The organism is Stenotrophomonas sp. Steno-Z1 (assembly GCF_056393175.1).
The window spans coordinates 1-56,506 of sequence record NZ_JBWJPB010000003.1 but is presented as its reverse complement, the minus strand read 5'-3'; the positions used below and the strand labels follow the sequence as shown (position 1 = coordinate 56,506).

Here is a 56,506-nt window from a genome sequence, read left to right as displayed (position 1 = left end):
CAGCACGGCATCGGCTACAGCGACACCGTTGCGCTGGCCCTGGCGGCAACGCCGCATCGCTGGCAGCCGCGCCAACCCCTGCCCGAGTGGCTGCGCGACATGCCGGGCCGCTGGACCCTGGACACGGCGCACGCCTACCTGCGCGCCATGGCCGCCTTCGAGCGGGATACCGACGCGGCGGGCTTCTTCCGCGGGCAGCAGCGTTTCTACCACCGGGTGGAGACCGAGCTCGCGACCGGCCTGCAGGGATGGCCGCAGATCGCCTGGTTCGAACAGACGCTCGGGCCGCAGCCGGGGCTCCGGTTACAGATCATTGCCGGCCTGTTGCACGGGCGTGGCAACTACGGACCGCGACTCCGCGGCGGCGACGGTTCGGTGCAGATGTATGCGGTGCTGGGGGTGCCGGCCACGCCGCAGGGGCAAACGACGGCATGGCCGTTTGCCGCCATGCAGCGCCTGCTGGTGCATGAGTTCGCCCATTCCTGGGTGAATCCGTGGGTCGACCGGCAGGGCGCGGCATTGCAGCCCGCCGCCACTGCGTTGCTGGAGGCCAGGATCGAACAAATGCGCGCCCAGGCCTACGGCAGTTGGCAGGCCGTGACCTATGAAAGCCTCGTGCGCGCCGTGACGCGGGGGTATTTCCAGGACCGCCGTGACAGTGACAGCGTGGGACTGCTCTTCCAGGAGGATGCCGCGCGCGGCTTCGACTGGGTGCCGGCGGTCACCGACCAGCTGCGCGGCGATGCCCGCGGTGGGCGCTGGCTCAACGAAGGCACGGCTGCCACGATGGCCGCCCTGTTCGAGGCCCAGGCGTCGTTGCTGCATGCCCGCGCCGATGCCGGCGTCACCACGGTTTCCCTGGCCAGGCAGGTGCCCGCGGCGGGCGAGGCACAGGTGGATGCCGCGCTGGCGCAACTGGAGCTGCACTTCGACCGCCCCATGGGGCGAGGGGTGGGCATCTTCGGTGATCGCAACCCGACGTTCACCGCGGCGCCGCAATGGGATGACGATCGCCGCGTGCTACGCCTGCCCGTGGCGTTGCAACCGGCCACGGCGTATGTGATCGAGCTCAACAGCCCCGGCATGCCAGGCGGTTTTGTCGGCAAGGACGGGACCGTGCTGCCTGCGCAGGTGTGGCGCTTCCGCACCCGGGATGCGCCTGCGCAGTGACGCGGTGCAGCGGGCCTGCGCACGGGTAGGCATGGGCCGTGACGGAAGGGGGAGGACGCCCTTGCTACGCTGCGCGACATGACGAAGGAGGAGGCATGCGCGGTCTAGACTTCAGTTCCTGGCAGGCGATGCTGTCCACCCTGGTCGGGCTGGCGGTGATCACCCTGATCGGCGTCGGTATCCGGCTGCTGGTGATGCAGACCCTGCAGCAGCGGCGCGAGCGCGAGAACCGGCAGATCAACGAGCGCCTGCGTACGCTGATCGCCGCCTACAAGACCCTCGGCGGCTCGTTCACCGGGGCGTTGCACGTGGACCCGCGCCACCTGCGCGACCTGCGCCCGGCGCCGGGCGAGGACGGGGTGGCGTTGCCGGCGGGCATCGATGCCGGCAGCGATCGGGCGCGCCGCATCCGTGATGCGGTGGAGGCGGCGCTGTCGGACATCATCCTGCTCGGCACCGATGACCAGGTGCGGCTGGCCGCCAACGCGGCTACCGAGCTGGCCCAGGGCCGGCCGGTGCAGACCGCCGCGTTGGTGGTGTCGCTGCGCGACTTCATCCGCGGTGCGCTCGACCTGGCGCCGATCCCGTCCAGCGTGGGCATTCCGCAGCAGGGGCCGGCGCGGCCGAGCGCCGGTGCGAAGGGCAAGGGCGACGGCGACAAGGCCGGCGGCAAGGCGGGTGGCGGCGGTGGTGGTGGCATGGGCGGCATGGGTGGCGGTGGCATGGGCATGGGCATGGGCCACGGCGCGGACGACGACGGCAGCCACGCACGCTGAGCGCGCCTGCCGACGCTGGTGGCTGTCACGGCGTGCAGCGCCGCGCAGGCGTCAACGCGGCAGGCGGATCGACCAGATGACGAACGCTGCCCAGACCGGCGCGATGCACCACGTCCACGCGCGCCAGCGCCCCCACGCATGGCCCCGTGCCAGCGCGACCAGCGCGGCGAACACCGGCAGCAAGACCCCCAGTTCGATCAGCAGGTTGCGCCACAGGTAGGCGTTGCCGACCCTCAGCGCACCTGCGCTGGGCAGCACGCCGCGCACCGCCACCCCGTCCTGCAGCGGCCAGAACAGCGGCACCGGATGCGCGCCCACCAGCAGGTCCAGCAGCGGGTGCGACACGCTCGCCAGCAGCAGCCACCGCCACCGCAGCGGCTGCGTGTTGCCGGCGGCCTTCGCCACGCACTGCACCGCCACCGCCGCGACCAGCGCGAACAGCAGGCTGTGGGTGATGCGCGGGTGTGCGCCGTAGCCGAGCAGCCAGACCCCCAGATAGTCCAGGTCCGGACAGACCGCGACGAACACGAACGGCACCACCGCCCATCGCGATGGCGCCCGCGCCCGCGCGCCCCCGGTGCTGCACAGGTAGGCGGTAACCCCGGCGAGGGCGTGGCCGGCGAAGGAAGACATGGCGGCAGGACCGATGACCGTGGAGGGGTCAGGGTCCTGCCTGCGCGTGGGCGAACGATGAGGCCACGGTGTGGCCGGGATGAAGTGCCTACTTCCCGCCCAGCTCCACCACCGGCACGAAGCCGCCGTAGATCATCCGCTTGCCGTCGAACGGCATCGGGTTGTTTTCCGGGTTCATGCGCGGGTCCTCCATCATCTTCTGCATGCCGGCATCGCGGGTGGCCTTGTCCGGCCATTCGATCCAGGAAAACAGCACGGTCTCATCGTCCTTGGCCTCCACCGCACGGTAGAAGTCGGTCTGCTTGCCGCGTGGCACGTCGTCGCCCCAGCACTCCACCACGCGGGTGGCCCCGTGCTCGATACAGATCGCATCGCCCATCTGCGCGTGCTTGAGGAATGCCTCTCTGTTCGCGGTGGGGACGGCAATCACGAAGCCATCGATATACGCCATGGTCAGCTCCAGATGGCGCACCGGGATGGGCGCCTTCATTGCAAACGACGAACGGGGGGAGGGGAGATCGACACTTTGCCCTGACCCCGGCCCATCCGTGTGATGGCCGCCCAGCGCGACGTTGAAAGAACAAGTCTTTCAATAGGTTACGCAATACGAATACCTCCCCTCGCGTACGGGGGGGTCAGAAAAGTCCTAACGCTGGCGAGGAAGATCCTGATAGCCGCCGCGGGTTATTCCGCCGACTATGGGGAGCCGGAAAGGAAGCCACTACGCGCTACCGAGCAGTGACGCCACGGCGCGTCGCCGGTGTATTACGGAGGATGGACGCGTTAGCCGACTACTCCCCAAGAGCGGCTTCCCCAACGCGTGACGCCCCGCAAGGGCATCGTCGTGACCAGATTCCATCTTGCTGTTTGCCGATGCTGGCGTGTCGCCGCATCCCGCGCCTGTCCTGCCTGATGCTCGCGTTGCCGGCGTCCCACGCTCACGCCGCCTGCACGTTGCAGCGCTGTTTTACCGCTGAAATCGCGGCGCGCGCGTATATGCCAGAGCGCAACTGAACCCCCGCCAAAAATCCACCGATATGAAACGTGTCGACTTCAGGGCGGGTTGTGGCGAATAACGGAGAATTTACATTCCCGATGCAGAGCGGCGTACGCGCTGGCTGCAAGCAGTTCAAGACAGAGGTGTACCCCCATGAAGACTTCGTTGATTGCCCTGGCGCTCGCCGCCGCCCTGCCGTTCGCCGCGTCCGCTGCTGAAGGCCTGTCCTACAACTACGCCGAAGGCGACTACGTCAAGACCGACGCAGACGGCGGCAAGGCCGATGGTTGGGGCGTGAAGGGTTCCTACGCGTTCCTGCCGAACTTCCACGCCTTCGGTGAGTACAGCCAGCAGAAGACCGACATCGGCAACTTCAAGGTTGACCAGTGGCGCGTCGGCGTTGGCTACAACCAGGAAATCGGCAACAGCACCGACTTCGTGGGCCGCGTGGCCTACAACAAGTTCGACCCGAAGGAAGGCCTGGACTTCAACGGCTACAGCGCTGAAGCCGGTATCCGTACCGCGTTCGGCCAGCACGCCGAAGTCTATGCAATGGCCGGCTACGAGGATTACAGCAAGAAGCACGGCGTCAATCCGGATGGCGAGTTCTACGGCCGCCTGGGTGGCCAGGTGAAGTTGAACCAGAACTGGGGCATCAACGGCGACATCAAGATGGATCGCCATGGTGACAAGGAATGGTCGGTCGGCCCGCGCTTCAGCTGGTAATCCCGGCGTGACCGCATCGCCACGCGCCTGATCGGCGTGGCAGGAAAGGCCCGGCAATGCCGGGCCTTTTTCGTGGGCGCGATTCAGGCGCGGGGCCCGAGGGATAATGAGGCACCGCCATGGAGATGCCCGATGCCCCAGTCCCCTGATCTGCAGCAGCCCCGCCTCGGCTGTGGTGCCGTGATCCAGCGCGCCGATGGCGCGATCCTGCTGGTCCAGCGCGGGCGTCCGCCCGAGCAGGGGCATTGGGGGCTGCCCGGCGGCAAGGTGGACTGGATGGAGAAGGTCGAAGATGCCGTGGTGCGTGAGGTGGAGGAAGAAACCGGGTTGCGCGTCGCAGTGACGCGCCTGCTCTGCGTGGTCGACCACTTCGAGCCGGCACTGGGGCAGCATTGGGTGGCCCCGGTGTATCTGGTGCACGCGCTCGACGCCACCATCGCCGCGCTGAAGGAGCCCGACGCGTTGCTCGCGCTGGACTGGTTCACCGCCGACGCGTTGCCGGCGCCATTGACGGTGTCGGCGCGCAGGGCACTGGAGCAGGTGTCGATGGCCCCTCGCGCCACGTAGCCGCATGCTGCGACCCCTGCGACAATCCGGTGCCCGATCACTGGCCCGTGCAGCGTGATGCGCCCCGCCGATTCCAGCCCGTCCCCCGTGTCGCAGACGACCGCCCCCATCCCCCCGCTGCGCTATGCGTTGGCGCTGTGGGCGGTGCTGTTCGCCAGCAGCGTACCGGCGGTGTACCTGGCTCGGACCGTCGGCGGCGAAGCAGGTGGATGGCCAGCCGCGCTGTGGTTCATGGCCGGCAGCCAGCTGCCGTGGCTGCTGGCCACGCCGGTGCTGTGGAGGTTGTGCCGGCGTTGGCCACTGGGCATGGGGCGCGACCTGCGCCACGGTGCCTGCCTGTTGCTGCTGGGGGCGGGGGTGACCCCCCTGCTGTCGGCGGCGGGGTGGGTGCTGGGCAGCTGGCTCAGCCAGTTGCATCCCTGGGGCAGCCTGCCCGACCGCACCGCCGCGGTACGCGCGATTGCGGCGACCGCGTTGTTCGCCGCCCCCACCTTCGTGGCGGTGATCGGGCTGGGCCAGACATTGGCCTTCGTCCAGCGCTACCGGCGGCGGGGTGCCTTGCTCGACCAGGCGCGCCAGACCGCGCTTCGGCAGCATCTGCACCACCATTTCCTGTTCAACGCGCTCAATGCCATCGGCGGGTTGGGCTACCAGCGGCCGGCCGATGCCGACCGCGCGCTGGCCGGGCTGTCCGATCTGCTGCGCGACGCCATGGCGTGCCCGCCGCAGCGAACGCTGGCCGAGGAAGTCGCGGCGGCCAACGACTATCTGGCCCTGCAGCGGCTGTTGCGCGGTATGCCGCTGACGGTCCAGTGGCGGCTCTCCGCCGAGGCCTGGCAGTGCCAGGTGCCGTCCCTGCTGCTGCAGCCGCTGCTGGAAAACGCCGTGCGCCACAGCGGCTGGGAACAGGCCGAGGCCGCGCTGGAGATCGATGTCCGCGCAGACGTGGCCGAGGGCGTGCTGCGCCTGTCGGTGCGTAATCGGCACGGGCTGGCGCCGCAGAGACCGCCGGCAGGCACCGGCAGCGGACTGGGCAATCTCCGCCAGCGTCTGGATGCCCTGCATGGTGCGCGCGGCAGCGTGCAGGCGGCGGTGGAGGGCGACCACTTTTCGGTGCGACTGCGGCTGCCTGCCATCGATGCGCAGGAATGGGCATGAGCCGGGTACTGAGCACGTTGGTGGTGGAGGACGTGCCCTTGGCCAGTGACAAGCTGGTGAGCCTGCTGCAGGCACATCCGGATCTGCGCGTGGATGCGACCGCGGCCAGCGTGGCGCAGGCCGATGCACTGCTGCGCTCGCGTCGCTTCGATCTGCTGCTGCTGGATATCGGTCTGCCCGACGGCAGCGGCATGGCATTGGCGGGGCAGTGGCCCACACTCGCCGCGCACACCATCTTCATCACCGCGCATGCCCAGCACGCGCTGCAGGCCTACACGCTGGGGGCTGCCGATTACCTGCTCAAACCCGTCGACCCGGACCGCCTGGCCATGGCAGTGGCGCGCGCGCGCCGCCTGATCGACCCATCCCCCCCTGCGCCCACGGGCGAACGCCTGGCCGTTCGCCAAGGTCAACGCACCGATTACCTGCAGGCGGATCAGATCGACTACATCGACATGGCCGGTCACTACGCCTGCGTGCATGTGGGGGGGCAGGTCCACCTGCTGCGCGAGAGCATCGGCCAGCTGGCCGAACAGACGGCATCGGCGGGCCTTGTCCGCGTGCATCGTTCGGTGGTGGTCAATCCGCACCGTATCCAGGCGCTGCACGAACGCCGCAATGGCGATGCGATGCTGCAGTTGTCCGATGGCGCACGCGTCCCGGTGAGCCGCACGTATCGCGCGGCCCTGGCGCAGGCCCTGGCAGCGCGCTGAGCACCGCCACGCCCGGTTGGGGCCAGCGTCTGCACGGCTCACACCATCGGGCCGGTCCTGGCGTACCGTGCCGCCTTCATTGCCCTCACCCTGCGCGTTTTCCACAGCAGGAAGTCGATATGTACAAGCGCCTGGCATGGCTGGCCGCGTTGACCGTGATGGGGTGCGCCCCACTCGAGGCCGCCGAACTGGTGGTGGACACGCACGGTGACCGGGGTGACCGCGTGCCTTCCATTGCGGTCACCGGCTTGAACGCGGCCGAGCCGATCGACCTGCGCCTGGAAATGCGCGATGCACGCGGGCAGGTGTGGCGCTCGAGTGCGCGGTTGCGCGCCGATCTGGATGGCGTGGCGGACACCGCCACCTCTGCCGCCGAACAGGGCAGTTACCGTGGCATCGACGCTGCCGGGTTGTTGTGGTCGATGCAACCGGAATCCGGCACGGGTACGCCGAGCCCACTGCCACTGCGGCACAGCCCCGATGGGCTGTTGTATGAGGCGGTCCCGATGCGACTGAGCGTGCTGCGCGATGGCGAGCTCATCGCCTCCCGGGTGCTGGAGCGGCGGCTGTCGGCGCCAGGCGTGGTCGCGCAGGTGGTGCAGGTGGCCGGCGTCAGCGCACGTCTGTACCTGCCCGCAGACGTGGCAGGTGCCGGTGCCACACGCCCGGCGGTGGTGACGCTGGGCGGCGCGGAAGGGGGGATCGAGGCGGCCAGCGCCTATGCCGCATGGCTGGCCAGCAATGGGTATGTCGCGCTTGCGGTCGGGTATTACCGTATGGACGGACGCCCGAAGGACCTGATCAACGTTCCCATCGAGCCCGTGCTGGATGCGGTGACGTGGCTGCAGCAGCAGCCGGGCGTGGATCCGGAGCGGATCGGCGTGATGGGGGGATCCTGGGGTGGCATCGTCGCCATGGCCGCCGCCGCGCATGACGCCCGCCTGCGCAGCGTGGTCTCGTGGGTTGGCAGCCCGGCCCCGTTCCGTGGGATCCGCCGCGATGTGGCACCGGCCGACTACCGGGGCGTGGACCTTCCGCCATTGACCTGGAAGGGAACGCCGTTGGGCTATCTGCCCTACCGCGAGGCGGTGGACTGGTCAGCGCCCACCGCCGCCGACGCCGCCCTGCTTGAACAGGCGATGCTGCCGATCGAGCGGATCAACGGCCCTGTGCTGCTGGTGGCCGGTGGCGACGATCAGCTCGGCGACTCTGGTCGCATGGCCGCCGTCGCCGAGCGCTGGCTGCGTGCACGGCGCGCCGTGCCGATGGACGACGAGGTGGCCTACTACAGCGATGCCGGTCACCTGATCACCCAGATGTTGCAGCCGACCACCTTCCGCCACCAGACCGGCCCTCACCTCCAGGTGGGTGGCACCGCAGAGGGCTATGCGCGTGCCGATCGTGACTCCAGCCAGCGTGTGCTGGCGTTCCTGGCGCGGACGCTCATGCGCCCGCTCAACGCCGTGCCGCCGCCCCATCGCCGCGCGCCACGGCCTCCACTTCCGCCAGGCTGGTGATCGCGCCATCCCCGGGCGTGGACATCGCCAGCGCACCATGTGCGGCGCCCAGTTCCACCGCGGCCTGCTCGCCCTTGCCACTGAGCAGGGCATGCACCACGCCGGCCACGAACGCATCGCCGCCACCCACGCGGTCGAGCAGGTCCACCTCGCGCGTGCGCGAGACGAACAAGGTTTCGCGGGTACGCAACGCGCCGCCCCAGCCGTTGCGTGCGGCGTTGCTGGCGTCGCGCAGGGTGAACGCCACCGCCTGCAGGGTCGGGAAACGCTGCAGTGCGCGCTGCGCGGCGGCGTCGGCCGGACCGACATCCATCGGCGTCGCGCGCCGGCCCAGATCGGCCAGGTCCATGCCCAGGCATGCCGCGAACGAGTACTCGTCGCCCACCAGCAGGTCGCATTCGGCGGCGATGGCGCAGTTGGCATGCCGGGCCGCATCCGGATCGGGGTGACTGTCCCACAGGCTGGCGCGGTAGTTGAGGTCGTAGGACACCGCCACCCCGTGCCGGCGTGCGGCCTGCACCGCGGCGATGGCGGTCTGCGCGCTGTGTTCGGACAACGCGGCGAAGATGCCGCCGGTATGCAGCCAGCGCACGCCATCGCGGCCGAACAGCGCGTCCCAGTCGTACTCGTGCGGCTGCAACTGCGAGGCGGCCGAGGTGGCGCGGTCGGAGATGCCCAGCGGGGCGCGCACGCCGAAGCCGCGCTCGGTGAAGTTCAGGCCCATGCGCGTGTTGCGGCCGATGCCATCGTAGTCGCGCCAGACGATCTGGCTGGCATCCACGCCCCCCGCCTGGATCAACTGCTGGGCCAACGCACCCAGCTCGTTGCGCGGCAGCGCGGTCAACACGCCGCTGCGGTGCCCGAAGGTGCTGCACAGGCCACGCGCGACGTTGTACTCGCCACCGCCTTCCCACACGGTGAACTGGCGTGCGTTGCGGATCCGGCCTTCGCCGGGATCGAAGCGCAGCATCACCTCGCCCAGCGCCAGTGCATCCCAGCGCTGGCCGTGCGATGCGGCCAGCGCGAACTGCTGCGTGCTCATCGTGCCTTGCACCCCAGCAGGCCCAGGTCGATGCCCTCGGCCATGCGCCGGTAACCTTCATCGTTGGGATGCAGGTGGTCGCGGGTGATGGCCTCGGGCAGGTTTTCCGGGTTGGCCGGGTCGCGCAGGATCTGGTCGAAGTCGATCAGGCCGTCATAGCCGCTGCGGCCGCCGCGCATCCAGGTGTTGAGCTGGGTGCGGGTGGCGGCGGCGGTCGGCTCGTAGCGGTCCGAGCCCCCGAACGGGGTGATGGTGGCCGCGATCGCGCCGATGCCGTTGCCATGCAGGCGCTCGGCGATCTGCCGGTAGCCCAGCACCATGTCCTCGGCATTGCGGCCGGCCTTGGGCGGGGTGCCACCGTCGTGTCGGATGTCGTTGATGCCTTCGAACACGATCACCTTGCTCACGTTGGGCAGCGCGATCACGTCGCGGTCCAGCCGCGCCAGCGCGCTGTGGCTGCGGCCGTGGTCCATCACCTTGTTGCCGCTGATGCCGGCGTTGACCACCACTACCCGGTCCGGGCAGGCCTGCTGCAGGCGCGCGGACAGCAGTGCCGGCCAATCGCCGTTGCTGCCGCGCGTGGCGGTGGCGCCCTCGGTGATCGAATCGCCCAGGGCCACCACCACCACCGGCGTGGTGGCGCGTTCGGCCAGCACCGCCGATACCACGTTCTGCCGGTAGGCGAGTTTGACCTTGTCGCCCACCTCGGCCTGGCGGCCGTCGACGATGCGCAGCGCGGTACGCCGCACGGCAGGCTTGGTCGGTTCGGGGAAATACACGGTGAGCGATACATCGGCCAGTGCCGGCACGGTCATCGCCACCGGGTCGCTGAGCAGCGCGGCGCCCACGGGCACCACCACGTCGCTGCGACCATTGAAGGTGACCAGCTTGGCCGGGGTGGCCGTGCCGGTGCGTTGGGCCGATGCGCCGCCGATGGTCAGCGGCGCATCGCCCAGTTCATTGCTGATGCGGAAGCGCAGCGCCGTGGCCGAGCTGGCCAGGCGCATGTCCTGGCGCACCGTCTGGTGCGCGAACTGTACCGGCGCTTCCGGGGTGCCATCCTGGCGGTCCGGTGCCGGCGAGGCGGTCCATGCCGGCACCCAGACCTGGGCATGGGCGGGCAGCGCAGCGGCGCTGGTGGCAAGTGCAATCGACAGTGCAGTGGTCCAGCGCAGCATGGCAGCCCTCCCAGGCGGTCAGCGGAACATATCCATCAAGAGAAGTAGGTGCCGCCGTTGACGTCCACGTTGGCACCGGTGATGAAACCGGCCGCGTCCGAGGCCAGGTACACGGCCGTGTCGGCCGCTTCCTGCGGGCGGCCCTGGCGGCGCAGCGGGGTGTTGCCGGCCACGGCGGTGCGCACTTCCGGCTTGGTGAATTCGTCATGGAAGCGGGTGGCGATCATGCCGCAGCACAGGGCGTTGACGCGGATGCCACGCGGGCCCAGTTCCTTGGCCATGGCACGGGTGAAGGTCATCACCGCGGCCTTGGCGGTGGCATAGATGGCCGCGCCCGGGCCACCGCCGTCGCGGCCGGCCTGCGAGGCGAAGTTCACGATCGCACCACCGTCGGGCATGTGCGGCACCACCGCATGGGTGGTCAGGTAGACCGAGCTCATGTTGAGGTCCATCACCTTGTGGAAGAACGCTTCGTCGATCTCGGCCAGCGGCCGGCGCTGCACCATGCCGCCGGCCACGTTCACCAGCACGTCGATCTGCGGGCCGAACGCGGCCTGGGTGGCCTCGACCATGCCGGCCACCGCCTTGGCATCGGTGACGTCGGCGCGGTGCACGATGGCGGTGCCACCGGCCGCTTCGATCTGCTTGAGGGTGTCCTGCGCGCTGGCCTCGTCGTTGGCGTAGTTGATGCACACCTTGGCACCGGCGGCGGCCAGCTTGAGCGAGATCTCGCGGCCGATGTCACGGCCGCCACCGGTGACGATGGCCACCTTGTCGTTGAATTGGGTCATGGAATGCTCCAGTAGTGCGTTGGGGGAAAAGGAATGAGATGGGCTCAGCGCGGCCGGGCCGGGCCGTCGAGTTTTTCGACGCGGCCGGTCACCAGCCACAGCGCCAACAACGAGGCCGGCACCAGGGCGGCCACGAGGATGAAGATCGGTGCGTAGGATTCATGGGTCATCGCCGGCACCAGCCATGTGGTGATCAGCGTGCCGGCCACCGCGGCCATGCCGCCCAGGCCGGCCACCGAGCCCACCGACTTGCCGCTGAAGATGTCGCCGGGCAGGGTCTGGATGTTGCCGATGGCGATCTGGAAGCCGAACAGCACGAAGGCAATGGTGACCACGGCCCACACCGGGTCGGTGGCCAGCACCGCGCCGAGCAGGGCCGGGGCCATGATCGCCCCGCCCAGGGTGATGACCACCTTGCGCGCCTTGTCCACGCTCCAGCCGGCGCCGATCAGGCGCCCGGACAACCAGCCGCCGCCGAGGCTGCCGATCATCGCGCCCACGTAGGGCACCCAGGCGAAGATGCCGATCTGCTTGATGTCAAAGCCGAACGTGTCGGCCAGGTAGAGCGGCAACCAGGACACGAACAGCCACCAGATCGGGTCCAGGAAGAACCGCGAAATCAGGATGCCCCAGGTCTGCCGATGGCCCAGCAGCTGGCGCATGCTGGGCACGTACTCGGCCCTGGGCGTGGCTGGCTGCTCGCTCGGTGCATCCAGGATCAACGCGCGCTCGGCCGCGCTCACCCAGGGGTGCTTGTCCGGGCCCGCGCGGTAGATGATCAGCCACGGCAGCAGCCAGATGAAGCCGATCGCACCGATCAGGATGAACGTGCCGCGCCAGCCCAGCCAGAGGAACAGCACCGCGATCAACGGCGCCGACACGATCGCGCCGATCGACGCGCCCGCATTGAACACGCCCTGTGCCAGCGCCCGTTCGCGGGCGGGGAACCACTCGGCGTTGGCCTTCACCGCCCCCGGCCATGCACCGGCCTCGCTGATGCCGAGCATCGCCCGGACCAGGCTGAAGGACAGGATGGAGTGGGTGACCGAATGCAGCGCGATGGAGATCGACCACACCGCGATCGACAGAGCGAAGCCCAGCCGCGTGCCGATGATGTCGAACAACCGGCCGAACACGAACTGCCCGGCGGCGTAGAACAGCATGAACACGGTGACCAGCAGCGCGTAGTCTTCCTTGGTCGCGCCCACATCCTTGGAGATCTGCGGCCACATCACCGCCAGTGCGTTGCGGTCGATGTAGTTGATGACCGTGGCGATGGCGATCAGCGCCACGATCAGCCAACGAACGTAGGTGCGGGCCTGGGTGGTGACCTTCATTTGCCGTCCTTGCCGCTGCCGGTATCGAAGCGCTTCCAACCGCCGTCCCAGCGCCAGCTGTGGCCACCGCCACTGACCTCATGGCTGCCGGGCCTGTTCGGTTCATCGGCAATGCCCACCGCCACCTGCCTGCCGCCGGCCAGCGCCAGCACCAGCACATCGGCATCCTTGCCGCGGTAATGGCGGATGGCATCGATGCGGCTGTTGGCGCCGCGCACGGTCTCGGCGGTGCCGTCGTACTGGCCATGCGGCTCCAGCACGCCATAGAAGGTGGTGGCGCCCTGGCCATCCACGCGCTGCAGCAACATCGGCTCGCGGCGCAGGTTGAACGACGGATCATTTGCGCCGCTCTCGCCGAGCAACGCACGCGAGGGCGCGGTGCTGGCGAAGCGGTACGTATAGAAGCGCCCGTCCAGCAGCCAGGTCAGGCTGCGCGCCTCGCTGGTGGGTTCGCTGGCCGCGTCGATCCACACGTGCTGGTAGCCGTTGGCCTTGCCCAGCACCGGCCGCGCGGCCACCGCCGACTGTGCCTTGAAGCCCACGTCCATGATGTGGCCGTTGAAGTGCAGCGGCAGGTCGTAGCGCGCCGCCTTGCTGCCGTTGACCCGCAGCAGGTCCAGCACCACCGGTTCGGTCAGCGCGGGGTGGGCCAGCAGCACCTGGGTACGGGTGAAGTTCACTCCGTCGTAGGCGCCGTCCATGCGCGCCGAGGCGATCTGGGTGTCGTCGCCCGCGGCGAACAGCAGCGGCGTCGGTGCCAGCGCCTGGCCCTTCTTCCAGTCGCCGCCGAAGTGGCTCTGCTCGTTCACCACCAGCGTGTTGTGGGCAAGCGTCTGCCGCGCCCAGCTGTTGTTCTCCGGCAGGTAGATGCCGCCGGACTTGGCTTCGATATTGAGGAAGCGCGCGGCGCCGTAATCGGTGACCACGCGCTGGCCGTTGTCGTAGAACAGCCAGTTGAGCTTGTCGAAGTGACCGTGGCCCATGCCCTGCTTGGTGTTTTTCATCACCAGTGCCTGGCCGTTTTCACCGCCCATGCGCAGGATCGCCAGCGCACCTTCGGTGCCGTCCGGGCCATCGCGCAGCAGGGTGGGCACGAAGGCGAACGGCTTGGCCTTGTCCTGTGCCAGCGCCTGGGCCACCTGCAGGCCCTCGGGCGACAGCAGCACGCGCTTCTGCGCCTTGGCCACCGATAGCAGCCGCGCGTCGCTGGTCTGCGCGTAGGCGATGTCGATGCCGGCCACCAGTTCCTCGGTGTCCAGGCCCTTGTCCAGGATGGCGTCGTTGATCGGGAAGAAGTACCCGCCGTAGCTGCTCTGCACCAGCGAATCGACGGCCTTCAGCAACACCCCGTCGCGGCGCGTGAAGATGCCGCGCTGCGGTTCGTTGCGCTGGACCGCATTGGCGAACAGGATGAACGGTGCCAGCGCATAGCGCTGGTAGTAGGGGCCTTCCTCGTAATAGCCGTCCGGCGAAAACAGCTGGTCCACCTGCTTGAGGAAGCCGGCGCTGCCATCGCGCCTGCTGCCGTTCAAGGCCTTGTCCACGTAAGTCGGGTCGCGCAGCACGTAGCCGGTCATGCCCACCGCCGCCACCGCCCAGGTGGCGTGGTTGTGGATCTTGTCGAAGTTTTCCGGCGTACCGCTGAGGAAGTCGGCCATCGGCCGGAACACGCCGTCGTCGATGGTCTTGCGGTCTGCCGCGCTGAGGCTGTCGCGGATCGCGTCATAGCCCTGCACCGCGCTCACCAGCCACACCGAGTCGTTGAGGGTCTGCCAGAACAGCCGGCCGGGGATCTGGCCGCGGCCCTGCGGGTGCGCGCCCAGTCCGGGGTACAGCTTGGCGTAGCCCAGCAGCAGGTCGCGCGCGTAGTCGGCATACACCTTGTCACCGGTCAGCCGGTACAGCGCGCCGGCCGCCTGGATGGCCTGGTAATTGCGCTTGTGCTGTTCGTGGGTGTAGCCGCCGCCCTTGTCCTTGGGCACCGGCACGTCGATGCCGGCCTTGATCATGCCGCGCACCAGGCGCTCGGCGCGCTGCTGCTCCTTGGCAAACACCGGGTACCTGCTGCCATCGCTGCGCATCTGCTGCCACTGCGCGGCGGTGACCAGGACCGGGGCGCTGGCAGCGGCCGCCGGTTGTTGGCTGCCGGCAGGTGCAGCGGCAACGGCGGGCAGCGCGGCAGCGCTGAAGGAGGCCGCCAGCAGCAGCATCAGGGGCGTGGAACGCGTCATGGCAGGGTCTCGGCTGGAGTATCGGACTGCATCGCCGCGGTGGCGTCGAGCACGTTGCCGTGCGCGGCCAGGCGGGGCTCGCCGACGCGGTGGCTGAAGCGCACGCGTCCGCTGCGGAGGAACTGGTTGTCGGTCAGCGTGGCGGTCTGCACGCCGTGCAGGCGCAGGCTGGTGTCGGCGGCCACGCCCACGTTGTCGAGCTGGTTGCCATGCACCCGCAGCGTCGGGCCGAAGGTGCTTTCATCGGTGCCACCGCGGTACAGGTTCAACAGCGGCCCGGCGATGTTGCGGAACGTCGACGCAACAATGTCCACCTGCTCGGCGTTGTAAGTGCCCAGGTCGTCGGTCTCGGCAGCGGCGGTAATCACGCTGCCGCTGATGTCCTCCACCGTGGTGTTGGTCATGCCGATGCGCGCGGCCAGGCTGCCCTTGCCGGCATTGATTACATCGAAGGCCTTGTTGCTGGTGAGCCCGTGGATGTGGCTGTCTTCGATCAGCAGGGTGTAGTTGAAGGCCTGGCTGCCCGGGGCGATCCGCACCACGGCGTTGCCGGCCGCATCCGGCGCCAGGGCGCCGTCGATATCCAGCCGGGCCAGCTTGAGCGAACCGCCGGCGCGGATCTCGAACAGGGTGGGGCGCGAGAACTGCAGGCTGGCGCGGCCACGGCGCGGGCCGATCACGCTGACCGGGTGGTCCACGTTCACCACCTGGTCGATGCGGTACTGGCCGCGCTGCAACTGCAACTGGTCGCCCGGCGCGCTGCTGGCCACGGCGCGGGCGAGGGTGTCCTCACCCGGTGCCACCTTGCGCATGGCGCCACTGTCCAGCGCGGTACGGGTCAGCGCCTTGGGATACCAGCCCACGCCCACCTGCTCGCGCGCGATCGGCGCGAGGTCGCGCGGCGCGCCGGCGGTGATGGTGTCCACCGGGTACTGCAGGCCATTGGCCGCGCGCTGCAGGGTCACCTTCCGCGCGCTCACTCCCGCAGGGAAGCCGGGCGACACGCTGGGGCTCTGCACGTTGCCGCTGAAGGCGATGCCGGCCAGGTCGCCCTGGCTGCGCAGCAACTCGCGGCTGCCATCGCCGATGAACAGGTTGCCGCGCATCCGGCTGTTGACTGGCATGGCGTTGCGCTCGTCGTCCAGGCCGGCGCCGAGGAACACCTGGCGCACGCCGACGAAGCTGTTGCGCTCGATCAGCGCATCGTCCACCTGCTCATAGCGGTTCAACGGCGCGTCGCGGGTGCCGGCCATCACCGCCAGCGCGGCGGCGAAGTTGTCGCCGGCGATGTTCTCGAAGTAGTTGTCGCGCACGATCTGGTGGCGGTTGATCACCCGCACGCCGCCGGTATGGGCCTTGTTGTTGCCGAGGAACACATTGCGCTCGACCACGTTGCCGTGGCCGTGGCGCAGCACCATCGAGCCGCGCGATTCGAAGAACACGTTGCCGCGATACAGGTTGCCGCCGGACTTGTTGGACACGATCTCCACTTCGCCATCGCACTGCTCGAACCAATTGTTCTCCACCACCGTATTCGAATCGGACTGCGAGTCGGTGCTGGTGCCCACGCGGATGGTCTCGCCGCCGTTGCTGCCCAGGTTGGGGCGCGGGCCAAACCAGTTGTGGTCGATGCGGTGGCGGTTGTCCAGCCCGCTGGTGGTGTTGCGTACCACCACCAGGGTGGTGCCGGCGTTGGTCTTGCCCACCAGCTGGTTGTGGTCGAAGCGGTTGTCCTGGCCGTACATCCCCACCCAGTTGTCCGACTGCTGGCGGTCCGGTTTGTTGTAGCCGTCGATCACCACCCCGGTCACCCGGCTGTGGGTGGCCCATTCCTTGGACGAGGCCCGGAAGGACACCACTTCGCTGCCGGGTGCCCAGCCATCGCGGAAGACCAGGTTTGATACCTCGAGGTAGGACCCGGCCAGGCGCAACTGCGACTGCCCGCTGAGGATCACCTTGCCCGGAGTCTGGGCCGTCAGCTTAATTGGTTGACCAATTTTGCCGGTACCGCGCAGCAGCAGGTCGATGTCGCGCCATACGCCGTCGGCGAGGATGACCGTATCGCCCGGCTGCAGCGCTTTGGTCGCGGCGGCATACCCGGCGGCGTCGTGGACCAGATGGTCAGCCGCGAAGGCGGGCAATGCGCCGGCCGCAAGGCCCAACGCCAGGGCGGTCAGCAGCGGGCGCAGCGCACGTGGCGCTTGAGAATGTTGCAGAGTCATCGGCTTACCCTCCCAGATCAACCGTGGCATCGAACGCGAGCCCGGATCGTAACAGGTCCGGCAATGCGCGCGTCAACCACAATCGCATACCACTTTAGGTGCATGTGGTTCGCCACTTGCGCATATTTCTGCTGCATCCGCACATTAATTCGTCGCAAAGTGGTCTAGGCGGATCACAGGGGTAGACTTTAGTACCAATTCATTGACATTGGTCCAGTAACCGTGAATCTTCCGGATCGAATCCGTGTAATCGGACGATCCATCCTGGGAGGGAGATCACGATGTTGCATGACCGCCGTACGGCCTCGCCACGAGGCCTTCGCCGCACCGCGCTGCATGGCGCGCTGTTGTATGCCCTGTCCGTCACTGCGGCCGTGCCGCTGGTACACGCACAGGATGCCGAGTCACCGCCCGCACCGCCCACCACCCTGGACCAGGTCCAGGTAACCGGCGTGCGCGGCACCATCCAGACCTCGATCGACAAGAAGCGCGAGGAGACCGTCATCTCCGACGTGCTTGCCGCCGATGACATCGGCGACCTGCCGGCGCTGTCCATCGGTGAAGCCATCGAGACCATCACCGGCGCCTCCACCCATCGCGAGAAGGGCGGTGCGTCGGAGATCTCGATCCGCGGCCTCGGCCCGTTCCTCGGTTCGTCCACCTTCAATGGCCGCGAAGCCACCAACGGCAGCGGCGACCGCTCGGTGAACTTCAACCAGTTCCCGTCCGAACTGATCAACACCGTGGCCATCTACAAGACCCAGCGCGCCGACTTCGTCGAAGGCGGCGTCGCCGGCACGGTCAACATGGAGACCGTCAAGCCGCTCGAGTACGGCAAGCGCACCATCCAGCTGGACGGTCGCGGCACCTGGCAGGATTACGACAACCGCCTCAAGGACAAGGACGGCGTGGGCTGGCGCGGGACCGCCAGTTACATCGACCAGTTCGACATGGGCGGCGCCGGCAAGCTCGGCGTCTCCGTGGGCATGCAGGCGCTGGAAGGCAGCAACCCGGAGGAAATGTTCTCCAGCAGCTCCACCTGGGTGGCCTGCGATGGCCGCGAAGTGGTCGGCGCCACCCGCAACTGCACCACCGTGGACGGCAACCAGGTCGCCAACGGCGTGCCCTACTACCTGGTGCCCAGCAGCCGCATCTACCGCCAGTTCATCGAACACGACAAGCGCGACTCGCAGTTTGCCGCGCTGCAATGGCGGCCCAGCGACGCGTGGGAAGTGAACCTCGACTACCAGCACTCCAAGCGCGACTACACCGAAGACCGCTCGGACCTGTCGTTGTCGTCGATGATGCGCAACCTCAACAACCGCGTGGTCAGCGACGATGGTGCGCTGCTGCACCACACCGGCAGCACCACCATCGATTCCACCGGCAACTTCCTCGAGCGCAAGGAGGAGTACACCGGCGGCGGCCTCAACGTCATTTTCCGGCCGACCCCGGCCTGGACGCTGTCCACCGACCTGTCCTACTCCAACACCCAGCGCGACCAGATCGAGCGCTCCACCCGCCTGCGTGCCGGCCGCACCGACGTCAACGGCAGGCCGGTGGGCGGCATCAAGAACACCCGCTACGTCGACTACACCTACGACTACAGCGGTGACGTGCCCAGCATCACCCTGGACCCGGCGTTCGACGTGAACAACCCGGACAACTACACCGACTCGGCGCTGATCCGCCGCCGCCAGCAGAGCCGCGAGCACACCATCCGCGCGCAGCGCTTCGATGCCGCGTTCACCCCGGAAAGCGGCTTCTTCACCGCCATCAAGGGCGGTCTGCGCCATTCCGAAGCCACCTACACCGACTTCACCGACACCCGCGACATCACCACCACCAACGTCGCTGCCATCCGCGCGGCCAACCGCGCCTGCCGCCAGGCATTCCCGCAGAAGGACTTCCTGGCCAACGCCAGCGGCAACACCATCGACCAGTGGGCCAGCTTCGACAGCCGCTGTCTGTTCAACGCTTTCACCGGCGTGGACGACACCGGCCTCAGCGCCGACCTGCGCAACCCGGCCAACAACGATGTCACCGAGAAGACCAACGCCGTCTACCTGATGGGCGACTACAGCAGCGAATGGTTCGGCCTGCCGGTCACCGGCAACATCGGCGTGCGCTGGGTACGCACCGACGTCAGTTCGGTGGGCCTGCGCAGCGGCCTGGACGTGACCAACAACCCCGATGGCACCGTCTCCCTCACCCCCACCGGCGATTTCACCCGCCAGGTGCTCAAGTCCAGCAACGCCGAATGGCTGCCCAGCTTCAACGCGTCCTTCGAACTGCGCCCGGACCTGCTGCTGCGCGTGGGTGCCTACCGCGCCATGTCGCGCCCCGACCTGGCCGCCGAAGGCTTTGGCCGCAGCTTCACCCTGGACGAGGCCGATACCGACTTCCGCAGCGTGGCCGAGGCGCTGGGCAACATCACCGCCACCGGCAACCCGCGCGCCAAGCCGCTCATGTCCTGGAACGCCGACGTCTCGCTGGAGTGGTACGCCAACGCCGATTCGATCCTGTCCACGGCCATCTACTACAAGCAGTTCAACGGCGGCTCGGTGCCGGTGGTGGTGGGTGAAACCTTCGACATCGACGGCCAGAGCGTCACCGTGCCGGTCGAGCAGCTGGCCACCAGCGACCAGAAGAGCGACCTGATCGGCTTCGAGCTGACCGGCTCGCACACCTTCTCCTACCTGCCCGGCATCTTCTCCGGGCTGGGCGTGAAGGCCAGCTACAACTACGCCCACTCCAACTTCAAGACCGAAGACCTGCGCCTGGGCGAGTCCACCGACCCGATCACCGGCGTATTCACCCCGGGCATCGTCGAGCCGGCCAACATCTTCGGCCTGTCCAAGCACGTGGCCTCGGCCCAGGTGTACTGGGGCCTGGGCAAGCTGGACCTGCAGGCGATCTACAAGTACCGCTCGGACTATTACCAGCAGTTCGTCGGCGACCCCTCGCAGAACCGCTACGTGCGCGACAATGGCTCGCTCGACTTCCGCGCCACCTACAAGGTGAACAAGCACCTGTCGCTGTCGCTGTCGGCCAGCAACCTCACCGATGAGCCGCGGGTCTCGGATATGCCCATCCTGGGCAGCTTCCGCGAGTACACCACCTACGGGCGGCGCTATTATCTGGGGGTGCGCTACCGCTTCTGAGGTCAGTGGCGCGGTTTTCCAGGACCGCGCCGCTCTCTGAGGGCGCGGGTCGCGTGTCGGTCCCCAGCCACCGTTACAGCCAGGTCTTGATGATGTCCGAACCCCGTCTCTACCAGTCCATTGCCGCCGAAATCGTCGCGCTGATCGAGAAGGGCGAATTCCCGCCGGGCTCGCGGCTGCCTGGCGAACGCGACCTGGCCGAGCGCCTGGGCGTGAGCCGGGTGACCGTGCGCGAGGCGGAAATCGCGCTGGAGGCACAGGGCCTGATCACCATCAAGACCGGCTCGGGGGTGTATGTGAAGGCGCGCCCGGCGCAGGCCCCCGGCGCGTTGCCGGATGTATCCGCCTTCGACCTCACCGCCGCCCGCGCGGTGATCGAGGCCGAAGCGGCGGCCATGGCTGCCAGCCGCATCACCGATGACGAAGTGGAGGCCCTGGCCGGGCTGATCGCGGCCATGGTCGACCCCACCTCGGGCGAGGCGGCGGCCAGCGAGGCCGACCGCCAGTTCCACCTGTCCATCGCGCGGATCGCCGGCAACCCGGTGGTGGAGCACTGCGTGCAGCTGATCTGGCGGATGCGCAACGAGCTGCCGCGGGTGAAGCAGGTCTACGCCAACGTCTGCCACAACGACGACGATACCCGCGACGAAGAACACACCGCCATTCTCGACGCGCTGCGCGCACGCGACCCGGCCGGCGCACGCCTGGCCATGCGCAACCACTTCCAGCGCCTGTTCGAATCCATGCTGGAAGCCACCGAGAACGAAGCCCTGGCCGAAATCCGCCGGCGCACCCAGCAGGACCGCGAACGCTTCATGGCCGCCACCGGGCACTGAGCCCGGCGCGGGCGGGGCGGCTTACTCGCCCTGGTACTGCTTTTCTTCCACCAGCGCAGACCCTGCGATGCGGTTGATCTCGTTCTTCACCTTCACCCGCTCGCCGTTGGTGCCGTAGACGCCACGCGCCAGCTGGATGAACGCATCGTCGAACACCTGCGCCGCTTCCTTGTCGCGCAGCTGGTCCTGGATGTCCCACATGCGCACGTTGATCGCCTTGAGCTGATCCTTGAGCGCGTCCAGCCCGGGCTGGCTGGCCAGCTGCTGCTGCCACAACGGCCACAGGCCATCGAGTTCCTTGCGGACGTTGGCGTTCTTGCCGGCGTCGGCGATGCGTTCGGCCTTGATTTCCAGGATGGTGATCTTGTCGATCAGCTCGCCAATCGACACCGGGGTCAGGATCGCGTCCACGCCATTACTCGCAACAGGTCAGGGGGCCCATGATAGCGCGGGGGTTCCGCCGCATCGTGGATGCAGGATTTACACGGAATTTGCGCCGATCCCCCGGCCGCGCCATGGCGGCTTTACGGCCGCTGCGGGAACACTGCCCACCTCGACGGCGCCGCCGTCCGATGGAGTGCTTACCGTGGTGGTTGAACAGAACAAAGGGCGCCTCGCGCGCCGCTGCAGCGTGCTGCTGCTGGGCCTGATGCTGAGTGGTGCGGCGGCGGCCGCCGTGGAGGGCAACGCGACGCTGACCTCCGATTACGTCTGGCGCGGCAGCTCGCAGAGCGACGGCGACCCGGCCGCGCAGGCCGGCATCAAACTCGGCAGTGAGAGCGGCTGGTATGCCTCGGTGTGGGGGTCGGGGGTGTCGTTCCAGCCGGACAACGGCGCCCGCAGCGAGTTCGACGTGGTGGCCGGGTGGGGTGGGGCATTGGGCGAGGACTGGGCGCTGGACGTCAACCTCACCCGCTATCTCTATCCGTCCAGCAACGTGGACCTGGACTGGACCGAGCTCAACAGCACGCTGACCTGGCAGCAGCGCTACTGGCTGCAGGTCGGCGTCTCCGACGATGCGTTGGCCGGCGGGCACAGCGGCACCTACGCCCAGTTGGGCGCACGCCTGCCGCTGGGCGAGCAGTGGCGCCTGGAAGGCGCGGTGGGGCATTACTGGCTGGCCAGCGCGCAGGGTGACGATTACCTGCATGGCCAGCTGAGCGCAATCTGGAAGGTGCACGGCCCCTGGGAACTGCGCTTGACCGCGCACGACACCGACAACGCCGCCAAGCGCCTGTTCCCCGGCAACGCCGGTTCCCGCGTGGAGTTCGCCGTCCAAACCACCTTCTAACGTAGAGCCGACCGTTGGTCGGCAGCTTCTCGTAGAGCCGACCGTTGGTCGGCTGCTCCACGTAGAGCCGACCGTCGCTCGGCAGCTTCTCGTAGAGCCGACCGTTGGTCGGCTGCTCTTACCCACCGCGCAGATGCAGCCGACCAACGGTCGGCTCTACGGCATCACGTCGCGGCAGCCGACCAGCGGTCGGCGTCATATCGGCAGCCGACCAACGGTCGGCGTTACGACGCCTTCCGCTTCTCCGCGATCACCGCCCACGCCCACACCCCCATCGCCACTACCGCAACACCGGCGCCGGTCAGGCACACCCCGATCCACCCGTAGGCGCCATACACCTGCGCCGACACCAGCGACCCCACCGAACCGCCGATGAAGTACCCGGTCATGTACCCCGCATTGAGCCGGTTGCGCGCCTCCGGGCGCAGCGCGAACACCACGTTCTGATTGCTCACGTGCAGCAGCTGCGCCGCCAGGTCCAGCACCAGCACGCCTACCACCAGCGCCACCAGCGACTGCGTGGAAAAGCCCAGCGGCAGCCACGATGCCGCCAGCAGCACCAGCGCCAGCGTCGTCGCCAGCGCCGCCTTGCCGCGGTCCGCCATTCGTCCCGCCAATCCTGCCGCCAACGTGCCCGCCGCGCCTACCAGCCCGAACAGACCGATCGTCGCGTCGCTGTAGTGGTACGGTGCGCCCGCCAGCAGGAACGCCAGCGGCGTCCAGAACATCGCGAACATCGCAAAGCTCAACGCGCCCAGCAGCGTGCGCAACCGGAACACCGGCTCCTGCGCGAACAGCGTCCCGATCGAGCGCAGCAACGCCCCGTAACCCAGCCCCGCATGCTGATGGAAGCGCGGCAACGTGCGATACAGCACCCACGTCGTCAGCACCAGCGTGCCCGCCGCCATCCAGTACACCCAGCGCCAGTCGCCCAGCGACGACAACGCACCGGCCACCGTCCGCGCCAGCAGGATGCCCAGCAGCAGCCCGCTCATCACCGTGCCGACCACCCGGCCACGCTCTTCCGGCCGCGCCAGCGTCGCCGCGAACGGCACCAGCACCTGCGCCACCACCGAGAACAACCCGGTGATCGCCGTGCCCACCAGCAGCCACGCGAACTGATGGCTCAGCGCGCTCACCACGAGCCCGGAAGCCGACAACAGCGACATCACCACGATCAACCGCCGCCGCTCGAACATGTCGCCCAGCGGCACCAGCAGCACCACGCCCACGCCGTAGCTCAACTGCGCCGCCGTCACCAGCGTGCCCGCGCGCCCGAACGACACCCCGAACTCGCCGGCGATGGTGTGCAGCAGCGGCTGCGCGTAGTAATTGCTGGCCACCGCCACGCCGGTGGCAAAGGCCATCAACAGCACCTGCCAGCGGCTCAAGGGGGTGTGGACATCGGCGGTCATACGGCTTCCAGGTGTCAGGGGGACGCCAGTGTCCGCCTCCCGTCGCGATGATGGAAATGAATAGTTATCATCCAATGCATCTGGAAAATAGATGGTTAATGGAGATGCCGGCGTGAACCTCAAACAGCTCGAGTTCTGCGTGGCCCTGGCCGAGGAGCGCAACTTCACCCGCGCCGCCGCGCGCTGCCACGTCGTGCAGTCCGCGCTCAGCCACCAGATCGCCCACCTCGAAGAAGAACTGCAGGCCACCCTGTTCGAACGCCTGCCGCGGCAGGTACGGGTCACCCCGGCCGGCGAGGTCGTGCTTGCCCACGCGCGCCAGGTACTCGATGCGCTGCGCCACCTGCGCGAAGACGTCGCCGCCGTCGCCGGCCAGGTGCGCGGCACCCTCACCATCGGCCAGATCACCTCGCTCACCGCCGTGGACCTGGTCGCCTGCCTGGCCGCCTTCCACACCCGCTACCCGCAGGTGGAATTCCGCCTGCGCATGGACAAGAGCGAAGTGCTGATGGAAGACGTGCGCGAGCGCCGCGTGGACGTGGCCCTGGTCGGCCTCTCGCCGGGCACCGCCATCGACGGTGCCTGCCATCGCCTGCTCGCCGAAGAATCGATGGTGGCCGTGCTGCCGCCCGCGCACCCGCTGGCCAGCCGCAAGCGGCTGTCGCTGGCCACCCTGGCCGAGCTGCCGCTGGTGGATTTCCAATATGGCAGCGGCGCGCGCCGCCAGACCGACGAGGCCTTCGCCGCTGCCGGGCTACCGCATCGGGTGCCGTTCGAGATCAACCACATGTCGCTCATCGAGCGCTTCGTCCAGCAGGGGCTGGCGGTGGGCATCGTGCCGGTGGCCATCGCCGCCGGTTTCACCAGCGTGGCCTGCGTGGCCATCCAGGATGCACCGGTGCGGCGCGTGCATGCGGTCTGGTCGAAACTGCCCACGCCGGCGGCGCGGGCCTTCATGCAGGAACTGCTGCAGCACGTGGCCCCGCAGGCGGAGCCACGTTCCAGCGTGGAACTCAGGCGCCGCGCACGCGCAGGGTGAGGCCCTTGAGGAAGTTGCGCAGCAGCTGGTCGCCGCAGGCGCGGTAGTTCTTGTGGTCCGGCTGGCGGAACAGCGCCGACAGCTCCGGCTTGGACACCGGGAAACCGGCGTTGTCGAAGATCTCGTGCATGTCCACGTCCTTCAACTGGAACGCCACGCGCAGCTTCTTCAGCACCAGGTTGTTGGTGATGCGCTTTTCCACCGGGCGCAGCGGCTGGCTCTCGTCGCGGCCACGGAAATGCACGATCAGCCCATCCAGGAAGTGCGCCAGGGTGCGGTCATCGCACGGCACGAAGCCTTCCTCGTCTTCCTTGCGCAGCCAACCGGCCACGTCGGCCTTGTCGATCACGAAGGCCGGGTCGGCCAGGGCACAGGTGTCGGCGATCATGCCGTCGCTGAGGTCGAGCATGTAGCGGATGCTGCGCAGTACATCGTTGTTGATCATGGGACGTCCAATACCGCCGGCGCGGCTGCGCGGCTGGCGGCCATTTTACCCCCTGCCGGTCCCGCCGCCCGCCGCGATCGGCCGCCCTGTCATCTGGCTGCCATGAAAGTGAAGCACAGTGCCGCCATCAGGCATCGACAGGCAGTGGAGCAGGCAATGCGCAGGTGGCAGGCAGTGGCGGGTGTGGGCATGCTGTGGCTGGCCGGAGCGGCCGCCGCCCAGGTGCCGTACGTGGCGATCGAACAGCGCGTGGACCCGCAGGCACTGGCCCAGGTGGGGCTCACCCCGGTCCAGTTGCAAGCCCTCAACCGCCTGCTGCGCGAGGCCGACGCCCGCACCCCGGCCCCGCCCGTGGCCGCCGCCCCGGTCGCCGCGCCCGGCGCGCCCACCCCCGCCCCGATGTTTCCCGGGCTGGACGACGGCCCGATCAAGGCCAGGGTCACCGGCCAGGTGGACGGCTGGGCCCCGGGCACCGTGTTCACCCTCGACAACGGCCAGCAGTGGCAGGTGCTCAAGGGCGAGATGACGCTCAAAGCCAGCCGCAGCAACCCCGAGATCGTGGTCGTGCCAGGCATCGCCGGGCGCTGGTTCCTGCAGGTGGACGAAGACCTGCCCAAGGCCCGCGTCTTCCGCATCCGCTGATCGCAGATCGCATAGAGCCGGGCTCTGCCCGGCTGCCGGAGATCCCCGCGCCCGAACGTAGAGCCGGGCTCTGCCCGGCTGCTCAAGACCTCCGCACCCCACGTAGAGCCGGGCTCTGCCCGGCTGCACGCGAACCGGCAACCCACGCACAGCCGGGCAGAGCCCGGCTCTACGCCATCCCGCCCCGTGCAGCACATTGCCCCCGGCACACACCCCCCGCATCGGTGCGAAAATACCCGTGATTCCCACGGAGTACCCCGATGACCCGTACCGCTCTGATTACTGGCGCCACCTCCGGCTTTGGCGCTGCCGCCGTCCATCGTTTCGCCCAGGCGGGCTGGCGCGTCATCGCCACCGGCCGCCGCGCTGAACGGCTGCAGCCGCTGGTCGACGCCTACGGTCCCGAGCGCGTCCACGCGGCCGTCTTCGACGTGCGCGACAGCGCCGCCATGGAGGCCGCGCTGGCCGCCCTGCCGGCCGACTTCGCCGCCATCGACCTGCTGGTCAACAACGCCGGCCTCGCCCAGGGCACCGCCCCGGCGCAGAGCGCCTCGCTTGAAGACTGGCGCACCATGATCGACACCAACGTCACCGCGCTGGTCACCCTCACCCACCGCCTGCTGCCGCAGCTGGTGGCGCGCAAGGGCGCCATCATCAACATCAGCTCGGTCGCCGGCGTGTACCCGTACCCGGGCGGCAACGCGTATGGCGGCACCAAGGCCTTCGTCAGCCAGTTCTCGCTCGGCCTGCGCGCCGACCTGCACGGCACCGGCGTGCGCGTCACCACCATCGAGCCGGGCATGGCCGAGACCGAGTTCACCCTGGTGCGCACCCACGGCAACAAGGCCGCCTCGGACACCCTCTACACCGGCGCCAACCCGATGACCGCCGAGGACATCGCCGAGCAGATCTTCTGGGTGGCCAACCTGCCGGCGCACCTCAACATCAACCGCCTCGAGCTGATGCCGGTGAGCCAGTCGTTCGCCGGTTTCCAGGTCGCGCGCGACTGATCCAAGCGGATCGCCCCGGTGGGGCCGGCCGCTGGCCGGCGCCCCGCCACGCGAACAAACCGGAAGAGCCGACCGTTGGTCGGCTGCTCTTGGCTCCGGGGCGCGGCATCCCGGTAGAGCCGAGCCATGCTCGGCTGCTCTTGGCGCATACCGCGCGGCCCATGCCCCCCCGCTGACGGCAGCCGACCAACGGTCGGCTCTACCTCAGGCGGCCGTCCACACCGCCAACTCATACCCATCCGGATCGCGGAAATGAAACCGCCGCCCGCCGGGAAAATCGAACGCCGCCCGGCAGATGTCCGCCCCGGCCGCTTCCACCCGCTGCTGCGTGGCCACCAGGTCATCGGCATACAGAATCACCAACGGCCCACCCGCGCGCACCGGCTCGTCCGTGGTGAACCCACCGTGCAGCCGGCCATCGTCGAACTCGGTATAGCCCGGGCCGTAATCGGTGAACGACCAGCCGAACACCGCCCCATAGAACGCCTTGCTGCGGGCGATATCGGCCACGTTGAATTCGATGTTGTCGATGCGGCGGTCATTGCTGTGTGCTGTGCTCATCGCTGTGCTCGGGGTGAAAGGAAGCCCCAGCATCGCGCCCTGGGCCGCGTCCGTCTTGGACAAAACGGCCAGTCAGCTCCGCCACTGCGCGCACAACTGCGCCGCCCCGATCCCCGCCAACGCCCGTACCTCGCGGCTCAGGTGCGACTGGTCGGCATAGCCCACGTCCGCCGCCAACCCCGCCAGCCCATCCCCCGGTCGCGCCCGGGCCATCGCCAGCAACCGCTGCAGCCGCAGAATCCGCTCCAGCATCTTCGGCCCGTAACCAAACTGCGCATGGCACAACCGGCGCAGGCTGCGCGTGCTCATCTGTAGTGCCGTAGACACACCCGCCAGATCCCCATGCCCCGCACGCACCTGGGCAAACACCTGCGCCGCCGCGGCATCGGCAACGCCATTGCCAGCCACCCCGGCCAGCTCCCGCGCGAACACCTGCTGCCGCACCTCGGCATCGCCCACCGCGTTCAACCGCGCCGCCATCCGCCGCGCCCGCACGCCCAGCACGGCGTCGAGTTCCACCGCCGTCCCCACGATCTCCGACAGCGGCAACCCCAGCCACGCCCGCGCCGCACCCGGCTGAAACCGCGCGCCCAACACCTGCGCACCGGGCGTCAACTGCGGGTGCGCCGCCACCACATCCGGCCCCACCACAAACAGCCGTCCATCGCGCCAGAGGATGTCCACGCAACCATCGGGCAGCACCGCCACCTCACCGCTGTGGCCCATCGGCAGATCGCTGCGCCACAGCTGCCCGAAGCAGCCGCGCAGCGCAGCCGGCGGCGCCCATTCGCGGTAGCGAGCGGTAGCGCCGGCAACGCCGGGAAGTTCAGCAGGATCAGGGCGGGAAGACATGCGCGGACGATAGCGGATCAATCCAGAGAAACAATCTTGATCACACCCTTCGTGGACGACCCATCGCCAAAGAGAACTGAAGCGCCGCTTTGCAGTGCCTCGATTGCACCGTCGTGATTGAGGAACGAGATGGTGCAGGTCACCGTGGCCCCAGGTTCAATCACCGGCATGGCTGGATCGTTCAGGACGAAGCCGTACCACATGGGTTCGACGCCAAAGGCGTATGCCATGGGCCGCGCCGTGGATGCATTCAGCGCCATGACCGTGCGCCCGCATGAATCAACGGCGTCAAGGCAGAGTTCAACGCGAACCGGTCTCAGGGCTGGATAAGGCTCGACCATTTCGGCACCGCCTCTGTTCGACATGGGCAGAGGCGCAGATGCACCCCGTCGCGCACGATAGCGCAACCGTAAACCAGGTAGAGCCGAGCCATGCTCGGCTGCTACCGGACGCGCGTTGATTCCCCGGAGGTGGTAGAGCCGAGCCATGCTCGGCTGCTCTTCACGTCCCAAAAAAAACGCCGGGCAAGCCCGGCGTCCTAAAAAAACCTGCAGCGCCACTTACTGCGCCTTGATCGCCATCGCCTGAAGCCCCGTCCCATCCAGCTTCTGCTTGGCCTCCGCCAGCTCGCCCGCGCTGCCATACGGCCCCATGCGCACGCGGTACACCGTCTTGCCGTTGATCTGCGCCGATTCCACCCGCGCCGCCAAACCGATCATCGCCAGCTTGGCCTTGGTCGCCTCGGCATCGCCAGACGCGCCAAACGCGCCTGCCTGCAGGATGTAACGCACGTTGCTGGCCGCCGGCTCAGCCGCCGCCGCAGGCGTCGCCGCTGCAGTAGCCGCCGGCTTCGGTGCAGCCGGCGCAGCCGCTGCGGTCTGCGCCGGCGTGGCCGTGGCAGCGGTAGCCGCCGCCGGGCGCTCCGCCACCGGGGCGGGCAGCGGCGCTGTGCTTACCGTTGCCGGCGAGGTGGTCGCCGCCGTGCTGGTCGGCGCAGGTGCCGGTGCCGGCGGCAACGGACGGCCTTCCAACGCCGCCTGCGCGCGCTGCGCCTCGGCCTTGGCGCGGCGCTGGTCCTCGGCACGCGCGCTGGCCGCCAGCTCCGCATCGGACATTTCCACTTCCTTGCCGGGCAGCAGGGTGTAGAAGTCGTACTGCGTGGCCGGCTTGGCCGGTTCGGCAGGCTTGGCCGCCGCGCCCGGCTTGGGCAGTTCGGTGCCCACGTCGGTATCGGCGTCGCTCACCGGGGCCGGCTGGGCGTTCGGGTTGGGCTGCGGGCCAACCCGCAGGAAGCCGTCACCGTCGTTCTTGAACAGGTTCGGTGCCGCCAAAAACACCACGGCCGCAATCGCCACACCCGCAACCAGCCACACCCATCCCGGTGTGCCCTGGCTGCTGTTGCGCCGTGCCTGGCTCTTGCCGCGTCGTGCTGCCATTTACTGCTTCTCCACTGCTTACATTTTTTCCGGGGCGGAAACGCCCAGGACGTTCAGACCATTGGCCAGCACCTGGCGCGCCGCGCACGCCAGCGTGAGCTTGGCGTTGCGTTCGGCGTCGTCAGCCACCAGCACCTGCGTGCCGTGATACCACGTGTGGAAGGCGTGCGCCAATTCACGCAGGTACTGCGCGATCAGGTGCGGTTCCAGCGCGATACCGGCCGCTTCCACCACTTCCGGGAAGCGCGACATTTCCACCATCAGCCACAGCGAGGCGTCATCGCCCAGCGAGGCCATGCCGGCCAGGCCTTCGCCCGGCGTGTAGCTCAGGCCCTTCTCCTGCGCCTGGCGCAGCAGGCTGCACACCCGGGCGTGCGCATACTGCACGTAGAACACCGGGTTGTCGTTGCTCTGCGCGCGGGCCAGGTCGATATCGAAGGTCAGCTGCGAATCGGGCTTGCGCGCGATCAGGAACCAGCGGGTCGCATCGCGACCGGCTTCTTCGATCAGGTCGCGCAGGGTCAGGTAGCTGCCGGCCCGCTTGGACAGCTTCACTTCCTCGCCGCCGCGCATCACCGTCACCATCTGGTGCAGCACGTACTCCGGCCAGCCCTTGGGGATGCCCACATCCAGCGCCTGCAGGCCGGCGCGCACGCGCGCCAGGGAGCCGTGGTGGTCCGCGCCCAGCTCGGTGATGGCGCGCTCATAGCCGCGCTGCCACTTGCTGAGGTGATAGGCCACGTCCGGCAGGAAGTAGGTGTAGGTGCCGTCGGACTTGCGCATCACGCGGTCCTTGTCGTCACCGAAGTCGGTCGAGCGCAGCCAAAGCGCGCCGCCGTCCTCATAGGTGTGGCCGGCCGCCTGCAGCTGGGCGACGGTCTCTTCCACCTTGCCGTCCTTGTACAGCGAGCTTTCCAGGAAGTAGATGTCGAAATCCACCCCGAACGCGGCCAGGTCCTGGTTCTGCTCGTTGCGCAGGTAGGCCACCGCGAAGCGACGGATCGCATCGAGGTTGTCCGGGTCGCGCTCGCCCACCACCGCGTGGCCTTCCAGCTCCACCGTGGCGCCGGCGAGGTAGGCGTTGGCCACGTCCTGGATGTAATCGCCGCGGTAGCCCGCTTCCGGCCAGCCGGCGTCATCGGGCTTGAGCCCCTTGGCGCGCGCCTGGGTGGACAGGGCCAGGTTTTCGATCTGCACGCCGGCGTCGTTGTAGTAGAACTCGCGCTTGGCGTTCCAGCCGTTCACATCCAGCAGGCGCGCCAGGCAGTCGCCGATGGCGGCGGCGCGGCCATGGCCCACGTGGAGCGGGCCGGTCGGGTTGGCCGACACGTACTCCACGCCCACGGTACGGCCGTTGCCGCTCAGGTTGCGGCCGTAATCGGCGCCTTCCTTGAGCACGCTGGCCGCTTCGCGCTGGTAGGCGCTGGGGGCGAGGTGGAAATTGATGAAGCCCGGGCCGGCGATCTCAACGCGCAGCACGTCATTGCTCTTGGGCAGCGCGTCCAGCAGCGCCTGGGCCAGGGCGCGCGGGTTGCTGCGCGCCGGCTTGGCCAGCAGCATCGCGGCATTGGTGGCGAAATCGCCGTGCTCACGGGTCTTCGGGCGTTCGACCACGAATTCCGGGGTCAGGGTATCGGCCGGCAGAGTGCCGTTGGCGCGCAAGGCTTCGATGCCTTGGCTGATCAGGGCGCGGAGGAGATTTTTCACAAGGCCTGCTTTGGGACTGGAGCGGCGGAATCGGCAATTTTAGCCTAGATGGCGGGCCGATCCATTGAACGGGGTTGGGGCAGGGGGCTTTGGGGGGCCGTTGGGGCAGGTTTGGGGGCTTCGGACAGGGGGCGTTTGGGCTGACTGGGGCGTTCAGCCCCGGAAGGACAGGGAGGGTTCGAGCCAGCCTCGTTCAGCCATGGAGACGGGGGTGCCTTCGCCTACTACTACGTGGTCGAGGAGGCGGACGCCGACCAGCGGCAAAGCCTTTTCCAGATGGCGGGTGATGTCCCGGTCGGCGGCGGACGGCTCGGCGCTGCCAGAAGGGTGGTTGTGACCAATGATCACCGCTGCCGCGTTGTGGAACAGGGCGCGGCGTGCCACTTCGCGCGGGTAGACCGCCGCCGCATCGATCGTACCGTTGAATAGTTCCTCAAAAGCCAGCATGTGGTTGCGGGTGTTCAAGAACATGACGGCGAAGACCTCATGAGGGCGCCCTCGCAACTTCTGCTTGAAATAGCGCATAGCAGCCCTAGGCTCCAGCATGCTCTCGCCTCGGTCCAGCTCTGCCTGTAGGTGACGGTCGGCTAGTTCAAGTGCCGCTACTAGCTTGCAAGCCCTTGCCGGGCCGAGTCCTGGAAGCTTCGTCAGCTTTGATGCGCTCATATCAAGCAAAAGGCGCAGTGAGCCTTTGGCCTTCAATAGCAGGCGCGCATTCTCCATCACGTCCATCCCCTTGCAGCCGGTGCCTAGAAACAACGCTAGCAGCTCGGCATCCGAAAGCGCTGCCGGGCCACGCGCCAGTAGTTTTTCGCGCGGTTGCTCATTTCTGGGCCAGTCCTTGATTGTCATACTTATCAGGTTGCGCACTTGCGCCACTGGCTGCTATCGGGATCTGCCCAACTCAGCAGTAGGAGTATTGAGCCAATTTCGGACGAGGGCTGCGCACCGAGCGCAGCCCTCCCCAGTCAAAGATCTTCTAACCAACCATCTCTGCAATTTTCTCAAGCGCTGCCTTGGTACATGCCGAGAAGGGCTGCGTTTCTGCAACTTCACGCCTAGCCTTATCAAGAATCGCATCTCGGACATCCGGAGGCTTTCCAAAGGCAGAAATGATCAGGTTCCGCAAAAACTCAAGGCGCTCTTGACGCCTCTGTACTAAGGCCGTCCGGTTAAGGTCTAGTCTGATCTCCGAAAGCATAGCCCGATCATTGTCTGGCTTTGCCCAGATAACGGGCCCACAAAAGACGAAAGCGTTCGCCGGGTTGTCTACATAAGGGTCTATGAGTTCGTGTTCGGCCTTATTGGTGTTGCAGATGTCACACGCCACAGTCAGATTCTGCCAGTTGAATCGTAGCTCGGGATTGGCGCGCTTTGGCAGGATGTGCTCAACATCGCCATATGTTACATGTCGAAAAGCGCTTTCACAGTAAGCGCATTTTTCCGAAGTTTCGAGTAATAGTGCAGATTTGATGTCAGGGTGTGAATAGCGAGAGAGTAGGTAATCTGTGGGGTTAACCCCGTCGGCGATCAATTTAAGCAGTTCATTTGTCCACCTTGCGCCATTTCGCTCTAGAATATCTGGCATGGGATGCTTTGAAAGTGAGATCATTAGTTTCTCCTTTCAAAGATCGCATTTATCGCGGCTGGCAACTCGGTACCCAAGCCTAGCGCGTCGAGTTCGGCGCTCAGCTGGTCTACCTGCGACCCATTAAATTCATGGTCGCGGTATCGCTGAATGATATTCTGAAGCTCGCGAGACGCCCATAGCGGCACTGTCGAATCTAAGCCAAGAACATCTCGTAAAATGTCATTAGCGCTACCTGCTTTGTTTGCTTGATCAAGAGTTGTCGAGTGAATGCTCCTCGCTGGAGCAATACCCCGGTCAGCGCCGTCTTGTTCGCCCTCCTTGTAAGAGAGCACGACGACATGTGATTCCTTTACGGAAGTTACAATGAAGGGACTGTGGGTGGCCACCACAAATTGAACAAGCGGAAACGCTTCCATAAGACTGGGAAGGAGGGCTCTCTGCATGGACGGGTGCAGATGGTTCTCTGGCTCGTCGATCACTGTCGTGAAGCTAGCTGAATCAAATGAAAATGTATAGATCTGCCATGCTAGGTCGATCAATGCGCTAACGCCGCCAGAAACTGCATCGAGAAGAAATTCTCCGCTTTTGGTGACAAGTACTACATCGGGTGTGCGAATTGCAATAGTTTCAAAGCCGAGACTTCCAGGCAGAACCTTTCTGAGGATCTCAATGAAGCCGAGATATGCTTTCAGTAGTTCCGGCTTACCGCTCACATAAGAGTTTCCTTCGCCAAAAGTAGCCATCGATATCAGTGCTTCTTTCATGCGGAAAAGTGGCGATAGCGAGCTGTGTCCTCCATGCCATCGAGCAAATAGCTCGTTTTGATACATTCCGTATGCTTGCTGTGCTGATATTCCTTGCGTTGGAATAGAGCCGATAGCTTGGTAAGCGGAAAGTATACGATGCGAGGGGATGTAAAGTCCTCTCACTTGTTGCTGATTGGAAATGCTCGCGTTGTATTGGATCTCGCTGATTGGTGGAGTGGTTATACTTGCTTCAAAGCCATTACTGTAGAAAATTTTTCCAATTTCTGAATGTGAGTTATCTTTTCTTGACAGCCAGTTTAATAATCCTTTAATGGCTCCGGTGATGTATGTGATTGTCCCATCCCTATCCTTCCGCGGAGACGCAAGGAGGGGCCGGGACCAGCCGAAATGTTGAGTTAGAAAGCTGAGAATGGTTGTTTTGCCGGCTCCGTTCGCTCCCGTTATTACCGTGAGTCTCGGGTGAATAGGGACGGTGACAGATTCGAACTGCCTCCATTTGGCAATTTGGAGTTTCGTGAATTTGTTTTCTTCCATTCGTTCCTTCCTTGTGAGATGGAGCTTATTGTTTGAACAGGATAGAGAGTGCTTCTGCCGAGGTAGAGCTAAATGAGCCTCGCAGAAGCGAAGGCGCCGATTTTGCAGAGCAGGTGCCGAGTAGCATCAGGCGATTCACGTGAGGCCGTGGCGTGCAGAAGTGTTGGGGCGGGGAAAGGACTTGACCTGAGTGTCGCTAGCGCTAACTTCGCGCCTCCGTGTTGCGAAACTATGCTGCATTTCTACAAAGCTCAGGTCGTTGCTCGGCATCTGGGTTGCACCGCAGAGTGGCCTCCGCTGCTGAGTTCCTTAGCGTGATGCAAAGCCATTCAAACCGAGCCTCGGTGCACAGCTTTCGCGTACAGAGAAGTCTTTATTACTCGTCGACCCATTAAAGTAACCCCTTTATAGCGACCAGAACCCCTCCAGTACCTTACGCGCGACGAAGGGGGGAGGCCAACCTGGCAGACACGGGCGGCGTGCTTTTACATGCCCCTCATGACCAAAAACACCCCCCTCATGCCCCTGAGGCATGAGCCACCCACACCCCATCAGGTAAGCTAATCGCCTCAGTTCGACAGGAAATTCGCAGGTGGCTGACTCCCCCCAGGCTTCTCCGGCGTCCGCGCGCCCGCTGCAAGGCCAGAAGCTGTTGTTGTGCGTAGGGGGCGGCATCGCCGCCTACAAGTCGCTGGAACTGGTGCGTCGCCTGCGCGATGCCGGGGCCCAGGTGCAGGTCGCCATGACCGCCGGGGCCCAGCAGTTCGTTACCCCGCTGAGCTTCCAGGCCCTGTCCGGCCAGCCCACCCGCACCACCCTGTGGGACAGCGCCGCCGAGCAGGCCATGGGCCACATCGAGCTGGCCCGCTGGGCCGATCGCATCGTGGTGGCCCCGGCCACCGCCGATCTGCTGGCCCGGCTGGCCCACGGCAATGCCGATGACCTGGTCACCACGCTGTGCCTGGCCACCACCGCGCCGCTCACCGTGTGCCCGGCGATGAACCACCGCATGTGGCAGCACCCGGCCACGCAGGCCAACATCACCCTGCTGCGCCAGCGCGGCGCGCAGGTGATCGGGCCGGAAGACGGCCCGCTGGCCGAAGGCGAATCCGGCCCGGGCCGGCTGACCGAACCCAATGCGATTGTTGCGGCACTGGCCGCGCTGCAGGCGCCGCCCGGTGCCGACGCCGCGCCCGAGCAGCCGCTCAAAGGCCTGCGCGTGGTCATCAGCGCCGGCCCCACCTACGAAGACCTGGACCCGGTGCGCTACGTGGGCAACCGCAGCAGCGGCAAGATGGGCTACGCGCTGGCCGCGGCCGCCGTGCGCCAGGGCGCGCAGGTGGTGCTGGTGAGTGGCCCGGTGCAGTTGCCCACGCCGGCCGGGGTGCAGCGGGTGGATGTGCGCTCGGCCGCGCAGATGCGCGAGGCCGTGCTGGGCGCGCTGCCGGCCGACATCTATATAGGCGCGGCGGCGGTGTCCGATTACACCCCGCGCCAGGTGGCCCCGCAGAAATTGAAGAAGACCGCCGGCACCCAGACCCTCACGCTGGAGCTGGTGCGCACGCCGGACATCCTGGCCGAGGTGGCCGCGCAGACCAACGCGCTGAAGCTGGTGGTCGGCTTTGCCGCCGAAACCCACGATGTGGAGAAGTACGCGCGCGGCAAGCTGGTGGACAAGCGCCTGGACCTGGTGATCGCCAACCAGGTGGGTATTGCCACCGGCGGCTTCGAAAGTGATGAAAACGCGGCCACGGCCTACTGGCAGGGCGGCGAACAGGTGTTCCCCGGTACCTCCAAGGCGCTGCTGGCCGAACAACTGTTGTCCCTGATTGCCCAGAGGTTGCACGCATGAGCGTTGATTCCCCCCTTCAGCCGTTGCAGGTCAAGCTGCTCGACCCGCGCTTCGGCGATACCTGGCCGCTGCCGGCCTATGCCACCGAGCACAGCGCCGGGCTGGACCTGCGCGCGGCGCTGGAAACCGAGCTGACCCTGCAGCCGGGCGATACGGCGCTGATTCCCAGCGGTATCGCCATCCACATCGCCGACCCGAACCTGGCCGCCGTGGTGCTGCCGCGCTCGGGGCTGGGCCATCGCCACGGCATCGTGCTGGGCAACGGCACCGGGCTGATCGACGCCGATTACCAGGGCCCGCTGCTGATCAGCGCCTGGAACCGTGGCCGCGAGCCCTTCACGCTGCAGCCGGGTGATCGTATCGCGCAGCTGGTTGTGCTGCCGATTGCACGCGTGGGCCTGCAGGTAGTGGATACTTTCACCGACAGCGCCAGGGGAACGGGTGGATTCGGCCATACCGGGGTGCGCTGACAGGGGGAAGTGTTCATGAGCAAGGCAACGGCGGAAGGCCAACCGCGGCTGGCAAGCAAGCGCACCGGCCCATTGCTGGTGGGGATGCTGGTGCTGCTGGGCGGATGGTTTGGCTGGAGTGCGGTGAACCAGTGGCGGCAGGCGTCGGTCGGCGGGTCGCTGGAGGAATCGCGTGACCAGATCGTGTCCGGGGTGCAGACCGCGCTGAACGGCCAGGTGGCGCAGCTGGCCAAGCTGGTGAAGAGCGAGCGGGTCACCGCGGCGCTGGCCAGCGGCGATGCCGAGGCCACCGCCGTGGCCATTCGTGAAGGCTGGCCGGGCACCGAGGAGGTGCAGGTGGTGGCCGCCACGCTGGATGAGGCGTATGCCGACCCGAAGGCCTTTGGCTATTCGCGGTTGGCCCTGCTGGAAGCCGCCAATGCCGAAGACACCGTGGTGGCCCGCGTGGTCCGCGATGCCGGCGGCCAGCGCCTGGGCCTGGCGGCACCGGTGGTGCTGGGCACCCAGGGGCCGGCGCTGATCTACGTGCGCCAGCCGCTGCTGCGCCTCACCGCCACCTTCGACAAGGTGCGCGTGCCCGAGGCCGGGTACCTGGCGCTGCGCCAGGGCAATCACAACATCATCGAGCAGGGCACCACGTCGCTCGGCGATGGCGCCGAGGCACTGGCCCGTCCGATCGGCAAGAGTGGGCTGCGCCTGGCGGCGGCCGTGCCGGATGTCGACGCGGGCCCGCTGGGCCTGTCGGCCATTCCCTGCGCGGTGGTGGCGGTGCTGTTGCTGGCCATCGCGGCGATGCTGCAGTTCGGCAAGGGCAAGGTGCCGCTGCCGCGCCGGCGCGCCGCAGGCAATACCCATCTGGAAGAGGGCCCCACGCTGCGCGAGAGCCTGGAGCAGGTGCCGCTGGCGGTGGTGCCCCCGCCGGCCGAGGGCGGTCCGCCGCCGGTGCCCAGCGTGCCGGGCCAGGACGTGCCGGCCGGGATTTTCCGTGCGTACGACATCCGTGGCGTGGTCGGGCGCGAGCTCACCCCGCAGGTCGCCGCGTTGATCGGCCAGGCCATCGGTTCGGTGCTGCAGGTGCAGGGGCTGCGCGAGATCGTGGTGGGGCGCGACGGCCGCCTGTCCGGTCCGGAGCTCAGCGCCGGGCTGATCGAAGGCCTGCGCCGTGCCGGTTGCGATGTGATCGATATCGGGCTGGCGCCCACGCCGGTGGTGTACTTCGCCAGTTACCACCTGCGCGCGGGCAGCTGCGTGGCGGTGACCGGCAGCCACAACCCGCCGGACTACAACGGTTTCAAGATCGTGGTGGGTGGCGAGACGCTGTCGGGCGATGCCATCACCGAGCTGTACCAGCGCATCCGCGACGGCCACCTGCACGTGGCTGCCGAGCCGGGCAGCCTGCAGGAGCGCCAGGTCAACGCCGACTACATCCAGCGCATCGCCGATGACGTGCAGCTGGACCGCCCGCTCAAGATCGTGGCCGATGCCGGCAACGGCGTGGCCGGCGAACTGGCCCAGCCACTGCTGGAGGCGATCGGGGCCGAGGTCATTCCGCTGTACTGCGACGTGGATGGCACCTTCCCCAACCACCACCCGGACCCGAGCGACCCGGACAACCTGGAAGACCTGATCCAGACCGTGAAGCGTTTCGACGCGGACCTGGGCCTGGCCTTCGACGGCGATGGCGACCGCCTCGGCGTGGTCACCCGCGAAGGCAGGATCATCTACGCCGACCGGCTGTTGATGCTGTTCGCCGCCGACGTGCTGATGCGCAACCCGGGCGCGCTGGTCATCTACGACGTGAAGTGCAGCGGCAAGCTGTCCGATTACGTGCTGCGCAATGGCGGCAGCCCGCTGATGTGGAAGACCGGGCATTCGCTGATGAAGGCGAAGATGCGCGAGACCGATGCGGAGCTGGCGGGCGAGATGAGCGGGCACTTCTTCTTCAAGGAGCGCTGGTTCGGGTTCGACGATGGCCTGTACGCGGCGGCGCGCCTGCTGGAAATCCTGGCGCAGCGCGAGGAGACCCCGTCGGAGGTGTTCGAGGAACTGCCCGACAGCGTGTCCACGCCGGAGCTGAAGGTGCCGGTGGAATCGGGCACGCCGCACGCGCTGGTGTCGCTGTTCGTGGCCACCGCGCAGCTGGAGGATTCGCCGTTCGCCGGCGCACGCCTGGCCACCATCGACGGCCTGCGCGCGGACTTCCCCGACGGCTGGGGCCTGCTGCGCGCCTCCAACACCACCCCGGTGCTGGTGCTGCGCTTCGAGGCCAATGACGACGCTGCGCTGGAGCGCATCAAGACCCTGTTCCGCGAGCAGCTGCAGCCGCTGCTGCCGGGTGTGGCGCTGGGGTTCTGAGGGAAAGGCAGCCGAGCATGGCTCGGCTCTACCTTGGGATTGGCGCGTCTTGATGGGTCACGCCCGTTGATCGCGACGCGCCGGACTGCACGTGCATCGGTAGAGCCGAGCCATGCTCGGCTGCCCTCCCGCCCGAGATCACGATCGTCGGACATGGCGCGCGGGCATTGGCACGCATCGAGATTACGACCGTTGGTCGCGACGCGCGGGCATTAGCGCACATCGGGATTACGCCCGTTGGTCGCGATGCGCGGGCATTGGCGCGCATCGGGATTACGCCCTTTGGCCATGGCGCGCGGGCGTTGGCGTGCATCGAGATTACGACCGTTGGTCATGGCGCGCGGGCGTTGGAACGCATCGGGATTACGCCCGTTGGTCGTGTCGCGCGGGCATTGGCGCGCATCGGTATTACGACCGTTGGTCATGGCGCGCCGGCGTTGGCGTGCATCGAGATTACGACCGTTGGTCATGGCACGCGGGCGTTGGCTCGCATAGGGATTACGCCCGTTGGCACAACGCGCGGGCGTTGGCACGCATCGGGATCACGAGCCTTGATCGCGACGCGCCGGCATTGGCGCGCACCGGGATTACGCCCGTTGGCCATGGCGCGCGGGCGTTGGCACACATCGCGATTACGCCCGTTGGTCACGACGCGCAGGCATTGACGCAAATCGGGCTTACGCCCGTCGATCGCGACGCGCCGGCAATGCCGTGCATCGGTAGAGCCGAGCCATGCTCGGCTGCTCTCCCGCCTCACCCCTTGAACCGCAACCCCACGCCGGGTTCGGTGAACAGGTACCGCGAATCCAGCGCCGAGTCGCCCAGCTTGTGCCGCAATTTCCCCACCAGGATGCGCAGGTAATGCGTGTCTTCCTGGTGCGTCGGCCCCCATATTTCTTGCAGGATCTGCGGCTGGGTCACCACCCGGCCGGCATTGCGCAGCAGCAGCGACAGCAGCGCATATTCCTTGCGGGTCAGAGCCACCGGCGTGCCATCCAGATGCACCTCGCGCCGCACCAGGTCGATATGCAGGTGCCCATCGTCGAACTGTGGCAGCACCCCGTCGCTGGATACCGTGCGCGAGCGCAGCAGTGCGCGCACCCGCGCCATCAGCTCCTGCGTGCCGAACGGCTTGGTCACGTAGTCGTTGGCGCCGTTGTCCAGCGCCCGCACTTTTTCGGTCTCGCTGGCACGCACGGTGAGCATGATCACCGGTACCTGGCTCCACTGGCGCAGCTCGGCCAGCACCTCATGCCCTTCCATGTCCGGCAGCCCGATATCCAGGATCACCACGTCCGCGCCCTCGCTCACCAGGGCTTCCAGCCCGGCCTGGCCGGTGGCGGCCTGCACCACGCGGTAGCCCTGCGCGCGCAGGCTGATGTCGAGGAAGCGGCGGATCTGCGCTTCATCGTCGATCACCAGCACGCGGGCCGGGGGTACGCCTTGGGTGGGGTCAGGATTCGTCGTTGTCATCGGCAGGGTGCGGTTGCAGCAGGGGCAGCGTGATGCGGATCAGGGTACCGCGTCCGTCGCGCCCCGGCAGCGCCTGCACGCTGCCGCCGTGCGCGCCGATCATGCCCTGGCAGATGGTCAGCCCCAGGCCGGTGCCATGCCGGCCGCGGTCACCGCGCTCCACGCTGTAGAACATGTCGAAGATGCGCGCGCGCTCCTCATCGGGGATGCCCGGGCCGGCGTCCAGCACGTCGATGCGCAGCTCGCCCTCCACCAGCCGCGCCTGCACTTCCACCGCCGCGCCGGGCGGGGAGAACTTGGCCGCGTTCTCCATCACGTTGAACACCGCCTGTTCCACCAGCGCCGGATGCACCCAGATCGGGGCCAGCGTGGCCGGGATGTCCAGCTTGAGCTGCACCTCCGGCTGGTAGCGCTGCAGCCGGCGTGCGGCCGAGCCGACCAGCTCGTCCACGCCGATCCAGTCGCGGTTGATCTGCAGGCCTTCGTGGCCCAGCCGGGTCATGTCCAGCAGGTTCTGGATGTAGCGGTCCAGCCGCTCGCCTTCCACCAGGATGGTGTCCAGCAGGGCGCGGCGGTCCTGCGCGTCCATCGCATCGGCATAGCTGCCCAGGCTGTCGGCCGAGCCGATCATCGCCGCCAGTGGCGAGCGCAGGTCGTGCGACACCGAGGACAGCAGCGCCGAGCGCAGGCGCTCGGTCTCGTTGCTCACGTGCGCCTTTTCCAGGTCGGCCACCAGCTGCGTGCGCAGCGCGGCCTGGGCGATGTCGTCCACCATCGCCTCGGCCAGTTGGCGCTGCTCGGGGGTGAGGCGCGGCGCATTCCGCGCGAAGCGCATGCCGGCTACGCCGATGGCGCGGTCATCGCCATCCAGCAGCGGCAGGAACCACCACTCCGCGCCGGCCAGGGTATCGGTGAAGCGGCCGCTGGGCTGGCCGTGGCGGCGCGCCCAGTCGGCGGCGGCCAGGTCGGTCTCGCCGGGCGCGGCGCTGCCGCTGGTGCTGGTGTGCGGGCCGATGCGCAGCCAGGCCGGGGCGTCCATCGCCTGTTCCAGCGCTTCGCGCCCGGCTTGTGCCACTTCTTCGTTGCTGGCTGCGCGGGTCAACTGACGGCCCAGTGCCTGGCGCGCGTTCGCATGCCGGTTGGAGGCGCGCAACGCCAGCACCTGCATGCGCAGCCGCGAGGCGAGCCGGCCAGCCACCAGCGCGGCGGCCAGGAACAGGAAGACGGTGATCACGCCCTGGCGCGCGCTGATGGCGAAGGTGAAACGCGGGGCGATGAAGAAGAAGTTGTAGGCCAGGAAGCACAGCGCCGCGGCGATTACCGCCGCGCTGGTGCGGCTGCGCGCGGCCACCATCACCACCGCCACGATGAACACCATCGACAGGTCGTACAGCCCCACCCAGCGCTCGGCCACCAGCGCCACCAGGCAGGCGATCGCGGTGGCGCCCAGCGCCAGCAAGGTGTCCTGGCCGGTGCTGCGGCTGGGCATCGACAGCCCGGTGCGGCGCGCCCGTGCGCGCGCCTGCGGGGTGCCGATGATGGTGATCTCGTAATGCGCGCCGCGCTGGATCAATTGCTGGGTGAGGGTGCGGTTGAGCATCCGCGCGACCGGGCGCTCGCGGGTGCGGCCCAGCACCAGCGTGGACACGCTGTTGTGCGCGGCGTGATCCAGCAGCGCGTCGGCGATGCTCGATCCGTGCAGCAGTTCGGCCTCGCCGCCGAGGCGGCGGGCGAGGGCGAAGGCCGCGTCGATCTCGCGCCGGGTGTCTTCGTCGTTGCGCCGGCCCTGCACGGTCACCACCGTCCACGGCGCATCGCGGCGCTCGGCGATGCGCCGGCCCACGCGCACCAGGTACTCGCTCTGGCCGCCGCCATCGATGGCCACCAGCACGCGCCGGCGCAGCGGCAGGTTGGCCTCGCCGCGCGCGGCGCGCGTCTCGCGCAGGCTGCTGTCCACCCGATCGGCCGCTTCCTGCATGGCCAGTTCGCGCAGCGCGGTGAGGTTGGCCGGCGAGAAGAACGCCTGCAGGGCTTGGGCGGCCTGCTCGGGCACGTACACCTTGCCCTGCTGCAGGCGCTCGATCAGCTCGCGCGGGGGCAGGTCCACCAGCACGATGTCGTGCAGGCGGTCGAGTACCGCATCGGGCACGGTCTCGCTCACCCGCACGCCGGTGATGCGCATCACCACATCGTTGAGGCTCTCCAGGTGCTGGATGTTGACCGTGGTCCAGACATCGATGCCGGCCTCCAGCAGTTCCTCCACGTCCTGCCAGCGGCGCTCGTGGCGGCTGCCGGGCACGTTGCGGTGGGCCAGCTCGTCCACCAGCACCAGCGCGGGGTGGCGCGCCAGCACGGCGTCCAGGTCCATCTCGCCCAGCACGTGCTGCTGGTAGTCGCGCTGCACCAGCGGCACCTGCGGCAGGCCCTCCAGCAACGCGGCGGTCTCGGCGCGGCCGTGGGTTTCCACCAGCCCGACGACCACATCCACGCCGCGACGCAGTTGTTCGTGCGCGCGGCTGAGCATGCTGAAGGTCTTGCCCACGCCGGGGGCGGCACCGAGGAACACGGTGAGCTTGCCGCCGGCTTCGCGTTGCAGGCGTTCAACCAGGGCATCGGCCTGGCGGGTACGTGGGTCGCTCATGGGTGGCGATTGTGCACCGGCCGCTGCGATCCCCGCATCACGGGGCGGCCTTGAGGTCATCCAGCGCCAGGTTGAGGGTCATCACGTTGACCCGCGGCTGGCCGAATACGCCCCATTGCGGCCCCTGCGTATGTGCCTGCACCAGCGCCGCCACGCGCTCGGCCGGCCACCCGCGGCTGCGCGCCACGCGGGCGACCTGCAGCTGTGCGGCCGCTGGCGACAGCTCCGGGTCCATGCCCGCGCCGGACTGGGTCACCAGGTCGCTGGGCACCTGCGCGATGGCCACGCCTTCGCGCACGGCCACCGCGGCGATGCTGGCCTGCACGCGTTCCTGCAGCGCCGGGTTGGTCCGGGCCAGGTTGCTGCCGGCCGCGGCCATCGGGTCGTAGTTGGCCGCCGACGGGCGCGCCTGGAAGTAGCCATCGCCGGTGAACGGCTGGGCGATCAACTGCGAGCCGCGCACCTGGCCATCGCGGATGAGCAGGCTGCCATCAGCCTGCGCCGGGAACAGCAACCGGCTGGCACTGGTGGCGGCCAGGGCATAGGCCAGGCCGAGCAGCAGCAGGCTGACCAGGCCCAGCACCAGTGCCGGGCGCCACGCGCCGTGCTGCTGTAGGGTGGCCGCGCGTGTGGCAGGGGCGCGCGCGGCGCGGGGCAGGGAGGTTGCGAGTGAGCGGTTCATGCGCCGAATACCGAGACGAGGAAGAGGTCGATCAACTTGATGGCCGCGAACGGCAGCAGCACGCCACCCAGGCCGTACACCAGCATGTTCCGGCGCAGCAGCGCGGTCGCGGTGGCCGGGCGGAAGCGCACCCCGCGCAGCGCCAGCGGAATCAACGCCGGGATCACCAGGGCGTTGAAGATCAGCGCCGCCAGCACCGCGTTGCGCGGGCTGGACAGGTGCATCACGTTCAACGCCGCCATCGCCGGCAGGGTGGAGGCGAACAGCGCCGGCAGGATCGCGAAGTACTTGGACACATCGTTGGCCAGCGAGAAGGTGGTCAGCGCGCCGCGCGTGATCAGCTGCTGTTTGCCCACCTCCACCACCGCCAGCAGCTTGGCCGGGTCCGAATCCAGGTCGACCATGTTGCCGGCTTCCTTGGCGGCCTGCGTACCGGAGTTCATCGCCAGGCCGATGTCGGCCTGGGCCAGCGCCGGGGCGTCGTTGGTGCCGTCGCCCACCATCGCCACCAGCCGCCCGCCGGCCTGTTCGGCCCGGATACGCGCCAGCTTGTCTTCCGGGCGGGCCTCGGCGATGTAGTCGTCCACGCCGGCCTCGGCAGCGATGGCCGCCGCGGTCAGCGGGTTGTCGCCGGTGATCATCACCGTGCGGATGCCCATCGCGCGCAGCTGCGCGAACTTCTCGCGCATGCCGTGCTTGACCACGTCCGACAGCTCGATCACGCCCAGCACGTGGCGGCCTTCGCACACCACCAGCGGGGTGGCACCGTTGCGTGCCACCTGCTCCACGCGGCCCGGCAGTTCCGCCGGCACGGTGCCGCCCAGCTCACGCACATAGGCGCTGATCGAATCGGCCGCGCCCTTGCGGATGCGGCGGCCCCCGTCCAGGTCCACGCCGGACATGCGGGTCTGCGCGCTGAAGGCCAGATAGTCCGCGCGGTCCGGCTCTGCCGTGGTGCAGCCCTGCTCGCGCGCCAGGCGCACGATCGACTTGCCTTCCGGGGTCGGGTCGGCCAGCGAAGACAACAGTGCGGCTTCGCGCAGCTGCGGCGTGTCGATCCCGGCCAGTGCATGGAAGTGCGTGGCCTGGCGGTCGCCGTAGGTGATGGTGCCGGTCTTGTCCAGCAGCAGCACGTCCACGTCGCCGGCCACTTCCACCGCCTTGCCCGACTTGGCCAGCACGTTGGCGGCCAGCGCCCGGTTCATGCCGGCAATGCCGATGGCCGGCAGCAGCCCGCCGATGGTGGTGGGAATCAGGCACACCAGCAGCGCGATCAGCAGCAGCGGGTCTACCTGCACGCCGACGAACGCCCCGATCGCCGGCAGCGTGGCCACCACGATCAGGAAGGTGAGCGTCATCGCCGCCAGCAGCAGGGTGAGCGCGATCTCGTTGGGGGTCTTCTGGCGGTTGGCGCCTTCCACCAGTGCGATCATCCGGTCCAGGAAGCTGTGCCCCGGCTCGGCGGTGATGCGCACGATGACCTGGTCCGACAGCACCTTGGTACCGCCGATCACGCCGCTGCGGTCGGTGCCGGCCTCGCGCAGCACCGGTGCCGATTCACCGGTCACCGCCGCTTCGTTGATGGTGGCCAGGCCCTGCACGATCTCGCCATCGGCGGGAATCAGCTCGCCGGCGCTGACGATCACATGGTCGCCGGGGCGCAGCTCGGCCGCCGGCACCTGGGTCTCGCTGGCACCGGCATGCGCGGCGGCCAGCCGACGCGCGCTCAGGTCTTGCCGCGCCCGCCGCAGCGAGGCCGCCTGGCCACGCCCGCGCGCTTCGGCCACCGCTTCGGCGAAGTTGCCGAACAGCACGGTCAGCAGCAGGATCGCGGTGACCGCCAGGCCGAAGCCCAGCGGTGCGTTGCCGCTCAGGGTGACGATCAGGCTGACCACGGTGCCGGCCATCACCACCGCCATCACCGGGCTGTGCAGCAGGTGGCGCGGGGACAGCTTGATCACCGCATCGCGCAGGGCGCGGCGCCAGCCGGCGGCATCGAGCAGGCGCTGGCGGCGGTGGGAAGAAACGTTCAAGGGATAGGTACTCATGGGAGATGTACTCACGACATCAGGTCTCAGTGCAGCGTCAACGACAGGTGGTCGGCCACCGGGCCCAATACCAGCGCCGGCATGAACTGCAATACGGTCAGGATGACGATCAGCGCGATCAGGGTCAGCGCGAAGGTCGGGGTCTCGATCTGCAACGTGCCGGCCGATTCCGGCGCCCGCCGCTTGGCGGCCAGTTGCGCGGCCACGATCAGCGGGATGATCAGCACCGGGTAGCGGCCCAGCAGCAGCACCAGGGTGCAGCTCAGGTTCCACCACGGGGTGGCATCGCCCAGGCCTTCGAAGCCCGAGCCGTTGTTGGCAAACGCCGACACGTACTCGTAGAACACCTGGCTGACGCCGTGGAAGCCGGGATTGGACGTGCCGGTGATCGCCGGAATCGCCAGGGTCACCGCAGTGAAGCCCAGGATGGTGATCGGCTGCAGCAGCACCAGCAGCGCCAGCAGGCGGATCTGCGGGGTCTCCAGCTTGCGCCCCAGCAGCTCGGGGGTGCGCCCGGTCATCAGCCCGGCGAGGAACACGCCCAGCAGCAGGTACACGATGAACTGCTGCAGGCCGCAACCGATGCCGCCCCAGATCGCGTTGACCAGCATGTTGATCATCGGCACCGCACCGGCCAGCGGGCTGAGCGAGTCATGCATGCCGTTGACCGAGCCGTTGGACACCTGCGTGGTGATCGCCGCCCACAGGCCGGTGCCATCGGCGCCGATGCGCACTTCCTTGCCTTCCATCAGCAGCGGGCTGGCCGCCGTGGCCGAATGGCCTTCCAGCCATACCGTGGCCGCCACCGACACGCTGGACATCGCCAGCATGCAGCCGAACACCAGCCCGGCCAGGCGCCGGCGCCCGGTGAACGCACCCAGCATGAAGATCACCGCGATCGGGATCAGCAGGATGCCGATCAGTTCCAGCGCGTTGGACAACGGGGTCGGGTTCTCCAGCGGCATCGAACTGTTGGGGCCGTACCAGCCACCCCCGTTGGTGCCCAGTTGCTTGGCCGCGACCATCGCCGCGACCGGGCCCAGCGGCAGTTTCTGCGTCTCCATGCCGGCGGCCGCATCGATCGGCGTCGCCTGCGGCCCGGCCGCCAGCGTCGAGGGCACGCCCTGGCTGGTCAGCAGCACCGCCCACAGCAGGCACAGCGGCAGCATGAAGCGCACGCACGAACGCACCACGTCGGCGTAGTAGTTGCCCACGTCCACGCGACGGTCCGCGCTGAGCTGTGCGGCCTGTTCTGCATCCACGTCCTCCGGACGCGCACCGAACAGCGCACGCAGCGTGGCCACGACCAGCGCCAGGCCCATCATCGGCGTCACCACCTGCAGGCCGGTGATGGCGGTCATCTGCGCGAAGTAGGACAGCTGCGCCTGGCCGGAGTAGTGCTGCTGGTTGGTGTTGGTCAGGAACGACACCATCGTGTGCAGCGCCGTGTCCCAGCGCATGTTGGGGATCTGGTCGGGGTTGAACGGCAGCCAGGCCTGGGTCATGAAGACCGCCTGCACCAGCACCGCGATCACCACGTTGCTGAGCACGAAGGCCATCACATAGCCGCGCCAGGACATGCCCCGGGCGGGATTCACCCCCAGCAGCCGGTACAGCGGTTTTTCAATCAGCCCGAACAGCGCATCGCCCCGCATCGGCGCGCCGCGCATCACCCGGGCCAGGTACAGCCCAAGCGGAAAGGCCAGCACGATGCTGGCCAGCAGGATCAACAGGATCTCGGTCATGGTCGGCTCCGGTCAGAACGCTTCGGGCCGAAGCACGACGTACAGCAGATAGGCGGCGGCGACGAGCACCAGCACGCCGCACACCAGGGAAAGCCAGGCAGGCATGGTCGTGGCCTCAAACGCGGGAAGGGAACGCGGCGGCGCAAGGCGCAGCGGCGGTGGGGAACACAGGCAGAAACAGGCTCATGGGACGTCCAGGTGGAACCACTCCACGTCAGGCGCCCATCGTCTGCCCCACCGGCATAAAGGGGCCACGCCCGGCACCACGCCCCAGCGTAAAAAGTGCATAAACAATCGTAGCGCCGACCGTTGGTCGGCTGCTCCTGGCTGCTCCTGGCTGCCCCTTGGCCGCACCCGGCCATCCTGCATCCGGCCGGTCGTGCCGGCCGTTGACCGGCGCCTCATGACCCTGGCCGGAGGCGCGATGCGCCCAGCGGCCGGCAAGCCCCCCGGTCGACACCCACAAAAAAGGCGGCCAACCGGCCGCCTCTCTTGTCCACACCGTCCGCCCGCTCACGCCCGCGGATCGGTCCCCACGCCCTTCAACAACCGATACCGCTGCAGCGTCTCCTCGATCTCCACGTCCAGCGCCTTGCGCTGCGCTTCGAACGAGGCCTGCATGCGCCGCTGCGTCACCAGCTCGCTGTGGCGTTGCTGGATGCTCCTGGCCTGCTTCTCGGCCACCGGCTTGCCAGCCAGCTCGCGATCGCCGGCCGTGCCCAGCAGGCTCACCAACGCCTCGCGCAGGCTGGCCACGTTGTAGCGCGCGGTCTGCACGTTGTTGTCCAGGATCCCGGTGCGCTCGGTGAACACCCGGCGCAGGTCGTCCTCGCTCTCGTAGGTGGACAGCATCGCCTGCTCGGTGCGCTGCCGGGTCTGTTCGGCAGCCAGGTCGAGCTGGCGTTGCGCAGCCACGACCGCCGCCTCAGCGCGCTCTTCCTCGGTCAAGGTGCGCTCCACTTCGCCACGACGCAGGCCGCTGGCGGCGCTGAATTCCTCGCGCGCGCTGTTCACCGCATCCTGCGGCAGGGCATCGCTGCAGATCCGCTCGGCACCCTTGTTCCAGCAGTACAGCTTCTTTGCTTTTGGCTCGTTCTTGCCGCGCTGGGCCTGCGCCGGCAGCGTGGATACGGCCAGCAACAGGCCGATCAAGATGGTCGTGGCGATCCTGGACATGGTTGGCGAGCCCCCTGCTCTCAACGCGTAGGACGGCTGCCGTAACGGGACCGATAGTCCTCCAGCGGCTGCCGGTACCCCACAAGTTCCGGATTTCCGGAGGCAAAATCAAGCAGGTCGGCCAGCGTGGCCACGGCCACCACCGGAATCCCGGCTTCTTCGGCCACCGACTGGGCGGCCGAGCGACGGTCGGTTTCCGAGGCGATCTCCTGGCGGTCCAGCGCCACCACGATCCCGGCCGGGGTGCCACCGGCGTCCTTGATGATGGTCAGCGCCTCGCGGATGGCGGTACCGGCCGTGATCACGTCATCCACGATCAGCACGCGCTTGCCATTCATGTCCGCGCCGATCAGCTGGCCGCCTTCGCCATGGGCCTTGGCTTCCTTGCGGTTGAACGACAGCGGCAGGTCGCGGCCGCGCTGGGCGAATTCACAGGCGGTCGCGGTGGCCAGCGGGATGCCCTTGTAGGCCGGGCCGAACACGACGTCGAACTTCAGCCCGGTGGCCTCCACCGCATCGGCGTAGCAGGCGGCCAGCTGGACCATGAGGGCGCCGGAATCGAAGCGGCCGGCATTGAAGAAGTAAGGGCTCAGGCGGCCCGACTTGAGGGTGAACTGGCCAAAACGCAGGGCGTCGGCGGTGAGGGCCAGTTGCAGGAAACGGTGGCGATGGTCGCTCATCAGGACTCTATTCAATTCATTTGGACCGCAAATCCTAATGCATGGGGGCTTTTTTCGCCCTCCGGGCCCGGCCGGCGCGGGGGCGCAGCCGGCCTTGGGGCCCGGCCGACGCGCGCTGCCATGGCGCATCCCGGCGAGCCGGGGCGGGGTCTTCCCGGTATGCTTTCCCGGTTACCGCTCCAGACCCGGGTCAGCATGCGCATCATCAGTTTCAACGCCAATGGCATCCGCTCCGCCGCCACCAAGGGCTTCCTCGACTGGTTCCGCGCCCAGGACGCCGACGTGCTCTGCATCCAGGAAACCAAGGCCCAGGAAGACCAGCTCACCGACCCGATGTTCCGCCCGGACGGCCACCATTGCTTCTACCGCGACGCCATCACCAAGAAGGGCTACAGCGGCGTGGCCATCTACAGCAAGCGCGAGCCCGACCAGGTCATCACCTCGCTCGGCTGGGCGCCGTTCGACGATGAAGGCCGCTATATCGAGGCCCGCTACGGCAACCTCAGCGTGGTCTCCTTCTATATTCCCTCGGGCAGCTCGGGCGACCTCCGCCAGGGCTTCAAGTACGAAGTTATGGAGTGGCTGCGCCCGATCCTGGCACAGTGGCTGGCCAGCGGCCGCGACTACGTCCTGTGCGGCGACTGGAACATCGTGCGCTCCGCGCTGGACATCAAGAACTGGAAATCCAACCAGAAGAATTCCGGCTGCCTGCCGCCCGAGCGCGACTGGCTCAACGGCCAGTGCGCCGATGCCGGCCAGGCGCTGGACATCGGCGCCGGCCAGGGCTGGACCGACGCCTACCGCCTGCTGCATCCGGAAGGCCAGGACTACACCTGGTGGAGCAACCGCGGCGCGGCCCGGGCCAACAACGTCGGCTGGCGCATCGACTACCAGTTCGTCAGCCCCGGCCTGCGCGATCGCCTGCGCAGCTGCGCGGTCTACCGCGATGAACGCTTCTCCGACCATGCCCCGTTCACGGTGGACTACGCCCCATGACCGACGCGGCCGCGCCGGTGTCCTACAAGGGCTGGGCCGGGATCAAGCGTGCCTTCGGCACGCCCTCGGCACTCACCATGGCCTTCCTCGGCTTTGGCAGCGGCCTGCCGTTCCTGCTCATCGCCTCGCAGACCCTCTCCACCCGCCTGCGTGACGTCGGCCTGGACCTGGGCAGCATCGGCCTGATCAGCCTCGCCAGCTTCTTCTACCTGCTCAAGTTCGTCTGGGCGCCGTTGATCGACCGCTACGCCTTCCCGCTGATCGGCTTCCTCGGCCGCCGCCGTTCGTGGCTGCTGGCCTCGCAGGTGGGCGTCACCGGCGGCCTGTTCGCGCTGGCATTCGTGCGGCCCGATCTGGGTGTCACCCCGCTGGTGCTGTGGGTGCTGGTGGCGTCCTTCGCCGGTGCCACCCAGGACTCGGTGGTCGATGCCTACCGCATCGAGATCGCCCCGGAGAGCGCGCAGGCTGCGCTGGCCGCCACCTACACGCTGGGCTACCGCATCGGCCTGATCCTGGCGGGTGCCGGCGCGCTGTACCTGGCCCAGTTCGAAGGCTGGATCGTGGCATACCTGGCGATGGCCTCGCTGATGGTGCTGCCGATAATCGCCACCCTGGTCTGCCGCGAGCCGGCGCAGCCGGAAGTGCGCATCCAGCGTCGCATCGATTTCTTCGGGGCGTTCTGGCAGCCGATCGCCAGCTTCTTCACCACCAATGGCATCGTCCTGGCGCTGGTGCTGTTGGCCTTCGTCGGCCTCTACAAGTTCCCCGACCAGGTCATCGGCGTGATGGCCGGGCCGTTCTACCTGGACTCGGGCTTCACCAAGGCCGACATCGCCACCGTGTCCAAGCTGTTCGGCGTGTGGATGGGTATCGGCGGGGCCTTCATCGGCGGCATCGCCGTGGCCGCCTTCGGCTTCCGCCGCATGCTGCTGGTCGCCGCCCTCGGCGTGGCGTTGTCGAACCTGGTGTTCCTGCTGATGGCGCACAACCCCGGTCAGCTCTGGGCGTTCTACGCGGCGCTGAGCGCGGACAACCTGTTCCAGGGCTTTGCCGGCACCGTGCTGGTGGCCTTCATGTCCTCGCTGACCGACCGCAATTTCACCGCCACCCAATACGCGCTGCTCGTCTCGCTGGCCAACCTGCCGGGCAAGTTCGTCGGCGGCGCCTCCGGCTATATCGTCGAAGCCACCTCCTACAGCACCTTCTTCATCTTCAGCGCCACCACCGTCATCCCGACCCTGCTGTTGCTGGTCTGGCTGTGGCCGCGCATCCGCGACCGCAGCAGCGCCTGAGCCGGACGGGCCTGTCAGGTTGCCCGGCGCGCCCTGCTGCGCCATGATCCACCCCGTTGTACCGTGGGGGCGGTGCGTTGCCAACGGGGAGAACAATGGTCGATCTGCTGCTGCGGGATCTGGACCCGCTGTTGAACGAACGCATCCGGCGCGTGGCGGTCGCACGCGGCTGGACCCGCGAATACACCTGCATCGCGCTGCTCGAACAGGGGTTGTTCGCCAGCGAACTGGAAGTCCGCAGCGGTTTCCAGAACCCGGAAGTGGACGCCCTCGCCGACGCTATCGCCGCGCTGCAGGCCTTGCCGGACGCCAAAGGGGTGTAACGCAGGGCGGTGGCGCCCCCACCGATAGGGGAGCGATCCGCAGGCGTGCACAAGGCCTCCCACCCCGGTAGAGCCGAGCCATGCTCGGCTGCTCTTGCTCTTGCTCTTGCTCTTGCTCTTGCCCTTGCTCTTGCTCTTGCCCTTGCCCTCGCCCTACGCCGGATGTATCGCCCCCAGGATCCGCGGTCCCCGCGCCCCGCTCACGCTCGGCAGATTCCCCGGCAAGCCGTCCAGCGTCCGCTGCGCCAACCACGCAAACCCCATCGCCTCCAGGTAATCGGGGTCCAGGCCATGCACCGCGCTGGATTCGATCACCACCCCCGGCAACCGCGCCGCCAACCGGCGCAGCAACTGCGGGTTGCGCACCCCGCCGCCGCACACCAGCACCCGCGCCGCCCCCGGCAGGTGCGCCCGCAACGCATCGGCCACCGTCGCGGCGGTCAGTTCCAGCAACGTGGCCTGCACATCGGCGGCGGCGTGCTGGCCGTCGCCCATCGCCGCCTGTGCCCAGTCCAGGTGGAACTGCTCGCGCCCGGTGCTCTTCGGCGGCGGCAGCGCGAACCACGGCTCGGCCAGCCAGTGCGCCAGCAGCGCCTCGTCCACCTGCCCACTGGCCGCAAACGCCCCGTCCGCATCGAACGGCACGCCCCGGTGGCGCTGGCACCAGGCATCCATCAGCGCATTGGCCGGGCCGGTATCGAAGCCGCGCGGCACGCCGTCGCGGGGAATCAGGGTCAGGTTGGCGATCCCGCCCAGGTTGAGGATCGCCCGGTCTTCCCCGGCGGTACCGAGCATGGCCAGGTGGAAGGCCGGCATCAGCGGCGCGCCATGGCCGCCTGCAGCCACATCGCGACGACGGAAATCGGCCACGGTGGTGATCCCGGTCGCCTCGGCAATCCGGTTGGCATCGCCCAGCTGCATCGTGAACGCCGGATCGGCCAGCGGCCGGTGGCGCACCGTCTGCCCGTGCGAACCGATCGCCCGCACCTGGCTGCGCTCCACGCCGCTCAAACGCAGCAGGGCATTGGCTGCCTCGGCAAAGGTGATCCCGATCGCCGCATCGATGCGGCCCAGCGCGTCCAGCGAGCCGATCGCCCCGCCTTCGCCCAGGCCGATCAGTTCGGCGCGCAGCGCCGGGTCCCACGGGTGGGTGTGGCCGAAGACGAAACGACAGCCGCCCGCCTCGGGGAACTGCACCAGTGCGGCATCGATGCCATCGGCGCTGGTGCCGGACATCAGGCCCAGGTAAAGCGGGGTATGCGGATCAACGACAGCGGTCATGGCCGGCCAGTCAAACGGGGTGCGCCCAGCTTCCGCGCAACCCGTTGCCGCCGTCAATGCGCGCGTGGCCGCGCGCTGCCGCGGCCGATCAGCCGCGAGTGCGCTTGCTCGGCTTGGCCACGCTGGCGGTCTGCGTCTGGGCCTGGGTGGCGGCCGGGGCCGCCTGCGGCGCCGGGCTGGCATCGGCGTAGATCAGCTTTTCCATGCCCTGGATACGGGCCAGCGCCGGCGCGGTCTGCGCGCGGAAGGCCACCAGCTCGGCACCCTTCAGCGGCTCCGGCGGCGGCATCGTCACCGACAGCGGGTTGCGATGCTCGCCATTGACGCGGAATTCGTAGTGCAGGTGCGGGCCGGTGGCCAGGCCGGTCGAGCCGACATAGCCGATCACCGTGCCCTGGGCCACGCGCTGGCCGGTCTTGATCGCGCCGAAGCGCGACATGTGCCCGTACAGCGTGGTGTGGCCGCGGCCGTGGTCGAGGATCACCACGTTGCCGTAGCCACGCTGGGTGCCGGCGAACTGCACGCGGGCGTCGCCGGCGGCCATGATCGGGGTGCCGGTGCGCGCGGCATAGTCCACGCCCTTGTGCATGCGCATCTTGCCCAGCACCGGGTGCTTGCGCGCGCCGAAGCTGGAGCTCAGGCGGGCGAACGGGATCGGCATGCGGATGAAGCTCTTCTTCAGCGGTCGCCCGCTCACGTCGAAGTACTCGGACTTGCCGTTGCGGTCGAAGCGGAAGCCGCTGTAGGTCTTGCCACCGGAGGTGAAGGTGGCCGCCAGGATCTTGCTGGTGTCCACCTTCTCGCCTTCGCGCCAGGTTTCATCCAGCACCACGCTGAAGCGGTCGCCCGGCTGCAGGTCCTTGGAAAAGTCGATGTCGTACTTGAAGATCTCGTCGGTCATCGTGGCGATCGCCGACGGCGACAGCCCCGCCTTGCGCGCGGCCACGTACAGCGAACTGGTGATTTCGCCACTGGCGACCACGCGACGGGTGGAGGATTCGCGCTTGATCACCTTCTCGGCGATCTGCCCATCCTTCAGCGACAGCTCCACGCGGTTGTCGGCATCGCGGTCGAAGCGGATCGTGCGCAGGTCGCCGGACAGCGGCAGGTCGAAGGCGATCTCCGCGCCGGGGCGCAGCCTGGTCAGCGCCTCGCGCGCACCCGGGTGCTCCAGCACCTGGTGCATCACCGTGGCCGGGATGCCAGCCTCGTCGAACAGGTTGCTCAGGGTCTGCCCGCGCTGCACCCGCAGCACCTGCCAGCTGTCGCCCGGCACCTGCTTCTGGCGCTCCAGCGACAGCGGCGGCAAGGGCAGGGCAAGGGTCGAGTGGCCCACGGTGTAAGGGGTTTCGATGGTGTGCGAGAAGCCCGGCACGATCGTGGCCACCAGCGCGCCAATGGTGGCGAACAGGCTGGCGTGCATCCAATGACGGCGCGTCCAGCGCTCGTTGAAGGCGGCAGGAAGATGCTGTTTGAGCTTCCGATGCAGGGCGGTGTCGTGGAGGACGTGGAGACGTTCCTTGAAGCGCTGCTTGCGTGCGCGGCCTTGATCGGAATTGAGCATCGTCGGTCTGTTCCTGGCTGGCCCGGGAGCGCGGGCCCAAACGTCGGTAACATAGACAGGTATAAATACCGCGTCAAACCCTTGTGCCCATTGGCTTTTGTGAAGCGCTTGCGGTTAACTTGTACTTAACGTCATTCATGTAAATAAGGCATTGCCGGGAGTTGTCACGTGTCCTCGATTGAAGAAGCCATCGCCCTGATCGGTCGTGGCGCCGACGAAATCCTCAAGTCCGAGGAACTGCGTCAGCGCCTGGAAAGCGGCCGCCCGCTGCGCGTCAAGGCTGGTTTCGACCCCACCGCCCCGGACCTGCACCTGGGCCACACCGTGCTGCTCAACAAGCTGCGCCAGTTCCAGGACCTCGGCCACCAGGTCATCTTCCTGATCGGCGACTTCACCGGCATGATCGGTGACCCGTCCGGCAAGAACGCCACCCGCAAGCCGCTCAGCAAGGACGACGTGCTCGCCAACGCGCGTACCTATGAAGACCAGGTCTTCAAGGTGCTGGACCGCGAGAAGACCGAAGTCCGCTTCAACTCGGAGTGGTTCGGCAAGATGGGCGCGGCCGACATGATCCGCCTGGCCGGCCAGCACACCGTGGCGCGCATGCTCGAGCGCGACGATTTCGCCAAGCGCTATGCGGCCCAGCAGTCCATCGCCCTGCACGAGTTCCTGTACCCGCTGGTGCAGGGCTATGACTCGGTGGCCCTGGAGGCCGACGTCGAACTCGGCGGCACCGACCAGAAGTTCAACCTGCTGATGGGCCGCGGCCTGCAGGAGCACTACGGGCAGAAGCCGCAGATCGTGCTGACCATGCCCCTGCTGGAAGGCCTGGACGGCGTGGCCAAGATGTCCAAGTCGCTCAACAACTACATTGGCATCAATGAGCCGGCGATCGACATGGTCACCAAGACCATGAAGATCGGCGACGACCTGATGTGGCGCTGGATTGAGCTGCTCTCGTTCGATATCAGCCAGGCCGAAGCGCTGGCCCTGCGCGAGCAGGTCCAGGCCGGCGGCCTGAACCCGCGTGAGGTCAAGCTGCGCCTGGCGCGTGAGCTGACCACCCGCTTCCATGACGCGGCGGCGGCCGAACAGGCCATCGCCGGCTGGAACGCGGCGGTGACCGGGCAGGGCGATGTGACCCTGCTGCCGCTGCAGGAAGTGGCGATTCCGGCCGAAGGCCTGCGTATTGGTGCCCTGCTGACGGCTGCCGGGCTCACCCCGAGCAACTCCGAGGCCTCCCGCAAGCTCAAGGAGCGTGCGGTGAAGGTCGATGGCGAGGTGGTGGACGACGCCCAGCAGGTGTTCGTGCCCGGTTTTGAAGGCCTGCTGCAGGTCGGCAAGCGCACCTTCGCACGCGTCTTGCTGGTCGCAGCCTAAGCGGCACAAGGGGTTCCGGACCATCCGGACCCCATCCAGCATGAATGGGAGGGAGGCGAGGTGAAAAAATGTCGTCTACCCCCTTCACAAACGCTCCCGATAGGGACATACTTTCCCTCCCCCGACGCAGGGGTCGCCGCAAGGCGGCAACCGCGAAGGAACAGGACTTCAGCCACTTCGAAAGAAGGTGTTGACGGAAA

General features: G+C 67.8%; 50 protein-coding genes (1 of these 50 cut by a window edge). 20 read left to right on the top strand and 30 right to left on the bottom strand.

Annotated elements, in window-relative coordinates; all coding sequences use genetic code 11:
* Nucleotides 1-1,170 carry the 3' portion of a DUF4932 domain-containing protein gene (locus AC06FD_RS10965; RefSeq protein WP_478077810.1) on the top strand. Its footprint begins 264 nt before the window's first position, so the window shows 1,170 of its 1,434 coding nt (coding positions 265-1,434); its start codon lies beyond the left edge, outside the window; it ends in the stop codon at nt 1,168-1,170.
* Nucleotides 1,171-1,265: 95 nt separating this feature from the next.
* Complete coding sequence (locus tag AC06FD_RS10960) at nt 1,266-1,946, top strand: hypothetical protein (protein WP_478077809.1); 681 nt, start codon at nt 1,266-1,268, stop codon at nt 1,944-1,946.
* Nucleotides 1,947-1,997: 51 nt separating this feature from the next.
* Here AC06FD_RS10960 and AC06FD_RS10955 read toward each other — a convergent pair whose 3' ends face one another.
* Both AC06FD_RS10955 and AC06FD_RS10950 read right to left on the bottom strand, forming a co-directional pair.
* Nucleotides 1,998-2,579 carry a metal-dependent hydrolase gene (locus AC06FD_RS10955; RefSeq protein ID WP_478077808.1) on the bottom strand — a complete coding sequence of 194 codons (582 nt, stop codon included), beginning with the start codon at nt 2,577-2,579 and terminating at the stop codon, nt 1,998-2,000.
* Nucleotides 2,580-2,667: 88 nt separating this feature from the next.
* Complete coding sequence (locus AC06FD_RS10950) at nt 2,668-3,030, bottom strand: DUF1428 domain-containing protein (RefSeq protein WP_259206927.1); 363 nt, start codon at nt 3,028-3,030, stop codon at nt 2,668-2,670.
* 699 nt (nt 3,031-3,729) lie between these two features.
* Between AC06FD_RS10950 and AC06FD_RS10945 the strand changes: the two genes are divergently transcribed.
* The 5 genes from AC06FD_RS10945 (at nt 3,730) to AC06FD_RS10925 (ending at nt 8,257) form a co-directional block, all read left to right on the top strand.
* Nucleotides 3,730-4,302, top strand: coding sequence for an OmpO family porin (locus AC06FD_RS10945; RefSeq protein ID WP_478077807.1), 573 nt, complete (start codon nt 3,730-3,732; stop codon nt 4,300-4,302).
* Nucleotides 4,303-4,434: 132 nt separating this feature from the next.
* Nucleotides 4,435-4,869 carry an NUDIX domain-containing protein gene (locus AC06FD_RS10940; RefSeq protein ID WP_478077806.1) on the top strand — a complete coding sequence of 145 codons (435 nt, stop codon included), beginning with the start codon at nt 4,435-4,437 and terminating at the stop codon, nt 4,867-4,869.
* Nucleotides 4,870-4,956: 87 nt separating this feature from the next.
* Nucleotides 4,957-6,027 (top strand): sensor histidine kinase, encoded by a 1,071-nt coding sequence (locus AC06FD_RS10935; protein ID WP_478077805.1) that lies wholly within the window; start codon nt 4,957-4,959, stop codon nt 6,025-6,027.
* A complete protein-coding gene (locus AC06FD_RS10930; protein WP_478077804.1) occupies nt 6,024-6,740 on the top strand; it encodes a LytR/AlgR family response regulator transcription factor in 717 nt (238 codons plus the stop codon). Before AC06FD_RS10935 ends, AC06FD_RS10930 begins: the two co-directional genes overlap by 4 nt.
* Before the next feature lie 119 nt (nt 6,741-6,859).
* Complete coding sequence (locus AC06FD_RS10925; protein WP_478077803.1) at nt 6,860-8,257, top strand: acyl-CoA thioesterase/bile acid-CoA:amino acid N-acyltransferase family protein; 1,398 nt, start codon at nt 6,860-6,862, stop codon at nt 8,255-8,257.
* On the opposite strand, the gene AC06FD_RS10920 is transcribed toward AC06FD_RS10925, so the two are convergent.
* The 6 genes from AC06FD_RS10920 to AC06FD_RS10895 are packed head-to-tail and all read right to left on the bottom strand — an operon-like array spanning nt 8,196 to nt 17,058.
* Complete coding sequence (locus tag AC06FD_RS10920) at nt 8,196-9,299, bottom strand: sugar kinase (protein WP_478077802.1); 1,104 nt, start codon at nt 9,297-9,299, stop codon at nt 8,196-8,198. The genes AC06FD_RS10925 and AC06FD_RS10920 overlap by 62 nt on opposite strands.
* Complete coding sequence (locus AC06FD_RS10915; protein ID WP_478077801.1) at nt 9,296-10,477, bottom strand: SGNH/GDSL hydrolase family protein; 1,182 nt, start codon at nt 10,475-10,477, stop codon at nt 9,296-9,298. Before AC06FD_RS10915 ends, AC06FD_RS10920 begins: the two co-directional genes overlap by 4 nt.
* Nucleotides 10,478-10,512: 35 nt before the next feature.
* Complete coding sequence (locus tag AC06FD_RS10910) at nt 10,513-11,268, bottom strand: SDR family NAD(P)-dependent oxidoreductase (RefSeq protein ID WP_478077800.1); 756 nt, start codon at nt 11,266-11,268, stop codon at nt 10,513-10,515.
* A 44-nt stretch (nt 11,269-11,312) separates the two neighbouring features.
* Nucleotides 11,313-12,605 carry an MFS transporter gene (locus tag AC06FD_RS10905; RefSeq protein WP_394162964.1) on the bottom strand — a complete coding sequence of 431 codons (1,293 nt, stop codon included), beginning with the start codon at nt 12,603-12,605 and terminating at the stop codon, nt 11,313-11,315.
* The gene (locus AC06FD_RS10900; protein WP_478077799.1) at nt 12,602-14,836 is read right to left on the bottom strand and encodes an oligoalginate lyase; all 2,235 of its coding nucleotides are present in this window, start codon (nt 14,834-14,836) and stop codon (nt 12,602-12,604) included. Before AC06FD_RS10900 ends, AC06FD_RS10905 begins: the two co-directional genes overlap by 4 nt.
* On the bottom strand, nt 14,833-17,058 hold the full coding sequence (locus AC06FD_RS10895) for a polysaccharide lyase 6 family protein (protein WP_478077798.1): 2,226 nt from the start codon (nt 17,056-17,058) through the stop codon (nt 14,833-14,835). The genes AC06FD_RS10900 and AC06FD_RS10895 overlap by 4 nt, the downstream gene beginning before the upstream one ends.
* A gap of 281 nt (nt 17,059-17,339) precedes the next feature.
* Between AC06FD_RS10895 and AC06FD_RS10890 the strand changes: the two genes are divergently transcribed.
* Nucleotides 17,340-20,222: a TonB-dependent receptor gene (locus tag AC06FD_RS10890; RefSeq protein ID WP_478077797.1), complete on the top strand. Its 2,883-nt coding sequence runs from the start codon at nt 17,340-17,342 to the stop codon at nt 20,220-20,222.
* A gap of 92 nt (nt 20,223-20,314) precedes the next feature.
* Nucleotides 20,315-21,058 (top strand): FadR/GntR family transcriptional regulator, encoded by a 744-nt coding sequence (locus tag AC06FD_RS10885; protein WP_259206582.1) that lies wholly within the window; start codon nt 20,315-20,317, stop codon nt 21,056-21,058.
* Between the two features lie 21 nt (nt 21,059-21,079).
* Here the strand turns inward: AC06FD_RS10885 and AC06FD_RS10880 are convergent, their stop codons facing one another.
* Entirely contained in the window at nt 21,080-21,469 is a 390-nt protein-coding gene (locus AC06FD_RS10880) for a DUF6165 family protein (RefSeq protein ID WP_259206581.1), read from the bottom strand.
* Nucleotides 21,470-21,707: 238 nt separating this feature from the next.
* Between AC06FD_RS10880 and AC06FD_RS10875 the strand changes: the two genes are divergently transcribed.
* Complete coding sequence (locus AC06FD_RS10875; RefSeq protein ID WP_478048602.1) at nt 21,708-22,349, top strand: TorF family putative porin; 642 nt, start codon at nt 21,708-21,710, stop codon at nt 22,347-22,349.
* A 224-nt stretch (nt 22,350-22,573) separates the two neighbouring features.
* Here the strand turns inward: AC06FD_RS10875 and AC06FD_RS10870 are convergent, their stop codons facing one another.
* Nucleotides 22,574-23,764, bottom strand: coding sequence for an MFS transporter (locus tag AC06FD_RS10870; protein ID WP_394162976.1), 1,191 nt, complete (start codon nt 23,762-23,764; stop codon nt 22,574-22,576).
* Between the two features lie 112 nt (nt 23,765-23,876).
* Here AC06FD_RS10870 and AC06FD_RS10865 point away from each other — a divergent pair, with 112 nt between their 5' ends.
* Nucleotides 23,877-24,803: a LysR substrate-binding domain-containing protein gene (locus AC06FD_RS10865; protein ID WP_394162978.1), complete on the top strand. Its 927-nt coding sequence runs from the start codon at nt 23,877-23,879 to the stop codon at nt 24,801-24,803.
* Here AC06FD_RS10865 and AC06FD_RS10860 read toward each other — a convergent pair.
* A complete protein-coding gene (locus AC06FD_RS10860) occupies nt 24,778-25,248 on the bottom strand; it encodes a YehS family protein (protein ID WP_394162980.1) in 471 nt (156 codons plus the stop codon). The genes AC06FD_RS10865 and AC06FD_RS10860 overlap by 26 nt on opposite strands.
* Nucleotides 25,249-25,404: 156 nt before the next feature.
* Here AC06FD_RS10860 and AC06FD_RS10855 point away from each other — a divergent pair, with 156 nt between their 5' ends.
* Both AC06FD_RS10855 and AC06FD_RS10850 read left to right on the top strand, forming a co-directional pair.
* Nucleotides 25,405-25,890: a hypothetical protein gene (locus tag AC06FD_RS10855; protein ID WP_478077796.1), complete on the top strand. Its 486-nt coding sequence runs from the start codon at nt 25,405-25,407 to the stop codon at nt 25,888-25,890.
* Between the two features lie 260 nt (nt 25,891-26,150).
* Nucleotides 26,151-26,900, top strand: a complete 750-nt coding sequence (locus AC06FD_RS10850) for an SDR family NAD(P)-dependent oxidoreductase (RefSeq protein ID WP_449335531.1) — start codon at nt 26,151-26,153, stop codon at nt 26,898-26,900.
* A 204-nt stretch (nt 26,901-27,104) separates the two neighbouring features.
* On the opposite strand, the gene AC06FD_RS10845 is transcribed toward AC06FD_RS10850, so the two are convergent.
* The 8 genes from AC06FD_RS10845 to AC06FD_RS10810 all read right to left on the bottom strand — a co-directional run bounded on the left by AC06FD_RS10845 (nt 27,105) and on the right by AC06FD_RS10810 (nt 34,348).
* Complete coding sequence (locus AC06FD_RS10845) at nt 27,105-27,461, bottom strand: VOC family protein (RefSeq protein WP_478077795.1); 357 nt, start codon at nt 27,459-27,461, stop codon at nt 27,105-27,107.
* 72 nt (nt 27,462-27,533) lie between these two features.
* The gene (locus AC06FD_RS10840; RefSeq protein ID WP_478077794.1) at nt 27,534-28,334 is read right to left on the bottom strand and encodes a DUF6597 domain-containing transcriptional factor; all 801 of its coding nucleotides are present in this window, start codon (nt 28,332-28,334) and stop codon (nt 27,534-27,536) included.
* Complete coding sequence (locus AC06FD_RS10835; protein WP_478077793.1) at nt 28,331-28,654, bottom strand: hypothetical protein; 324 nt, start codon at nt 28,652-28,654, stop codon at nt 28,331-28,333. The genes AC06FD_RS10840 and AC06FD_RS10835 overlap by 4 nt, the downstream gene beginning before the upstream one ends.
* Before the next feature lie 219 nt (nt 28,655-28,873).
* Nucleotides 28,874-29,749, bottom strand: a complete 876-nt coding sequence (locus AC06FD_RS10830; RefSeq protein ID WP_478077792.1) for an SPOR domain-containing protein — start codon at nt 29,747-29,749, stop codon at nt 28,874-28,876.
* Nucleotides 29,750-29,767: 18 nt separating this feature from the next.
* Nucleotides 29,768-31,456, bottom strand: a complete 1,689-nt coding sequence (argS, locus tag AC06FD_RS10825; protein ID WP_259206568.1) for an arginine--tRNA ligase — start codon at nt 31,454-31,456, stop codon at nt 29,768-29,770.
* A gap of 153 nt (nt 31,457-31,609) precedes the next feature.
* Nucleotides 31,610-32,308 carry a RadC family protein gene (radC, locus tag AC06FD_RS10820; protein ID WP_478077791.1) on the bottom strand — a complete coding sequence of 233 codons (699 nt, stop codon included), beginning with the start codon at nt 32,306-32,308 and terminating at the stop codon, nt 31,610-31,612.
* 127 nt (nt 32,309-32,435) lie between these two features.
* Nucleotides 32,436-33,068 (bottom strand): HNH endonuclease, encoded by a 633-nt coding sequence (locus AC06FD_RS10815; protein WP_478077790.1) that lies wholly within the window; start codon nt 33,066-33,068, stop codon nt 32,436-32,438.
* Nucleotides 33,068-34,348, bottom strand: coding sequence for an AAA family ATPase (locus AC06FD_RS10810; RefSeq protein WP_478077789.1), 1,281 nt, complete (start codon nt 34,346-34,348; stop codon nt 33,068-33,070). Before AC06FD_RS10810 ends, AC06FD_RS10815 begins: the two co-directional genes overlap by 1 nt.
* A 592-nt stretch (nt 34,349-34,940) precedes the next feature.
* On the opposite strand from AC06FD_RS10810, the gene coaBC reads away from it, so the two are divergent.
* From coaBC to AC06FD_RS10795, 3 genes are read left to right on the top strand one after another with little or no spacing between them, the layout of a single operon-like run.
* The gene (gene coaBC / locus AC06FD_RS10805; RefSeq protein ID WP_478077788.1) at nt 34,941-36,200 is read left to right on the top strand and encodes a bifunctional phosphopantothenoylcysteine decarboxylase/phosphopantothenate--cysteine ligase CoaBC; all 1,260 of its coding nucleotides are present in this window, start codon (nt 34,941-34,943) and stop codon (nt 36,198-36,200) included.
* Nucleotides 36,197-36,670 (top strand): dUTP diphosphatase, encoded by a 474-nt coding sequence (gene dut / locus AC06FD_RS10800; protein ID WP_259206563.1) that lies wholly within the window; start codon nt 36,197-36,199, stop codon nt 36,668-36,670. Before coaBC ends, dut begins: the two co-directional genes overlap by 4 nt.
* A gap of 15 nt (nt 36,671-36,685) precedes the next feature.
* On the top strand, nt 36,686-39,025 hold the full coding sequence (locus tag AC06FD_RS10795; RefSeq protein ID WP_394163003.1) for a phosphomannomutase/phosphoglucomutase: 2,340 nt from the start codon (nt 36,686-36,688) through the stop codon (nt 39,023-39,025).
* 212 nt (nt 39,026-39,237) lie between these two features.
* Here AC06FD_RS10795 and AC06FD_RS10790 read toward each other — a convergent pair whose 3' ends face one another.
* From AC06FD_RS10790 to pyrE, 9 genes are all read right to left on the bottom strand, one after another.
* The gene (locus AC06FD_RS10790; RefSeq protein WP_478077787.1) at nt 39,238-39,495 is read right to left on the bottom strand and encodes a hypothetical protein; all 258 of its coding nucleotides are present in this window, start codon (nt 39,493-39,495) and stop codon (nt 39,238-39,240) included.
* A 283-nt stretch (nt 39,496-39,778) separates the two neighbouring features.
* The gene (locus AC06FD_RS10785; RefSeq protein WP_259206560.1) at nt 39,779-40,498 is read right to left on the bottom strand and encodes a response regulator transcription factor; all 720 of its coding nucleotides are present in this window, start codon (nt 40,496-40,498) and stop codon (nt 39,779-39,781) included.
* Nucleotides 40,479-43,139, bottom strand: a complete 2,661-nt coding sequence (locus AC06FD_RS10780) for a sensor histidine kinase (protein WP_259206559.1) — start codon at nt 43,137-43,139, stop codon at nt 40,479-40,481. The genes AC06FD_RS10785 and AC06FD_RS10780 overlap by 20 nt, the downstream gene beginning before the upstream one ends.
* A gap of 37 nt (nt 43,140-43,176) precedes the next feature.
* Nucleotides 43,177-43,821 (bottom strand): potassium-transporting ATPase subunit KdpC, encoded by a 645-nt coding sequence (gene kdpC, locus AC06FD_RS10775; RefSeq protein WP_394163007.1) that lies wholly within the window; start codon nt 43,819-43,821, stop codon nt 43,177-43,179.
* Entirely contained in the window at nt 43,818-45,869 is a 2,052-nt protein-coding gene (kdpB, locus tag AC06FD_RS10770) for a potassium-transporting ATPase subunit KdpB (protein ID WP_478077786.1), read from the bottom strand. Before kdpB ends, kdpC begins: the two co-directional genes overlap by 4 nt.
* 26 nt (nt 45,870-45,895) lie before the next feature.
* Nucleotides 45,896-47,614, bottom strand: coding sequence for a potassium-transporting ATPase subunit KdpA (gene kdpA / locus AC06FD_RS10765; protein ID WP_259206555.1), 1,719 nt, complete (start codon nt 47,612-47,614; stop codon nt 45,896-45,898).
* Between the two features lie 12 nt (nt 47,615-47,626).
* Nucleotides 47,627-47,719 (bottom strand): potassium-transporting ATPase subunit F, encoded by a 93-nt coding sequence (locus AC06FD_RS10760; protein ID WP_017355708.1) that lies wholly within the window; start codon nt 47,717-47,719, stop codon nt 47,627-47,629.
* Between the two features lie 408 nt (nt 47,720-48,127).
* The gene (locus AC06FD_RS10755; protein WP_449336390.1) at nt 48,128-48,790 is read right to left on the bottom strand and encodes a hypothetical protein; all 663 of its coding nucleotides are present in this window, start codon (nt 48,788-48,790) and stop codon (nt 48,128-48,130) included.
* Between the two features lie 20 nt (nt 48,791-48,810).
* Nucleotides 48,811-49,470, bottom strand: a complete 660-nt coding sequence (gene pyrE / locus AC06FD_RS10750; protein WP_259206553.1) for an orotate phosphoribosyltransferase — start codon at nt 49,468-49,470, stop codon at nt 48,811-48,813.
* Between the two features lie 195 nt (nt 49,471-49,665).
* Between pyrE and AC06FD_RS10745 the strand changes: the two genes are divergently transcribed.
* The 3 genes from AC06FD_RS10745 to AC06FD_RS10735 all read left to right on the top strand — a co-directional run bounded on the left by AC06FD_RS10745 (nt 49,666) and on the right by AC06FD_RS10735 (nt 52,081).
* Nucleotides 49,666-50,466, top strand: a complete 801-nt coding sequence (locus AC06FD_RS10745) for an exodeoxyribonuclease III (protein ID WP_259206552.1) — start codon at nt 49,666-49,668, stop codon at nt 50,464-50,466.
* Complete coding sequence (locus AC06FD_RS10740) at nt 50,463-51,758, top strand: AmpG family muropeptide MFS transporter (protein ID WP_478077785.1); 1,296 nt, start codon at nt 50,463-50,465, stop codon at nt 51,756-51,758. The genes AC06FD_RS10745 and AC06FD_RS10740 overlap by 4 nt, the downstream gene beginning before the upstream one ends.
* A gap of 95 nt (nt 51,759-51,853) precedes the next feature.
* Nucleotides 51,854-52,081 (top strand): hypothetical protein, encoded by a 228-nt coding sequence (locus tag AC06FD_RS10735; protein ID WP_259206550.1) that lies wholly within the window; start codon nt 51,854-51,856, stop codon nt 52,079-52,081.
* A gap of 153 nt (nt 52,082-52,234) precedes the next feature.
* On the opposite strand, the gene AC06FD_RS10730 is transcribed toward AC06FD_RS10735, so the two are convergent.
* Nucleotides 52,235-53,362, bottom strand: a complete 1,128-nt coding sequence (locus tag AC06FD_RS10730) for an anhydro-N-acetylmuramic acid kinase (protein ID WP_478077784.1) — start codon at nt 53,360-53,362, stop codon at nt 52,235-52,237.
* Between the two features lie 88 nt (nt 53,363-53,450).
* Complete coding sequence (locus AC06FD_RS10725) at nt 53,451-54,926, bottom strand: peptidoglycan DD-metalloendopeptidase family protein (protein WP_478077783.1); 1,476 nt, start codon at nt 54,924-54,926, stop codon at nt 53,451-53,453.
* A 168-nt stretch (nt 54,927-55,094) separates the two neighbouring features.
* Between AC06FD_RS10725 and tyrS the strand changes: the two genes are divergently transcribed.
* Nucleotides 55,095-56,306 carry a tyrosine--tRNA ligase gene (gene tyrS / locus AC06FD_RS10720; RefSeq protein WP_259206546.1) on the top strand — a complete coding sequence of 404 codons (1,212 nt, stop codon included), beginning with the start codon at nt 55,095-55,097 and terminating at the stop codon, nt 56,304-56,306.
* The last annotated feature ends 200 nt before the right edge of the window (nt 56,307-56,506 follow it).

What these genes read in the sequence shown, in the direction of transcription:
- kdpA (WP_259206555.1), bottom strand. Translation starts at nt 47,614, where the DNA reads ATGACCGAGATCCTGTTGATCCTGCTGGCCAGCATCGTGCTGGCCTTT.
- AC06FD_RS10730 (WP_478077784.1), bottom strand. Translation starts at nt 53,362, where the DNA reads ATGACCGCTGTCGTTGATCCGCATACCCCGCTTTACCTGGGCCTGATG.
- AC06FD_RS10890 (WP_478077797.1), top strand. Translation starts at nt 17,340, where the DNA reads ATGTTGCATGACCGCCGTACGGCCTCGCCACGAGGCCTTCGCCGCACC.
- AC06FD_RS10950 (WP_259206927.1), bottom strand. Translation starts at nt 3,030, where the DNA reads ATGGCGTATATCGATGGCTTCGTGATTGCCGTCCCCACCGCGAACAGA.
- AC06FD_RS10845 (WP_478077795.1), bottom strand. Translation starts at nt 27,461, where the DNA reads ATGAGCACAGCACACAGCAATGACCGCCGCATCGACAACATCGAATTC.
- AC06FD_RS10870 (WP_394162976.1), bottom strand. Translation starts at nt 23,764, where the DNA reads ATGACCGCCGATGTCCACACCCCCTTGAGCCGCTGGCAGGTGCTGTTG.
- AC06FD_RS10760 (WP_017355708.1), bottom strand. Translation starts at nt 47,719, where the DNA reads ATGCCTGCCTGGCTTTCCCTGGTGTGCGGCGTGCTGGTGCTCGTCGCC.
- AC06FD_RS10790 (WP_478077787.1), bottom strand. Translation starts at nt 39,495, where the DNA reads ATGACCAACGGTCGTAATCTCGATGCACGCCAACGCCGGCGCGCCATG.
- AC06FD_RS10895 (WP_478077798.1), bottom strand. Translation starts at nt 17,058, where the DNA reads ATGACTCTGCAACATTCTCAAGCGCCACGTGCGCTGCGCCCGCTGCTG.
- pyrE (WP_259206553.1), bottom strand. Translation starts at nt 49,470, where the DNA reads ATGAGCGACCATCGCCACCGTTTCCTGCAACTGGCCCTCACCGCCGAC.
- AC06FD_RS10915 (WP_478077801.1), bottom strand. Translation starts at nt 10,477, where the DNA reads ATGCTGCGCTGGACCACTGCACTGTCGATTGCACTTGCCACCAGCGCC.
- kdpC (WP_394163007.1), bottom strand. Translation starts at nt 43,821, where the DNA reads ATGAACCGCTCACTCGCAACCTCCCTGCCCCGCGCCGCGCGCGCCCCT.
- AC06FD_RS10905 (WP_394162964.1), bottom strand. Translation starts at nt 12,605, where the DNA reads ATGAAGGTCACCACCCAGGCCCGCACCTACGTTCGTTGGCTGATCGTG.
- dut (WP_259206563.1), top strand. Translation starts at nt 36,197, where the DNA reads ATGAGCGTTGATTCCCCCCTTCAGCCGTTGCAGGTCAAGCTGCTCGAC.
- AC06FD_RS10850 (WP_449335531.1), top strand. Translation starts at nt 26,151, where the DNA reads ATGACCCGTACCGCTCTGATTACTGGCGCCACCTCCGGCTTTGGCGCT.
- AC06FD_RS10925 (WP_478077803.1), top strand. Translation starts at nt 6,860, where the DNA reads ATGTACAAGCGCCTGGCATGGCTGGCCGCGTTGACCGTGATGGGGTGC.
- AC06FD_RS10945 (WP_478077807.1), top strand. Translation starts at nt 3,730, where the DNA reads ATGAAGACTTCGTTGATTGCCCTGGCGCTCGCCGCCGCCCTGCCGTTC.
- AC06FD_RS10785 (WP_259206560.1), bottom strand. Translation starts at nt 40,498, where the DNA reads ATGACAACGACGAATCCTGACCCCACCCAAGGCGTACCCCCGGCCCGC.
- AC06FD_RS10930 (WP_478077804.1), top strand. Translation starts at nt 6,024, where the DNA reads ATGAGCCGGGTACTGAGCACGTTGGTGGTGGAGGACGTGCCCTTGGCC.
- AC06FD_RS10855 (WP_478077796.1), top strand. Translation starts at nt 25,405, where the DNA reads ATGCGCAGGTGGCAGGCAGTGGCGGGTGTGGGCATGCTGTGGCTGGCC.
- AC06FD_RS10960 (WP_478077809.1), top strand. Translation starts at nt 1,266, where the DNA reads ATGCGCGGTCTAGACTTCAGTTCCTGGCAGGCGATGCTGTCCACCCTG.
- radC (WP_478077791.1), bottom strand. Translation starts at nt 32,308, where the DNA reads ATGACAATCAAGGACTGGCCCAGAAATGAGCAACCGCGCGAAAAACTA.
- AC06FD_RS10940 (WP_478077806.1), top strand. Translation starts at nt 4,435, where the DNA reads ATGCCCCAGTCCCCTGATCTGCAGCAGCCCCGCCTCGGCTGTGGTGCC.
- AC06FD_RS10780 (WP_259206559.1), bottom strand. Translation starts at nt 43,139, where the DNA reads ATGAGCGACCCACGTACCCGCCAGGCCGATGCCCTGGTTGAACGCCTG.
- AC06FD_RS10835 (WP_478077793.1), bottom strand. Translation starts at nt 28,654, where the DNA reads ATGGTCGAGCCTTATCCAGCCCTGAGACCGGTTCGCGTTGAACTCTGC.
- AC06FD_RS10725 (WP_478077783.1), bottom strand. Translation starts at nt 54,926, where the DNA reads ATGCTCAATTCCGATCAAGGCCGCGCACGCAAGCAGCGCTTCAAGGAA.
- AC06FD_RS10755 (WP_449336390.1), bottom strand. Translation starts at nt 48,790, where the DNA reads ATGTCCAGGATCGCCACGACCATCTTGATCGGCCTGTTGCTGGCCGTA.
- AC06FD_RS10795 (WP_394163003.1), top strand. Translation starts at nt 36,686, where the DNA reads ATGAGCAAGGCAACGGCGGAAGGCCAACCGCGGCTGGCAAGCAAGCGC.
- AC06FD_RS10830 (WP_478077792.1), bottom strand. Translation starts at nt 29,749, where the DNA reads ATGGCAGCACGACGCGGCAAGAGCCAGGCACGGCGCAACAGCAGCCAG.
- AC06FD_RS10900 (WP_478077799.1), bottom strand. Translation starts at nt 14,836, where the DNA reads ATGACGCGTTCCACGCCCCTGATGCTGCTGCTGGCGGCCTCCTTCAGC.
- AC06FD_RS10875 (WP_478048602.1), top strand. Translation starts at nt 21,708, where the DNA reads ATGCTGAGTGGTGCGGCGGCGGCCGCCGTGGAGGGCAACGCGACGCTG.
- AC06FD_RS10810 (WP_478077789.1), bottom strand. Translation starts at nt 34,348, where the DNA reads ATGGAAGAAAACAAATTCACGAAACTCCAAATTGCCAAATGGAGGCAG.
- AC06FD_RS10885 (WP_259206582.1), top strand. Translation starts at nt 20,315, where the DNA reads ATGTCCGAACCCCGTCTCTACCAGTCCATTGCCGCCGAAATCGTCGCG.
- AC06FD_RS10955 (WP_478077808.1), bottom strand. Translation starts at nt 2,579, where the DNA reads ATGTCTTCCTTCGCCGGCCACGCCCTCGCCGGGGTTACCGCCTACCTG.
- AC06FD_RS10910 (WP_478077800.1), bottom strand. Translation starts at nt 11,268, where the DNA reads ATGACCCAATTCAACGACAAGGTGGCCATCGTCACCGGTGGCGGCCGT.
- kdpB (WP_478077786.1), bottom strand. Translation starts at nt 45,869, where the DNA reads ATGAGTACCTATCCCTTGAACGTTTCTTCCCACCGCCGCCAGCGCCTG.
- AC06FD_RS10735 (WP_259206550.1), top strand. Translation starts at nt 51,854, where the DNA reads ATGGTCGATCTGCTGCTGCGGGATCTGGACCCGCTGTTGAACGAACGC.
- AC06FD_RS10740 (WP_478077785.1), top strand. Translation starts at nt 50,463, where the DNA reads ATGACCGACGCGGCCGCGCCGGTGTCCTACAAGGGCTGGGCCGGGATC.
- AC06FD_RS10745 (WP_259206552.1), top strand. Translation starts at nt 49,666, where the DNA reads ATGCGCATCATCAGTTTCAACGCCAATGGCATCCGCTCCGCCGCCACC.
- AC06FD_RS10920 (WP_478077802.1), bottom strand. Translation starts at nt 9,299, where the DNA reads ATGAGCACGCAGCAGTTCGCGCTGGCCGCATCGCACGGCCAGCGCTGG.
- AC06FD_RS10860 (WP_394162980.1), bottom strand. Translation starts at nt 25,248, where the DNA reads ATGATCAACAACGATGTACTGCGCAGCATCCGCTACATGCTCGACCTC.
- AC06FD_RS10815 (WP_478077790.1), bottom strand. Translation starts at nt 33,068, where the DNA reads ATGATCTCACTTTCAAAGCATCCCATGCCAGATATTCTAGAGCGAAAT.